The following is a 53,310-nucleotide window of genomic DNA, read 5'->3' as shown; positions in this document are numbered from 1 at the left end:
GTCGCTACGCCGATAGCGGCCGGTTCCTCTCACCGCGGCGCTACGCCGATAGCGGCCGGTTCCTCTCGCCACGGCGCTACGCCGATAGCGGCCGGTTCCTCTCGCCACGGCGCTACGCCGATAGCGGCCGGTTGCGCTCGCGCGCGGCCCGCCTGGCCCGGTAGGCGATCGGCAGGTAGCGGACCCGTTCGGGCAGGCGCGGCGTGAGCGCCGCCACCGCCCGCCCGATCCGCCGCAGCCTGCGCTCGTCCCTCTCCGACCACTCCAGCCCCAGCACCCCCCGTACGGCAGGCGGCAGCGTCCCCACCGTGACGAAGTGGTTGAACTCCCCCGATCCCATGCCCACCGGCCGCCAGATCCCGCGCAGCGGCTTGGGCACCATCGGCGGCGCCGGCGTGCCGCGCATGGTGGCCAGCACCTCCAGCGCGGTCGGATGCGGTTCGAGCCGGTCGGCCACCATGCGGTCGAAGTAGAGCCAGAAGTCGTCCAGCGTGGGCGGCACCTCCCGCTCGGGCACCCGCAGGATCCGGCCGAGCTGCCGCGACTCGGCGTAGAGGCGGCGCTCCATCTCCCTGGAGTACGGCGTGCCGAAGTAGCGGTTGAGCGTGACGAAGCGCTCGAAGAGCGTGAGGTGGACCCAGGCGTAGGCTTCGCCGTTCAGGGCGTGGTAGGGGCGGCCCTTGTCGTCGGTGCCGCTGATCGAGGCGTGGATCTCTCTCAGCCGCCTGCCCTCGCGTTCGGCTTCGACGCCGCCGTACACCCAGGTCTGGACGGAGTTCAGGGTGCGGGCGAGCCGGCCCCAGGGGTCCTGCCGGTAGGTCGAGTGCTCGCCCACGGCCGCGCCCACCGCGGGGTGCATGGTCTGCAGGACGAGCGCGCTGCCGGCCACGAGAAGGTTGCGGTACTCGCCTGCGGTGTCCCAGTGAATCGTGCCCGGACGGAAGGGCTCCATGGGTCATGACCTCTCGGGTGACACACCTTCCCTTTCTTTGTATCACCCGGGAGCGCGACGGAGTAACCCCTCACTTATCGTCGAGCGTGAACACCACCTTGCCGAACAACTCGCCCTGGAGCATCGCGGCGAACCCGTCGCGCGCCTGGTCCAGGGGCATCGACCGGTCGATGAGCGGGCGCACGCCGGTCTGCTCCAGGAAGACCGCCAGCCGCGCGAGCTGGTCGCGGGTGCCCATCGTCGAGCCGACGACCGACAGCTGCAGGAAGAAGACCCGGTTGAGATCGGCGGGCGGCACCGCCCCGCTGGTCGCGCCCGACACGACGATCCGTCCCCCGGGACGCAGCGCCTTCAGCGAGTGGTCCCAGGTGGCCTGGCCGACGGTCTCCATCACCGCGTCGACCCGCTCCGGCAGCCTGGCCCCCGGCTCGAAGACCCGGTCGGCGCCGAGCCGGAGGGCCCGCTCCCGCTTCTCCTCCGAGCGGGAGGTGGCCCACACCCGGAACCCGCCCGCCCGGCCCAGCGCGATCAGCGCGGTGGCGACGCCGCCGCCGGCGCCCTGCACGAGCACGGTCGACCCCGGCTCGATGCCCGCCTTGTCGAACAGCATCCGGTAGGCGGTCAGCCACGCCGTCGGCAGGCAGGCCGCTTCCTCGAAGCTCAGCGCGGCGGGTTTGGGCACCAGGTTGCGGCGCGGCACCGCCACCTTGTCGGCGAACGTGCCGTCGTGCACCTCCGACAGCAGCGACCGCCTGGGGTCGAGCGTCTCGTCGGCGCCCTGCCCGATGACGGAGTGCACGATGACCTCGTTGCCGTCCTCGTCGACGCCTGCCGCGTCGCAGCCGAGCACGATCGGGAGCCGGTCCTGGCGGATGCCGACGCCCTTGAGCGTCCACAGGTCGTGGTGGTTGAGGGCGGCGGCCTTCACGGACACGGTGGTCCAGCCGTCGCGGGGCTCGGGGTCGGGATGCTCACCGAGCGTCAGCCCGGCCAGCGGGTTGTCGGGATCGGTCTGTGTAGCGGTAACGGCGAACATGGCCGCACCCTACTCGGTGAGCTTCACCTTGATCCCCTCCAGTGCCGCCCGCACGAACACTCCCGCGCCCGCAGCGGAGACGAAGACATCGCCCCTGCACACGCCGTCGACATAGGTGGCGTTGCGTCGCAGTTCGGGAGGGATGCCGCTGTTGCGGTCGCAATGGGGCGTCAGCACCAGCGACACCAGCTCGTCCGGCCGGCCGAGCAGCTCGCCGCCGAACAGCAACCCGGGGCCGGCGGGCTCGCCGCCGAGCCGGTCGCCCGGTTTCGACAGGTGGACGGGCTCCCTGGCCGTCAGCACGAGGTAGCCGTCGCGGGTCACCCTCCCCTTGAGCGCGCGAGCCCACTCCATCCGCTGCTCGAAGGTCAGCCCGTCGCGGCGGTCCTGCAGGGCGATCCGCCACCTGCCGAACGCGAACAGCAGCACCTGCCCCTCGCCGGCGGACCACAGAGAGACGTTGCGGGTCATGCTCCTGATCCGCGTGCCGCCCTCGGGCATCCCGCCGAGGGGCGCGTAGAGCTTGCGGAACATCGCCCGCTCGCCGCCGATCCACGCCCCCTGGTAGGGCCTGGACCCGCGCGCGGCCAGGCGCAGCTCGACCGGGTAGCGAACCTGGGCCTTGGTGCCGTCGGGGAACACCACGTCGATGCTCTCCTCGTCGCCCAGGCTGCGCGGGTAGGCGCGCAGGATGTTGGGCGCGCGGTCCCGCTGGTCCGCCGCGGGTGTCGGCGCGGCCGTCGACGGGGTCACCACGGGCGCCCGGCCGTCCGGACTCCTGCTGATCAGCAGGCTGACCGCCGGGACGGCGAGGACGGCCAGCAGGACCACGATGCCGACCCATCCCCTGCGCCGGGGGCCTGCCTCGATGACATCGCGCACACCTCCATTGAGGTGACCTCGGCCCGCCCCACGCAAGACCCCGGGCATGATCGCTTCACCAGACGGCCGTGTTGACCTTCCCCTCGGGGGTCAGGTGTACCCGCCGTCCCACCAGCTGCGTGCTCATGGCGTCGGCGAGCATGCCGGCCCGCCGTACCCGGGCGTGGGCGCGCCCGCCGCCCGGCAGGTCCGCCACGAGCAGCCCCTTCGAGGGTGACCCGTCACGCTCGTGCGCGACCGTGTATCCGGCCACCGTCGCCTCGCCCGCGTACGTGGGCACGATCGCGACGGGCGTGGCGGTCGCCTGCCGCGCCACCGTCTCCCACAGGGACAGCGACTCGGGGCCCGGCTGGTCACGGACGGTGAGCCGAGCGGCTCCGACATGACGCCCCCATTAAGAGAGCAATGTTCGGCATGTAAAGCGGGAGACACCTGGTGACAATGTTGCCGGCGATATCGAACTGCGGCGTCGACCTGCGGAAATACCATTCTTGAATACATGCGGAATGGTTATTTCAATAACGGAATGGAACCGGGCCAGACTTTTTCACGTCGTTTCCTGGCTCGCGCCTTGCGCCATTCAGTAGCGTCCTCAACGTTTTCCTGGCCCACCGGGGCACAGTTCCCCGCTCTGGGCCGCCGAGAACCGGAAGGAGCTCCATGTTTTCCCGAGCAAGGCGCCTCACCGTCGGCGTCGCGGCCATCGGCATGGCCGCGGGCCTGATGAGCGCGACCGCGGCCCAGGCCGCGGCCCCCAGCGATGTCGTCTCCAAGGACGCGGCCACCTCAGCAGCCGGCGCCATCGCGTTCTGGACGCCGGACAAGCTCCGCGCGGCCACCGACATCAACGACGATCTGTCCATGGACGTGAGGGGCGCGAAGGGCGCCAACTCCGCCCCCGACGGCCCGCCCGGATCCGTTCCCCCGATCGGCCAGGAGAAGGCCAAGGCCATCAAGACCAAGCAGGTCAACCTGCCCAACACGGTCGGCCGCATCTTCTTCACGCTGCCCGGCGCCAACGAGAACGACCGGAGGAGCTGGAAGTACTGCTCCGGCACCTCGGTGCAGGGCAAGTACCGCAACCTCGTCGCCACCTCGGCCCACTGCGTCTACGACGTCAAGCACAACGTCTTCTACGACAACTGGGTGTTCATCCCGTCGTACTGGGACGGCAACAACAAGTGGGACGGCAAGGCCCCCTACGGCATTTACGCCGCCAAGACCTTCAACGCGCACGACGACTTCGTGGTGAAGGAGGACTACGACTACGACTACGCCTTCGTCAACGTCTACAACGGCTTCAAGCCGACGTGGCAGAAGGACGACAAGGGCACCTGGCAGCTGGTCAAGAAGAACGTCGGCAGGCTCGGCGACAACGTCGGCGGTCAGGGCTTCACCTGGAACCGCAACCCCAAGGCCACGGTGTTCTCCTTCGGCTACCCCGCCGGCGAGCACCCCGACGGCGACAAGCCCTTCACCGGCAAGACCATGAAGTGGTGCTACGGCACGACGGCCCCCATGCCGCCGGCGCCGAAGTTCCGCATCGAGGAGCACGTCGGCTTCAAGTGCTCCTTCACCTCCGGTGCCAGCGGCGGACCGTTCCTCTACAACTACAAGAACTCCAGCCGCACCGGCTACCTGATCGGCGTCAACAGCGTCGCCTGGGACACCGACGGCAACGACCGCTACGACCGCATCTCCTCGCCGTACTTCAACGGCGACACCTACAAGGTCTACAAGGCCGCCGCCAACCGCTGGAGCGGCAACCAGCCCGGCTGATCCGTCGCGGGCAGCACCACCGGCCCCGGTCCGTTCAGGACCGGGGCCTCCCCTTGTCCTCCAGGTAGCGCCGCTCGGGCAGGCTGGCCGTCAGCGCCGCCGCCCTCACGAAGGACGCGCGCGCCGCCTCCTCCTGCCCCGCCATCTCCAGCAGGTGCCCCCGTACGGCGTGCAGCCGGTGGTGCCCCTCCAGCCCCTCGACGGTGTCGAGCAGGGCCAGCCCTTCGCGAGGGCCGCGCGCCATCGCCACCGCCACCGCCTGGTTGAGCGTCACCATCGGCCCCGGCGCGACCCGCGCCAGCAGCTCGTACAGCGCCATGATCTGCGGCCAGTCGGTCTCGCCCTCCTCGGTGTGCACCGCCGCGATCGCCGCCTGCAACTGGTACGGCCCGAGCGGCCCCCGCGACAGCGCCGCCGTCACCAGGTCCACGCCCTCGGCGACGAGGTCCTTGTCCCACAGGGTCCGGTCCTGCTCGTCCAGCGTGATCAGCGCCCCCTCGGCGTCCGTGCGCGCCGCCCGGCGGGCGTCGGTCAGCAGCATCAGCGCCAGCAGCCCCGCCACCTCGCCGTCGTCGGGCAGCAGCCGGTGCACGGTCCTGGCCAGCCGGACGGCCTCGGCGGTGAGGTCGGCGCGCTGCAGGTCGGGCCCGGACGTGGCGGTGTAGCCCTCGTTGAAGATCAGGTAGAGCACGTGCAGGACCACGTCGAGCCGGTCGGGCGTCATCTCGAAGGTGGCGCCCGCCTTCTTGATCGTCGCCTTGGCCCTGCTGATCCGCTGCGCCATCGTCGCCTCCGGCACCAGGAACGCCCCCGCGATCTCGGCGGTCGTCAGGCCGCCGACCGCGCGCAGCGTCAGCGCGATCTGCGAGGCAGGCGTCAGCGCCGGATGGCAGCACAGGAACAGCAGCGTCAGCGTGTCGTCGGTGTCGGGGACCTCGGGCGGCTCCGTCTCCAGGGCGACCTCCGCCTCCCTGCGCCGCCGCGCCTCCTCGCTGCGAATCTCGTCGATCATCCGGCGCGAGGCGACCGTCACCAGCCAGGCCTTCGGGTTGTCTGGCAGGCCGTCCCTCGGCCACTGGGTCGCCCCGGCCAGCAGGGCCTCCTGCACCGCGTCCTCGCACGCGTCGAACTGCCCGTACCGTCGCACGAGCACGCCCAGCACCTGCGGCGCCAGCTCCTTGAGCAGGTCCTCCCTCATCGGCACGCCCTCGGCCCCGGCTCCACCGTCATGCCCCGTCTTTCCACGCCGTTCCTGGTCATTCCTCGAAGACGGGGCGGAGCTCGATCGTGCCGCCGTAGGCGACGTCGGGCCAGCGCCTGGCGATCTCGAGCGCCCGCTCGGGCGTCTCGCAGTCGATGATGCAGTAGCCGGCCAGGTACTCCTTCGACTCCAGGAAGGGGCCGTCGGTGACGGCGACCACGCCGTTCTTCAACCTGATGGTGCGGGAGCCCGCCTGGTCGGCCAGCGCCTCGCCGCTCACCCACTCGCCCCTGGCGGTGAGCTCGGCGATGAGATCCTCCACCGTGGCCATCGCGTCGTCGATGTTCTCGTTGACGGCCTGCGCGGCGACGGCGTTCGTGTAGATCATGAGCATGTACTTCACGTCTTCGACGCTACAGGTCGAGAGGGGTGCGCCTGTTCCGGCTCGGCCGTGCCGTACTCGCCGCGCCGGCGCCGGTGCCTGGCGTGTTCCGGCTCGGCCGTGCGCACGGGAACCGGATCGGCCGTGCCGTACTCGCCGCCTCGGCCGCCGGTGCCTGGCGTGTTCCGGCTCGGCCGTGCGCACGGGGAACGGTGTACTCGCCGCGTCACCGCCGGTGCCTGGCGCTCGTCGCCGTGGTGACGGGCGGCGCGGCCCGGACACGCCCGTCCGGCGCGTGAGGGCGTGCCGGAGCAGGTCAGCGCGGGGGAACCGGCTCGAAGGAGAAGAGGGACCGCGTCGAGAGCCGCATCATGCACGCGTTGCCGAACGTGTGCCGGTACCTGACCATCCGGCCGTCCCAGATGCCGACGGCGGCGGCGTTGACAGGCTTGTAGTCCATGGTGCACCTGATGAGCGGGTCGGGCTCGATCTCCGCGGGATCGCCGCCGGCCGCCTCGAGCTCCGCGCACGCCTGCCGTGGCGCCGGATGGGTGGAGACGCGGTACGGCTCGCACGTCAGGAGCACCAGGCGCGACCCCTTGCTCAGCACGAGCATCCGCTTCTGGTCGACCTTCTTCAAGATCATTTCTGCCATCACGGATAGAGGGTCGGGCTCGGCCGTCGCGGCCCCTGAAGATGCGGCGAAAGCCGTACCGCAAACAACGGCCACACATGCGAGTCTTCTCATGACGAGAAGCCTCTCTTGGGCCTCTGACCTGGGACAACGACCGACGCGCGGGATATCGGGTTTTTCTAGATCACATAACGATCGCCAATCCAGGCTGCAATAACGCTTACGATCTGGAAAAATCACGCGTTACGGTCTAAGGAAGGCATTTCATGATCCCCCGCCTGAGGCAACTCGCGATCGCCGCTGTCAGCGGCGTTCTGCTGATGCTGCCCGGAATCACGGGGACGCTGCCCGGAACCACGGGGGTCGCCCACGCCGCCGCCGCGCCGCCCGACTACGTCTACTCCGAGCCGCTGGCCGCCTCCGACGCCGAGATGCGCAAGGTCGCCGAGTACTGGAAGCCCGAGAAGCTCAAGGACGCCGACAGCTACTCCCCCGCCACCCCCGGCACCAAGAGCTCCTCGCCGTCGTCGTCGCCCTCCACCTCCGCCGGATCGCTGAGCCCCCAGACCATCGCCAGGACGCGCGCGCCGCGCGACATCGCCCCCACCACGCCCGCCAAGGGCGGTGCGGCCCGGACGATCGGCAAGGTCTACTTCCAGCTGGGCGGCAAGGAGTACTGGTGCTCGGCCAGCGCCGTCGCCGCCAGGAACCGCAGCCTCGTCGCCACCGCGGGCCACTGCGCCTGGGACCCGCGCCTCGGCAAGAGCACCAACTGGATCTTCGTCCCCAACCCCGGCAAGGACGGCGAGGCCCCCGACGGCATCTACGTCGGCTCGACGCTCCACATGCACGAGGACTGGGCCGCCATCGGAGACTACGACTACGACTACGCCTTCGTCTCGGTGCACCGCGGCTTCCGCTGGACGACCGAGAACGGCAAGCTCGCCATGAAGGACGTCGGCCGCCTGGAGGACAACATCGGCGGCCTCGGCCTGACGGTCGGCAAGAAGACCGGCAACCAGATCAGCGCCTTCGGCTACCCGGCGGGCGCCCAGCCGGACAACACCCACCCGTTCGACGGGCGCACGCTCAAGACCTGTGAGGGCACCACCAAGCGGACGGTCAACCCGACACGCAACCTGCAGTGGGGCGTGCTGCTGCCGGGCTGCGACTTCAGCACCGGCGCCAGCGGCGGGCCGTGGATGCTCGGCTACAAGTCGTCGACGCGCCTGGGCTACCTCAACGGGGTCAACAGCCTGACGTGGAACCTCGACGCGGTCGGCAAGTTCGACGCGGTGTCCTCGCCGTACTTCACGACGACGACGTTCGAGGTCTACGATCACGCCGCGAACGACTCGCTCGCCTGACTCCCCGCCCAAAATGTGACTCGGATCACACGAACTCCGTGGCAACCAATTGATCACTTAGGCGTCAGAAGCCTCCTGATCAGCACAGACCAGACAAGGTCCCTTCATCTCAGACAGATCACGAGCGGTGTGATTCGTCCGACTTGTCCGTTGACATGATCAACGGGAAATTCCCATGACCAAACCCTCCGCTGTAAGTTCCTCGCTATCCGTTTGCTGACTCTTGGGACGCAACAGGCGTCACAGTCAGCGCAAAGGAAACCTGGAGTTATACCTTGAAGCGCATCTTCCTCCCGGCTGGTGGCGCGATCCTGGCGACCGGCCTGCTGGCCGCCGGCCTTTCCGGCACCGCCCAGGCCGCCCGCGACATCGCCTCCGACCCCATGGCGACCAGCACCAGGGACGCCTCGTCCATCGCGAGCTTCTGGTGGAAGTCGAACGGCGCCGCCCTCCGTCAGGCCAGCGCGTACTACTGGGACTCGAGCGAGGTCAAGAAGCTCGTCAGCAAGGGTGGCTACACCCCTGACGGCAAGCCCGGCATGGTCGCCCCGACCGGTAACTCCGTCAGCACCGGCACGGCCCAGAACATCAACATCCCCCGCACCATCGGCAAGGTGTTCTTCCTGGACGCCAGCGGCAGGCCCCGCTGGTGCTCGGCCACCTCCATCCAGGGCAACTACCGCAACCTGGTCGCCACCGCGGGCCACTGCGTCTACGACACCGACGGCAACGCCGACACCATGTCCAAGTGGGTCTTCGTCCCCGGCTACTACCAGGGCAAGGCTCCGTTCGGCATCTACGTCGGCAAGCAGGCCTTCACGCACTACGACTTCGACGTCTACGAGGACTACGACCGCGACTACGCGTTCGTCACCGTCTACAACGGCATCAAGTTCGACGGCTCCAAGCCGGAGGACGCGGGCCGGCTCGGCGACAACGTCGGCGGCCAGGGCTTCGCCTACAACCAGCCGACCGGCAAGATCGTGCGCACCTTCGGCTACCCGTACGCGCCCCACCCCGACGGCAGCAAGCCGTACACGGGCGTGACGCCCAAGCACTGCTACGGCGCGACTTCCGCCAAGACCGTCGGCTCGGCCGAGAAGAAGATCGAGGAGCACGTGGCGCTGAAGTGCCCCGTGACCCCCGGCTACGACGGCGGCCCCTGGCTGCTGAACTACAGCAACGGCAAGCGTCTCGGCTACGTGAACGGTGTCACCAGCACCTTCGCCGACCAGGACGGCAACGACCGCGTGGACTACATCTCCTCGCCGTACTTCGACGGTGAGACGGCCGCTGTGTACAACGCGGCCAAGAACATGGCGTCCGGCCGGATCGTCGGCCCGAACGGCGAGCTGCTCCGCTAACGGCCAGCAGTTAGAGAAAGGGCCCGGCACCTCCCTCCCGGGCCCTTTCTCATGCCCACGCTCCGCTCTTCGACCTTCCCCGCATTTCCCCGTAGCCGCACTGCGCCCGGCCCCCGCACAGCAGCCTTCACGCCGAATCCGCGCCCTCGCCTTGGAGCCCTGGCGCCCTCCCGGGTGATCCGCGCCCACGCCCTGGGAACCCCCGGCCCCTCCCACCGGATCCGCGTCCACGCGCCCTGGGAGCCCTGGCCCCTCTCGCCGGAGGTCACGCAGTCGCGCCTCCCGCCGCCATGCTCTTGGTGTCCCGGCCTCCGGGCGCCCTTGCGATCCCCGGCGCCTCCCTCACCCCAGGGCTCTTGACACCCCCCGCGAAGAATGCTGAAATCCCGCCTCAGCGTCGCAGTGCACCCGGCAAAGAGACCGTCGCGGGCACGGAGGCGCCGAAACACGGGAATCATGTGCCCACACCCACCGATCCGACCGGCCGCCTCCAGGCGTTCGGCACCCAGCTGATCGACGTCCACTCCTGGCTCCGTGAGGAGCTCGCCGCCCTGCGCGACAGCCTCGACGCCTTCCTCGACGGCGGCGACCACCGCCCGCGCGAGCTCCGCGCCCACTGCCTCACCTTCTGTTCGGCGCTCGAACGCCACCACACCGGCGAGGACCGCACCGCTTTCCCCGCCCTGGCCGAGGAGTTCCCCGCCCTCCGCCCCGTCCTGGCGAAGCTCCAGGAGGACCACCACCTGGTGGCCGACATCCTCCGCAGGATCGAGTCCCTCGCCGCCGACGTGGGCACCGACCCGGCCGACGCCCAACGGGTACGGCGCGAACTCGACGGGCTGGCCGCCATCGTGGAGTCGCACTTCGCCTTCGAGGAGCGCCAGATCATCGCGGCGCTCGACGCGCTGAACATCCCCGCGTGGCAGGCGTCGCCCCCCGACTTCCTCGCCACCTCGGCCGAGGCCGTACCGGAACCAGAATGAACGGGACGTGGGCCGTCCGCATAAGACGGCCCACAGTCACGCCCTCCAAAGATCCAAACCAACAGTCACGAGATGACCACGTTCAGTAAAGTGATCGTCGTGCCTTCGATCGCCCACGAGACCGTCATCGATCTCTTCCGAAAGCGGCCCACGCTCGCGGCGACCCTCATCCACGGGCAGGGCGTCACCCTCGCCGGTCATGACGAGGTGCGCGTGGAGTCGGAGAACCTCGTCGACTGCAAACCCGCCGAATATCGAGCCGACGCCGTGGTCGTGCACAGGGCCGGTAGCAAGCCGGTTCTCGGTGTGGTCGTGGAGGTGCAGCTACGTCCCGACGAGGACAAGCAGTGGAGCTGGCCGGTCTATCTGGCCACCCTCCGCGCCCGCCTGCAGTGCGACACCGTGCTGCTGGTGATGTGCCTGAGCAGCAAGACGGCCAGGCACTGCGCCACCCCGATCGACATGGGACACCCAGGGTGGAGGCTCGCCCCACTGGTGATGGGCCCCGATCAACTGCCCATAATCACGGACGTGGCCCAGGCCGTGGCCGAGCCCGAACTGGCCGCGCTGTCCGTCGTCGCACACGGGCGCACGCCCGGAGCCGACGGACAACAGGTCATGGACGCCTTCCTCAAGGCAGCGCCGCTCATGGCCGACGGGCTGGGCGAGACTTATGCTGATGTCGTACTGGCACTGCTACCCAAGGTAGCGGCGCAGAGGTTCGTGGAGGGGCTCATGGCAGTCGGAACTGACAAGTACAAGAGCGACTACGTCCGCCAATGGGTCGCCGAAGGCCTAGCCGAAGGCCTAGCCGAGGGAGAAGCCAAAGGCGCAGCCAAGGGCGCAGCCGAGGCTCGGGCCAAGGACATCATCCTCGCCTTCCGCACACGAGGCATCGACGTCTCACCCGAGGCCGAGAAGCGCATCCTCGACTGCTCCGACCCTGACCAGCTGAGCGCATGGTTCCCGAAGTCCATCACGGCCGACAGCGTCGAGGAACTGTTCGACAGCGAGTGACGTCCTTCCACATGGTCGAGTGCTCACGCCCGGCTCGTCGTCACGCACCCGCTCGCCCCAGGAGCAGGTAGTCGCCGGGTTGTCGACCACGCCGAGGAGCTTTCCGCGGGTGCGGGTGTCCATCGGACCCTCGCACCCGTTTCCTTTTCCCGCGCATGAACGGCGCGCCCGCGAAGTCCTTGGCGCAGCCAGCCGGCGGCCGTCCAGGACTGCGGCCCTCAACGCGCCCGACGACTCCACCCCTCTTCACGGCGTTTACCTCGGGAGCTTCCAGGTCCGGCGGACGGGACGAAGAGGTGAGCGCGAGGTCACGCCCTCGGTCTCCTTTCCCCCAGCCGTCGGCAGCATCGCCACGGCCGGCCGTACACACGACCGCGCGGGCGACCGTCGGCGGGCTGGACCGCACTCGTCGCGCGCGCTCCGGACGGTCGGTCAACCCAGGGACGCCACCACGCCGCACACGTACAGCGAGCCCGCACGCAGCGTCACGCCGGCGACCGGAAAGTAGGCGCGAGGCCGCTTTCCTGAAGGTTTCCTGGCAAGATCGAGTGATATTAGACGGAGCGAGAGCCGATTCGGTGCCATCAAATTTCTGTGATCTGAGTCACATCAAGCCGGTCACGTAGCGTATCCCCTCACTCACCCCTCATGAGCACCATTCGCAACAACCCCGCGAGGCCCTGCGAAAACGTGTCGCGACGATCACGCTTCGCGATCATCTCTGACTGGTAACGGAAAGGTCACGCCGGTAAGGGCGGTTCTCAGATGCCGCAGAACGGCTTCCACCTGCGAAGATCACCGCGTTATGGTCCTTGCTATCCCTTTACTGACGCATGGGACGCATGTTGCGACCCACGACAGAGCAAGGAGCAGTTCCCTTGAAGCGCATCCTCCTCCCCGCCGGTGGCGCCATCCTCGCCACCGGTCTGCTGGCCGCCGGCCTGGCTGGTACCGCTCACGCCGCCCCCGACGTCGCCAGCGACCCGATGGCGAAGAACGCCGCGGCCGCCAAGTCGATCGCCGAGTACTGGGCCGCCTCCAACGGTGCTGCTCTCCGGGCGGCCAAGGAGTCGAACGTCTGGGACAGCAAGGACGTCGCCAAGCTGAAGTCGACCGGCGGTTACAACGCCGACACCAAGCCGGGTGTCGTCGCGCCGATCGGTGAAGAGAAGAAGACCGCGACCAAGTCGCAGAACGTCAACATGCCGAAGACCATCGGCAAGGTCTTCTTCGTCAACTCCAAGGGCGAGCCCCGCTGGTGCTCGGCCACCTCGATCCAGTCGCGCTACCGCAACCTGGTCTCCACGGCCGGTCACTGCGTGTACGACACGGCCGGCAACTCCGACGTCATGTCCAAGTGGGTCTTCGTCCCCGGCTACTACCAGGGCAAGGCTCCGTGGGGCATCTACGTCGGTAAGCAGGCGTTCACGCACTACGACTTCGACGTCTACGAGGACTACGACCGCGACTACGCGTTCGTCACCGTCTACAACGGCATCAACGTCGGTGGCGGCACCGCCAAGGAGGTTTCCAAGGCGGACTTCGACAAGCACCAGGGCATCAAGGATGCCAAGGACGTCGAGATCAGCCGCGAAGAGTACCGCAAGCTCCGCCTCGACCCCAGGACCGCTGACACGGTCTGGCGCAAGAAGGGCACGAAGGCGGAGAACGTCGGCCCTGACTACCCCGGTGCCGAGGTCTCCAAGGTCGAGGTGACCAAGGACGCCTACACCGCGGCCAAGGTCGGCAAGGGCAACGGCTACAAGTTCGGTGAGCCGGTCGTCGAGATCGTCACCGACAAGCAGGCCGCCGAGTACAAGGCGAACCAGGCCAAGGAGCCGGCCAAGTACCCGGCCGTCGTCGCCCAGGACGAGCGTGGCAACTGGACCGTCACGCACTACTACGTGCAGCAGTGGTTCAAGCCGGGCAGCGACACCAAGTTCTACAAGACCGTCTTCTACATCATCGAGGGCTTCGTCAAGGACGCCGGCCGTCTCGGTGACAACGTCGGCGGTCAGGGCTTCGCCTACAACCAGCCCACCGGCAAGTACGTCCGCGTCTTCGGCTACCCGGCCGCGGCGCACCCCGACGGTCACAAGAACTTCACCGGCATCACGCCCAAGTGGTGCTACGGCAAGACCACGGCCAAGACCGTCGGTTCCGCCGCCAAGAAGATCGAGGAGCACGTGGCACTGAAGTGCTCCATGACCGAGGGCGCCGACGGTGGACCCTGGCTGCTCAAGTACAGCAACGCCAAGCGTCTCGGCTACGTGAACGGTGTCACCAGCACCTTCAACGACCAGGACGGCAACGACAGGGTCGACTACATCTCCAGCCCCTACTTCGACGGTGAGACCGCTTCCGTCTACAAGGCCGCTGCGAACGTGTGGTCCGGCAAGATCGCCGGCTGAACTGTTTGACCGAGTTGAGGGCTGACCCTTGACTCATCCGGCAACACCAGAGGGGGCCCGACTGGCGTCGGGCCCCCTCTGCGTTGGGCCGACATTCGGAGACTTGATCGAAATGTGCTGGGCCCTTCGACGCACCACAGCCCGAATCGGTGCCATCAGATGAATGTGATGTGCGTCACACAGGCTACTAACTCACCGTGACGACCGAGCGGCAACCCCACCAGTCACACTAACAACATCTTTACGATGATCTGCGGAAACGATCCACAAAACCCCGCAGGCACCGCGTGTGCGCTTCAGCCTCTTAAACATCACAGAACGATCACGCCCGACTTGTGCGCTCTTTTCCCGCCAAAGCGGCTTCCGGTTTTCAAGATCGGCACTGTATGTTCCTGGCTATCCCTTTACTGACGCATGGGACGCAAGAGGCGTTCCACGACAGCGCAAGGAGTTACCTTGAAGCGCATCCTCCTCCCGGCTGGTGGGGCCATCCTGGCCACCGGTCTGCTGGCTGCCGGCCTCGCTGGCACCGCCTCGGCCACCCCTGCTCCGACTGACGAGTACCTCGCCAAGAGCGCCGAGCAGGTCGCGGACATCATCAACTTCTGGACGAAGTCCGACAACGCTGCTCTCAAGTCGGCCACGGCCTACCACTGGGACTACAAGGAAGTTAAGAAGCTCGTCACCAAGGGCGGCTACACCGCCGACACCAAGCCGGGTGTCGTCGCGCCGATCGGTGAGGAGAAGAAGGTCGCGGCCAAGGTTCACAACGTGAACGTGCCGAAGACCATCGGTAAGGTCTTCTTCGAGGGCCGTGACGGCAAGCTGTACTGGTGCTCCGGCACCTCGATCCAGGCCAACTACAAGAACCTGGTTTCGACTGCCGGTCACTGCGTCTACGACATCGCCGGCAACGACGAGGTCGTCTCCCGCTGGGTCTTCGTCCCCGGTTACTACCAGGGCAAGGCTCCTTGGGGCATCTACGTCGGCAAGCAGGCCTTCACGCACTACGACCTGGCCGTGTACGAGGACTACGACCGCGACTACGCGTTCGTGACCGTGTACAACGGCATCGGTGGCACCGCCAACATCGAGAAGACGGTCACCGAGGACGAGTACAAGGCCTACAAGGGCGTCAAGTCCGCCGACAAGGTGGAGATCTCGAAGGCCGACTACGACAAGGGTCGCCTCGACCCGAAGACCGAGCACCTGTACTCCTCGGAGCTCGGCTCCGAGAAGGAGAAGACCGGCCCCGACTACCCCGGTGCGGTCGTCGAGCAGGTCGAGGTCACCAAGGACGCGTACACCGCGGCTGGCGTCGGCAAGGGCAACGGCAACAAGTTCGGTGAGCCGGTTGTCGAGGTCGTCACCGACAAGGAAGCCGAAGAGTACGCGAACAGCAAGAAGGGCATCAACGGCGCCAAGTACCCGGCCGAGGTTGCCAAGGACGCTGCCGGCAACTGGACCATCACGCACTACTACGTGCAGCAGTGGTACAAGCCGGGCAAGGAGACCAAGTACTTCAAGACGGTCTTCAAGATCCTGGTCCACGACTTCAAGGACCTGGGTCGCCTGGGCGACAACGTCGGTGGTCAGGGCTTCGCCTACAACCAGCCGACCGGTCAGGTCGTCCGCACCTGGGGCTACCCCTACGCTGAGCACCCCGACGGCTCCAAGCCGTACACCGGTGTGACGCCGAAGTGGTGCTACGGCAAGACCAGCGCCAAGCTCCAGGGCTCGGCCGCCAAGAAGATCGAGGAGCACCTGGCGCTGAAGTGCCCGGTGACCCCCGGTTACGACGGTGGCCCCTGGCTGCTCAAGTACAGCAACGCCAAGCGCCTCGGCTACGTGAACGGTGTCACCAGCACCTTCAACGACCAGGACGGCAACGACCGCGTGGACTACATCTCCAGCCCGTACTTCGACGGTGAGACCGCGACTGTCTACAAGGCTGCCGCGAACACCGCCTCGGGCGCGATGTTCCCGTTCCCCAAGCCGTAACACGCTTGACCTGAGTTGGGGGTCCAAACCTCGGCTCGCCTGCTTCACCCGAAGGGCTCGGCTTCTGCCGGGCCCTTCGGCCTTTTGTGGAGAAAACCCTCAGGAGAGATCCCTTACGGGAGTGATCAGAGGGTCGATAGGGTCTCAACACCCCTTTTGTTAACTCTGTGGAGCCTCCCGTTGAAGCGCCTGCTCATCCCCCTCGCGGCCGCCGGTCTGGCCGGCACCGCCCTCGCTGCTCCGGCCGCCGCCGCGCCGCACTGGGTCACCGACCCGCTGGCCCCCAAGCCCGCCGACGCCTACAGCACCGCCCTGTTCTGGCTGGACGCCAACGGCGCCGCGCTCAAGAAGGCCACCCAGTTCCACTGGGACAGCAAGGACGTCGCCAAGCTCGTCAGGGTCAGCGCGGACAAGCCCGATGACGGCAAGCCCGGCGTCGTCGCCCCCATCGGCGCCGCGACCACCGGCGGCAAGGTGAAGAACGTCAACCTGCCGAAGACGATTGGCAAGGTCTTCTTCGTCGACCGCAAGGGCGACTACCGCTGGTGCTCGGCCACCTCCATCCAGTCCAGGCACCGCAACCTGGTCGCGACCGCGGGCCACTGCGTGTACGAGCAGGGCCATGACGTGTTCGCCAAGTGGGTCTTCGTCCCCGGCTACCACCAGGGCAAGGCGCCCTACGGCGTCTTCTCCGGCGCCTACGCCTTCACCACCTACGACCTCGACACCTACGACGACTACGACGGCGACTTCGCCTTCGTCGCCGTCCACAACGGTTTTGAGCTGTCGGGCACCCGCTCGGTGAGCGCGGCCGAGTTCAAAGCCTGGGCCGGCGACAAGTGGATCAAGCCGCACGAGATCACCAAGGCCGAGTTCGACAAATGCCAGCTGAACCTCGGTGACTGCTGGTCGAAGGGCGAGGACACCGCGGCCGACAAGGTCGGGCCCGACTACCCCGGCGCGGTTGTCGAGAAGGTCGAGGTCGACAAGGAAGCCTACGGAGCCGCCCAGACCGGCAAGGGCAATGGCTTCAAATTCGGCGAGCCCGTGGTCGAGCAGGTCACCAAGGAGGAATACGACGCGTACAAGGGGTTGGGTGACAAGGACGTCGACAAGCTCGGCAACCACACCATCACCCACTACTACACCCAGCAGTGGATGAAGCCCGGCACCACGCGTAAGTACTTCGCGGCCGAGTACATCATCGGCGTCGCCAAGGACACCGGCAAGCTCGGTGACGCCGTGGGCGGTCAGGGCATGGCGTGGAACCAGCCGCTGAACCAGCCCGTCTTCGCCTTCGGCTATCCCGGCGACGAGCACCCCGACGGCAGCAAGCCGTACACCGGCGTCACCCCCAAGTACTGCTACGGCAAGACCGGCACGAAGTCCTACCAGATCAACACGGTCAGGGCGGAGACGCACCAGGTCCTCAAGTGCTCGATGACCGGCGGCGCGGACGGCGGCCCGTGGCTGCTGAAGTACAGCAACAGCAAGCGCCTCGGCTACGTCAACGGCGTGACCAGCGTGTTCATCGACCAGGACGGCAACGACCGGGTCGACATGATCAGCTCGCCGCTCTTCGACGGTGAGACCGCGGACGTCTACAACAAGGCGCAGTACGCGGAGACCAAGAGCATCATCGGCCCCAAGGGCGAGATGCTGAGCTGAGACCTCCGGGACGGCGGGCCCGGCTCGGAAAGGAACGAGCCGGCCCGCCGCACCGGCGCCGGGCTCCACGACGACCCAGTCCTGGAGGGCCGGCCCCAGCGAGCCGGACCCAGCGAGGGCCCGGACCCCGGGAACCGGGCCCAGAGAGCCGACCCCAGGAGAGCGGCCAGGCCCTGAGAGCCGACCCCAGAGGAGGGCCGGGCCCTGAGAGCCGGACGCAGAGGGCCGACTCCTGTGAGGGCCGGGACTCAGACGGCCCAGCCCTAGAAGGAGCTCAGTTCCGCGACCCGCTCGTTCAGCGTGACGACCGACGGCTCCGACCGGTACGGCTCCAGCCGCCGGCGAAGGTCCAACGCGTACGAGCGCGTCCGTACCGACTGCAGTTCGCCGGCCAGCCCCAGCGCCTCCGTCGCCGTCGTGCACGCCTCCTCCAGCTCGCCGCACTGCAGCAGCCCGGCCGACAGCAGCGAGAGGTTGAACATCCGCCCGCGCACGTACCGCCCGTCCATGTCCAGCGATCGGCGCGCGTACTGGACGGTCCGCGCCCCTTCCCCCAGATCCCGGTAGCAGTGGGCGAACTTGGCCGCCAGGTAGGCCTCGTCGAAGTACGCCAGCCAGGCCGGCTCCTCCCCCGGCGTCCGCCGGTCGAAGGCGCGCGAGGCCGCGGCGAGTGAGGCGGCGCACGACCGCTTGTCGCCGAGCCCGGCGTGCGCGTGGGCCTCGAGGACGTGGCAGGAGGACATGAGCGTGTGGATGCCGGAGCGCAGCGCGGACTGCTGGGCGGCGCGGGACAGGTCGAGGGCGTGGGCGGGCTGGCCCATGTAGAGGGCCTGGTGGCTCATCCCGGCCAGGATCTCGCCGCCGAGGCCGTCGTCGTCGGCGCCGCGGGCCATGCGGAGGGCCTGGATGAGGTAGCGCTGGGCGAGGCCGTGCTGTTCGAGGTCGTAGGCCATCCAGCCGGCCAGCCTGGTCAGTTCGGCGGCGGCGGAGGCCAGGCGCTTGCCGGTGCTCTCGCCGTACGAGCCGTCGCGCAGCAGCGGGGTGACCGCGGTGTCGAGGTACTTGACCACCGCCGAGCGGACCCTGCCGCCGCCGAACCTGTTGTCGAGCTCGCCGAAGGACCGGGTGACCTCGTGGATGGCGGAGATGTCGGCCGTTCCGACCCTGCGCCCGCCGGCCGCCGAGGGATGGGCTTCGGGCGGGAAGGTCAGCCAGCGGATGGCGCCGACCGCGCCCGCCGCGATCGCGAAGGTCGAGTCGACGAGGAACTTGCGCCGTTCGACGTCGGCCCGCCACAGAGCCGTCGCGGTCGCGACCCCCTCCTGCCACGTGTGCGTGAACTCCTGCCCGAGGTGGAGGGGCGTCGTGATGGCCGGCATGCCGAGGTCCTCCGGCGTGACCGGACGGCCGAGGCGCAACGCGAAGATCTCCGCCAGCAGGCCGGGGACGGGGTCGCGTGGCCGTTGCCCGCCGATCCAGCGAAGGACGGAGCTGTGGTCGTATTTCAGTCCGGGCGTGCCGCGGGCCGCCCCCACATCGTTGAGCCTGCGGGCGAGCCCTTTGTGGGAGAAGCCCGCTTCGGCGATGAGCGCCTTGAGCAGCCGGTTGGCCTCACGTTCCATGGGCCCCCTCGGCGGAGAGTCACACACGTCATTACAGAGCGCTCTAGTTGTAGCACGGAACGTAACGCCAATATCGCCGTTCCCAAAAGGAACAGCAAACTTTCTTGGGAGTAAACCCACGTGACAAGCCCCCGGCGCCGGGGGCTTGGCTGCCGTCAGAGCCTGGCCACGCCGTCCTCACGCGCCTGGGCGGCCACGGCCGCGATGACGGCCGGAGCGACCCGCGGGTCGAACGGGCTCGGGATGACGTAGTCCTCCCGCAGCGCGTCGCCGACCACGTCCGCGAGGGCCGCGGCCGCCGCCACCTTCATGTTCTCCGTGATGGTGGTCGCGCGGACGTCCAGCGCGCCCCTGAACACCCCGGGGAAGGCGAGCACGTTGTTGATCTGGTTGGGGAAGTCGGAGCGTCCGGTCGCCACCACCCGCGCGTGGCGGCCGGCGACCGACGGGTGCACCTCGGGCGTCGGGTTGGACAGCGCGAACACGATGGAGTCGGCCGCCATGGAGGCGATGGCCTCCTCCGACACCGTCGAGCCCGACAGGCCGACGAACACGTCCGCGCCGGCCAGGGCCTCCTCGGTCGAGCCGGTGCGGCCGGCCTTGTTGGTGTCGGCCGCCAGGGCCTGCTTGAAGGGGTTCAGGTGGGAACGGCCCGCGTAGATCAGGCCTCGAGAGTCGGACACCGCGATGTCGCCGATGCCCGCGTTGAGCAGCATGCGCGTGACGGCGACGCCGGAGGCGCCGGCACCGGCCACGACGGCGCGCAGCGCGCTCAGCGGACGGCCCGTCAGCCGGGCGGCGTTCTGGAGCGCGGCCGTGACGACGATGGCCGTGCCGTGCTGGTCGTCGTGGAAGACCGGGATGTCGAGCATGGCGCGCAGCCGCTCCTCGACCTCGAAGCAGCGAGGGGCGCTGATGTCCTCGAGGTTGATGCCGCCGAAGGACGGCGCGAGCCTGGCGACGGTCTCGACGAGGGCGTCGACCGAGGTGCAGTCGAGGCAGATGGGCACCGCGTCGACCCCGCCGAACTCCTTGAACAGCAGCGCCTTGCCCTCCATGACGGGCATGGCGGCCGCGGGCCCGATGTCGCCGAGCCCGAGGACGGCGGTGCCGTCGGAGACGACCGCGACGACGTTGGACACCCAGGTGTAGTCCATGGCGAGCTCGGGGGACTCGGCGATGGCCGTGCAGACCTTGGCCACCCCCGGCGTGTAGGCGAGGGACAGGTCGTCCGCGTCGCGGACGGGGATGGTGGAGCGGACCTCGAGCTTGCCCCCGCGGTGCAGGGCGAAAGCCGGATCCAGGTCGAGGGATTCGAGAGATGCAGAAGCGGGCGTGACAGCCACAGCGACCCCAGTAGTCATCGGAATGGACACGAACCAGACGCCGCACGAGAGGTGTGAAGCAGCAGGCGTCTTCGTGAGGGGGTACGGGGGTCACCCGTTTTTTGATTCTGCCACATACTGAGACGCGCGCATGTGTAAGGAGTGTTAACAGGTTGGATCTGACCTCATACGCGGAGTTGGCCGTCCTTCTGGTCAACGGCGAGCTTCCTGATGAGAACGGCCTGCGCGAGGAGCTCACGTCCGTCTTCGCGCTCGCCGACGCGGGGAAGCACGAGGAGGCGGTCGGGCTGCTCAACGCTTTGCTCGCGCGGCACCCCGTCCATCCGCACATCTCCGCCCACGACGGGCAGGGCTGGCATCTCCACCTGGCGGAGGGCGGCCTGGTGATGGGTCTGGCCGCCGTCGTGACCGACCTGGGCGTCGACCGGCTGGGCGTGTGCAGGGCGGCGCGGTGCGCGAACGTGTTCGTCGACACCTCGTCCAACCGTTCGCGCCGCTACTGCTCCGAGCGCTGCGCCAGCAGGGCGAACGTGGCCGCCTATCGCGCCCGCCGCAGGAACGCCCCCTGACCCACCCGAGGGGCCGACTACCGAGCGCGGCGCAGGAACGCCCCTGCCCCGAGGGGCCGCCTACCGAGCGCGGCGCAGGAGCGGCCAGTAGCGGAGGACGACGCGGCCCACGATGTCGTCGACGGGGCCGAAGTCCCAGCTGTCCTTGCGTCCCGAGGCGCGCTGGTTGTCGCTCTCCAGCCACCACCCGTCCGCGCCACGCCACTGGGCCCGTTTGACGATCAGCTGTGACGGGTCTCCGGGCAACCTGGCGACGACCAGGTCGCCGGGGTGCACGGCGGCGCCGCGCCGTACCAGCAGCCAGTCTCCGGGCCGGAGCGCCGGCCGCATGGAGTCTCCTTCGACACGCACCCTCATGGGCTGGTGATCTCCCTACGCGATGGAATCCTCCCGTGCGTCAACGTAGCCGCCCGGACTGCCCGGCGTCATCGCGGGAGTGCTACCGATTCCGCTACGACGAGACGCCGGAAGGGCGATCGGTGAGGGGCCTTTTCGCTCACCGGCGCGTGCAGAGCGGCCCCTGATACAAGGGCGATCGGGCAGACCCGAGTAAGGTCAGTAACCGGACCAAGCTGATACAGCATCAAGGAAGGACTTTCTGATGCTCGCACGACTGATGCGACCCAAGCACGTCGCTTCGGCGCACTGCGATCTCCCTTGCGGCGTCTACGACCCTGCCCAGGCCCGTATCGAGGCCGAGTCGGTCAAGGCGATCATGGAGAAGTACGCGGCCAACGAGGACCCGGTCTTCCGCGCTCGCGCCCTCACCATCAAGGAGGAGCGCGCCGAGCTCGTCAAGCACCACCTGTGGGTCCTGTGGACCGACTACTTCAAGCCCCCGCACCTGGAGACCTACCCGCAGCTGCACCAGCTGTTCTGGGAGGCCACCAAGCTCGCCGGCGCCGCCGGCGGCAAGGGCACGGTCGACGTGGACAAGGCCGACGAGCTCCTCGGCAAGATCGACGAGATCGCCAAGATCTTCTGGGAGACGAAGGCGGCCTGAACAGCGCCGAAGGGCCCCGCACCTGCGGGGCCTTTTTCGTTGGTTGGCGCGTCTGAGGACACCAATCGCCTCCAGGTGGCGGTAAGTTGCAGAGAGCGTCCTATACGCGAGGAGGAACGTGACCGAGGACACCGAGGCGCGCGTGATCCGTGATGTGGTGAGCGTCAGGCTGCCCGCCGCGAGCGCGTACTTGTCCGTGCTGCGCACGGCCACTGCCGGCCTGGCCGCACGGCTTGACTTCACGCTCGACGAGATCGAGGACCTGCGCATCGCCGTCGACGAGGCCTGCGCCATGTTGCTGAACGAGGCCGTGCCTGGCACCGACCTGACGGCCGAATTCGAGCTGACCGGGCAGGAGATGCAGGTCAGAGTAGAGGTCGCGACCGTGGGCAGCTCGGCGCCGAAGCGCGATGACTTCGCGTGGATGGTGCTGACCGCCCTGGCCGACGACGTCGACGCGGTGACCGATTCCCCCGACCGTATGGCGATCGTCCTGCGTAAGCGCCGAGGCGCGGCGAGGCCGGCGTGACGGAAAGGACTGGAGCCATGGCCGCCAGCGACCACGCCGTGCCCGACAGGGTGCGCGCCCGCATGCTCTTCGCCGAGCTGGCCGAGCTGGGCCCCGACGATCCGCGCCGGCAGCGCATCAGGGACGAGCTGGTCGAGCTTCATCTCCCCCTGGTGGAATACCTGGCCCGTCGCTTCCGCAACAGGGGCGAGTGGCTCGACGACCTGACCCAGGTCGCCACCATCGGCCTGATCAAGTCGATCGACAGGTTCGATCTGGCGCGCGGGGTGGAGTTCTCCACGTACGCGACCCCGACGATCGTCGGCGAGATCAAGCGTCACTTCCGCGACAAGGGCTGGGCGGTGCGGGTGCCGCGCCGGCTCCAGGAGCTCAAGCTGTCGCTGACCAAGGCGATAAGCGAGCTGTCGCAGCGGGAGGGGCGCGCGCCGACGGTGGCCGAGCTGGCCGCCTACCTGAAGATGACCGAGGAGGAGGTGCTCGAGGGCCTGGAGTCGGCCAACGCCTACTCCACCGTCTCGCTCGACGCCCCCGACTCGGGCGACGACGACGCGCCGGCGGTGTCCGACTCTCTGGGCATCGTGGACGAGTCGCTCGAGGGCGTCGAGTACCGCGAGTCGCTCAAGCCGTTGCTGGAGCGGCTGCCCCCGCGTGAGAAGCGCATCCTGCTGCTGCGGTTCTTCGGCAACATGACGCAGTCGCAGATCGCCACCGAGCTCGGGATCTCGCAGATGCACGTCTCGCGCCTGCTGGCACGCACGCTCGCGCAGCTGCGCGAGGGCCTGACGGCCGAAGACTAGTCGCCGTACAACGCCTTCGTGGTCGGCGGCGCGAGCAGCGTGGCCAGTCCCGCGATGGCGACGACCAGCAGCGGTACGCCGATGGCGGGCTGGCCCGACTGGATCACCGTCACCGACACGGGGATCATGAAGATCTGGGTCAGCACGCCGGGCGCCCGCCCCCAGCGCTCGGCCCTGAGCAGTCCGCCCCATGCCACCCAGATCAGCCCGGCGCCGATGAGCAGCCCGAAGGCGGCCTCGGCGACGCCCGCGAGGGTCTCGGTCGCCTGGCCCGTGAGCGTGCCGACCGCCGCGTAGACCCCGAGCCCGAGCGCCACCAGCCCTTCGAGCGCCACGATCACGGCCGCCACCACCAAACTCCAAGGGCGCATGGTTCTGTTTCTCTCCGTACGGCAAGCGGGGTCAAGGCCAAGGCGGTCACCGGTGACCGGCCGTCTTCCACGCTACTCCAGCAGGACTTCGGCCGGCCGCCGTCACGTCGGCCCGCGGGCCGGAACGGGCCCGACCCATCATCCCGTCCTGGTCCGCCGGTCTCCCAACCGGCCACCCGACGACCCCCCGAAAGCCCATCAAAGCGATATGTAGCCCACTCATTGCCCTTATCCGGACAAGACGGACATCGATCATTGGCTACGCTGGCCGTATGCGCGCGATGCTCCTGGTCAACCCCAAGGCCACGACGACGAACCACCGCACGCGTGACGTGCTCATCCGCGCGCTCAGCGCGGCCGTCGACCTGACCGTCGAGGAGACCGGGTATCGAGGCCACGCCGCCGCGCTGGCCGGCACCGCGCACGCCAAGGGCTACGACGCCGTCGCGGTGCTCGGCGGCGACGGCACGGTCAACGAGGCGGTCAACGGCCTGCTCGAGGGCGAGGGTCACGACCAGGCCGAGCGCCCGTCGCTCATGGTGATCCCGGGAGGCAGCGCCAACGTCTTCGCCCGCGCGCTCGGCCTGCCCAACGACCCGGTCGAGGCCACCGGCGCGGTCCTGGAGGCACTGCGGGAGGGACGCCGGAGGTCGGTGGGTTTGGGCCAGGCCCTCTGGGAGGACGAGAGCCGCTACTTCACCTTCTGCTCGGGGCTCGGCTACGACGCCGAGGTGGTGCGCGCGGTCGAGGGCCTGCGCGGGGCGGGCCGCAAGGCGACCCCCGCACGCTACGTGATCACCGCGCTGCGCCACTACCTGTCCACGGACAAGCGGCATCCCGCGATGACCGTCAAGGGCCCGGGCATCCCGACCGCCGAGGGCGTCTTCATGGCGATCATCTGCAACACCTCGCCGTGGACCTACGTCGGTCCCCGCCCGGTCTCGCCGACGCCGTGGGCGAGTTTCGAGACCGGGATCGACCTGCTGGGACTCCAGCGGATGGGGCTGCCGTCGGTGGTCGGGATCATCCACCAGATCCTCACGGAACGTGACAGCCTTCCGCACGGCAGGCACCTGGTCCAGCTCCACGACGAGCCGGAGTTCACGATCTCCGCGGAGCGTCCTGTCGCCTTCCAGCTCGATGGTGACTACCTGGGGGAACGCGAGTCCGTAACGTTCCGGTCTATCCCGAACGCATTACACGTGCTGGTCTAGCTGGTTACATTCGGTCATTGTGTGATGCATCCGACATCCATATCCCCCAAAACTTCGCCCCAAACCTCTTGCGTGCACTCTGCGTGGCTGGAAGTCTCAGCAGTAGTCGGAACGTAGGACCTTTAACCCATCCAAGGGTCCTACCCCGAGACGGCGCGACCTCCCCCGGGTCCCACCAGGATTCGGGTAAAGGTTCGCGCTAGTTAGTGAAAGTCTTCACAAAGTAGACCGCACGGAGTCGGCGATCGGCGGACTCCATCTACGAAGGAGTGGACGCATGGACTGGCGCCACCGAGCTGCCTGCCGTGACGTGGACCCCGAGCTGTTCTTCCCGATCGGCAACACGGGCCCGGCCCTGATGCAGATCGAGGAGGCCAAGCAGGTGTGCCGTTCCTGCTCGGCCGTCGACGCCTGCCTGAAGTGGGCCCTGGAATCCGGACAGGACGCCGGTGTGTGGGGCGGCCTCAGCGAGGACGAGCGCCGCGCCCTCAAGCGCCGCACCGCCCGCGCCCGCGCTCGCGCGTCCGCCTGACCTTCGAACCACCCGTCTCCCCTGACGCCTGGCGCGTGAGACTTTCCCGCCAGGCCCGCGGCCCCGAGGGGTCGCGGTATCCGAGACCCGAGTCCGCGCCCCGCACGACGGGCGCGGACTGAGGTCCTTCCTGGCCCGGTGCCCTCCGGCGGGCGAGCGCACCGCGCCCCCGCGAGTGTGCCCGAGCGCCCGGAGTCTCCAGCAACGCCCTGGCGGGAGCACGAACCCGCAGTCCCCAGCAACGCCCCGGCCGGAGCGCGAACCCGCACTCTCCCGCGACGCCACAGGCCGGAGCACGACCGCCCGCAGCCTCCCGCGACGAGACCCCGGCAGGTGCACGACCACCCGCAGCCTCCCGGCAGGTGCACGACCGCCCGCAGCCTCCCGCGACGAGACCCCCGAGTTGGTGCACGACCGCCGGGATGCCGGGCAGCCGACGTCACGAGGACGGCAGCGGGATCGACAGCGTGACCTCGGTCCCCCCGCCCTGACGCGGTTCGATCGCCAGCTTGCCCGACAGCTCCCCCTCCACCAGGGTCCGCACGATCTGCAGGCCGAGGCTGGTCGAGCTGTCCAGGTCGAAGTCCTCCGGCAGCCCCGTGCCGTCGTCCCACACCACGACGTGCAGCCGCTCGCCCCCTGCCGACACGACCACCTGCAGCCGCCGGGGCCGGCCGTGCTGGAGGGCGTTCTGGAGCAGCTCGGTCAGCGCCATCGCCAGCGGCGTGGCGATGAGCGAGGGCAGCACCCCGAAGGTGCCGACCCTGCGCGGTGTCACCGCCGCCTCGGCGGCCGACACCTCGCCGGCCATCGCGATGACCCTGTCGGCGATCTCGTCGAAGTCGACGAACTCCTCAGGCGCCATCGACAGCGTCTCGTGGACGATGGCGATCGAGCCGACCCGCCGTACCGCCTCCTCCAGCGCCTCGCGGCCCTCGGGGAGCTGCAGGCGGCGCGCCTGCAGGCGCAGCAGCGCCGCGACGGTCTGCAGGTTGTTCTTGACGCGGTGGTGGATCTCGCGGATCGTCGCGTCCTTGGTCATGAGCTCGCGCTCGCGCCGCCGCAGCTCGGTGACGTCGCGGATGAGCACCAGGGCGCCGATGCGGCCGCCGCCGACGATCAGCGGGATGGCCCGCAGCTGGACGATCGTGCCGCCCGATTCGACCTCGGTCTCCTTGGCCGCGCGACCGCTGGCCACGATCATCAGGTCTTCGTTGATCGGCTCGTCGCTGTAGCACAGCGCCGCCGTCAGCCGGCCGAGCTCGGCGCCCACCAGGTCGGCGTGCAGGCCCAGGCGGCGGTAGGCCGACAGCGCGTTCGGCGAGGCGTAGGTGACCCGGCCCGCGCGGTCGAGCCGCAGCAGGCCGTCGCCGACGCGGGGGGAACGGACGAGGATCGGCTCCTCGCCGGAGAACGGGAAGCGGCCCTCCGCCACCATCTGGGCCAGGTCGGAGGCGCTCTGCAGGTAGGTGAGCTCCAGGCGCGAAGGGGTGCGGGCCGACGACAGGTTCGTGGAGCGCTGGATCACGCCGAGGAAGCGGCCCTCGCCGCCGGGCATGGCCCGCCGTACCGGGATGGTCTCCTCGCGGACCGGCACGCCGGTGGACCAGTCGGGGTCGCCCTCGCGGCAGATGCGCCGCTCGTTCCACGCGGTGTCGATCAGGCCGCGCTCGCCCTTGGCCACGATGGTGCCGACGATGTCGTCGTGGTAGACCGTGGGGCCGGTGGTCGGCCGCATCTGCGCGATGGCGATCCAGCCGCTGTCGCCGAGCGGCTGGCCCGGCTCGTCCGCGCGCGCCTCACCGGAGCCCGCGCGCCCTTCACCGGAGCCCGCGCGCGCCTCACCGGAGCCCGCGCGGTCGAGCAGCGGGGCCCACAGGATGAGGTCGGCGAACGACAGGTCGGCGAGCAGCTGCCAGTCGGAGACCAGCGAGTGCAGCCAGTCGAGGTCCGCCGCGTCGAGAGCGGTGTGGCGGACGACGAGGTCGCTGAGAGTCGGCACGAGTGCATCATGCGTGCTTTCGGCCACAACAACCAACTCGCCCCGGGCAAAGTGCAGTTGGTGCTGTTTCGGGGCATCTCAAATTGTGAGAACCATCACACCGCGGAGCCCAGGAAAGTGTTCGAGGCCTTGATCCGGCGTGCCACAGCAGAGGCGGTTGTCACCGCACGCTTGGCCACGGATATCCTTCACAATCAGCCCGAGCTGCCCATACGTGCGCGTGCGAAGGCCGAACTGTTCCGGGTGCCCGCAAGCCCCTCTTGCTTGTGGTTGACCACTCGGGCCAATCTGAGTTCCGATGATCTCGCGGTGATCAGACACGCCCTCACCGCCGTGGCTGGAGTGAAGGTGAGCGCGTGACAGAAGAGTCCCCTCGCGTACCCAAGTACTACGACGTCAAACGGAGTCTGCTGGAGCTCACCAAGAGCCTCACGCCGGGCAGTTCGCTGCCGCCCGAGCGGACGCTGGCCGTGCGCTTCGAGACCTCCCGCACGACGGTCCGCCAGGCGCTGACCGAGCTGGTGGTGGAAGGCAGGCTGGTACGCATCCAGGGCAAGGGCACCTTCGTCGCCCAGCCGAAGGTGGCCCAGGTGCTGCAGCTCACCTCCTACATCGGCGACCTGCGCACCGCGGGGCTGGAACCGGACACGAAGATCCTGGACATCAGCTACATCACCGCCGACGAGGCGCTGGCCAGGCGGCTGGCGATCAACCCGGGCGGCCGGGTGCTGCGCATCCACCGGCTCCGCCTGGCCAACGGCGAACCGGTCTCCATCGACACCACCCACCTGTCGGCGCGCCGCTTCCCCAGGCTGCGGCGGGAGCTCGAGGTGCACTCGTCGCTGTACGAGACGCTGCACAACGCCTACAACGTGCGGCTGACAGACGCCGAGGAGGTCATCGAGACCGTCCTGGCGACGCCGTACGACGCGCAGATGCTGGGCGTCGACGTGGGCCTGCCGATGCTGCTGCTGACCAGGCACGCCTTCGACGCCGACGGCAACCCGGTGGAGTGGGCCCAGTCCCTCTACCGCGGCGACCGCTACAAGTTCGTCACCCGCCTGCGCCGCCCCTGAAAGGCGAGGTCTCTCCTCCGGCCCTCCCCGGGGGCTCCCGCTCCCTCTCGGCGCCCCGGCACGTGGGCGAGGTGTCACCGGCGTCTCAGGTCGCCTCGCCGTGCGGCGGGGCGGCGATGGTGCTCGCGGGTGTGCGGAGGCCGCGCGGGCAGCGACCGCGACCTGGCCTGTCATGCGTGGCGCCGGTCGCCGGAGTGGGGCCGCGGTCAGCATGTCGTGGATCCCGGCCCGGGGTGCGGTGGCGAGGGTGTCCGATGCCGCTGTCGCGGACGGGCCCCCTCGCCCCCGGACCTAGCAGGCCGCCTCCGGCAGCCAGCAGACCTTGCCCGCCATCTCCCTGGCGTCCTTCAGCAGCGTCCCGAACTCCTTCATGGGCAGCGAGGGAGTCGGCCACGCCGTCTCGGTGTAGACCATGACCGCCGCGCCCCTGCGGACCGCGACCTGCCTGAGCCCGCCCTCCCAGTACCTGGCCCCCACCCTGATGGCCTCGTCGCCGAGCTTGAGCGACTTGCTGTAGTAGGTGATCCGCTCGATGCCGGCGCCCCGCGAGGCGCACGTCTTCAGCTCGGCGCGCATCGCGTCCATGGCCGCGCGGGCGCCCGCCTCGTCCCGGTAGAGCGCCAGCTGCTCGCCGCCGAGGTCGATCTCCTGATGCCGGTAGATCGTCCTGGCCGCCACGCGCCCCTTCTCGACGCCCCCGCGCCTGTTCCAGTAGCTGTCGTGGCAGGCGTCGACCATGAGCGGCATCGAGGGCCGGTCCGACACCTCCCAGATGTCCCAGCCGCTCGACCGGTTCTCCCACAGCAGGAAGTCCTTCGGCAGCGTCGCCCCCGTGCTTCCCAGCAGCATGCTCGCGGCGGTCATGACCGCCGCCCCCGTCATCATCCCCATGCCTGGTAGACGCGGGGGTCACGACGGAAGTTCGCGACCAACAGGTATCAGGACCGTCACCCGGGAAACGGGCGGCGATGGCTAGATTGGGGCGATGCGAGAGATCGACACCAGCGTGCCGCACTCGGCCAGGATCTGGAACTACTGGCTCGGCGGCAAGGACAACTACGAGGTCGACAGGGCCGCCGGCGACGAGTTCCTGAAGATCTTCCCCGGCATGGCGGCGGGCGCCCGGGCGTCACGGGCGTTCCTGGGGCGGACGATCACCTGGCTGGCGGCCGAGGCCGGGATCCGGCAGTTCCTCGACATCGGCACCGGATTGCCCACCGCGGACAACACCCATCAGATCGCCCAGCGCATCGCGCCCGAGTCCCGCGTCGTCTACGTCGACAACGACCCGCTCGTCCTGGCCCACGCCCGCGCGTTGCTGACCGGCACGCCGGAGGGCGCCACCGACTACATCGACGCCGACGTACGCGACCCCGACACGATCCTCACGGGCGCCGCCAAGACGCTCGACTTCGGCACGCCGATCGCGCTCAACCTGAGCGGGATCATGGGTCACGTGGTCGACGACGAGGCGGCGCTGTCCATCGTCCGCAGGCTGCTCGACGCCCTTCCCTCCGGCAGCTATCTGGCGCTCAACGACGGCAGCAACGTGCACAGCGCGGCCAACAGGCAGGCCCACCAGCAGTACAACGAGAGCGGGGCGCTGCCGTACATCCAGCGCAGTCCCGAGCAGATCGCCCGGTTCTTCAACGGGCTGGAGCTGGTGGAGCCGGGGCTGGTGTCGGTGTCGAGGTGGCGTCCGGAGGGGATCACGCCGCCGGAGGTCGACGGATACGGCGCGGTCGGTCGTAAGCCCTGACCCAAGGGGCTGTTGTGGAACCTGTTTGGAACGGTGAGCGGCTGGTAGGTTCCCGGCCATGGAGTCTGCGAAGCACGCCGGCGACGCCGCAGTCGCCGTCGCCAAGGCCTACGGCATCGAGACCATGTTCACCCTGTCCGGCGGGCACGTCTTCCCCCTCTACGACGGCGCCGTGCACGAGGAGATGCGCATCCTCGACGTCAGGCACGAGCAGAGCGCCGTGTTCGCCGCCGAGGCGACGGCCAGGCTGACCAGGAAGCCCGGCCTCGCCGTCCTGACCGCGGGGCCCGGCATCACCAACGGCGTCAGCGGCGTCGCCACCGCGCACTTCAACGGTTCGCCCGTCGTGGTCATGGGCGGCCGGGCGCCGCAGTCGCGCTGGGGCAGCGGGGCGCTGCAGGAGATGGACCATCCTCCGCTGCTCGAGCCGATCACCAAGCTGTCCTTCACCGCCACCGCGGCCGACTCGATCGGCCAGGACGTCGAGCTCGCCTTCCGCACGGCCATCGCCCCGCACCGGGGGCCGGTGTTCATCGACTTCTTCATGGACCACCTGTTCTCGCCCTCGCCGATGCACCAGGCCGAGACCCAGACGCCCTCCCCGCTCGAGCCCGATCCTGACGCGATCGCCCGCGTCGCGGCCCTGCTGGCCGAGGCCGAACGCCCCGTGGTGGTGCTCGGCTCCGACGTGTGGATGGACCGCGCCGAGGAGGCCGCCCGCGACTTCGTGGAGGCGTGGCGGCTGCCCGTCATCCCCAACGGCCAGGGCCGCGGCATCCTGCCCGCGGGGCACGAACTGCTGGTCACCCGCGCCCGCGGGCTGGCCTTCGGCCAGGCCGACCTGGTGGTCGTGATCGGCACGCCGCTCGACTTCCGCCTCGGCTACGGCTGGTTCGGCGGCAAGGAGGGCGCCCCGCTGGCCCGCGTCGTCCACCTCGCCGACGCGCCGTCACAGCTGGCCACCCACATGCAGCCCGCCGCCTCGGCCGCCGGCGACCTGTCGCTGGTGTTCTGGAGCCTCGGTACGGCATGCGGCGACGCGGGCGTGAAGCCCTCGCGCTACTCCTCCTGGCTCGACACGCTCTCCCAGGCGGCCGCCAAGGCCATCGCCGGTGACGCCGACCTGCTGGCGGCCTCCGCCGACCCGATCCATCCCATGCGCATCTACGGCGAGCTGGCCAAGGTGCTCGACGACGACGCGGTGGTGATCGGCGACGGCGGCGACTTCGTCTCCTACGCGGGCAAGTACGTCGAGCCCCGCCGGCCGGGCAACTGGCTCGACCCCGGCCCCTACGGCTGCCTCGGCACGGGCCTCGGCTACTCCATCGCCGCCCGCCTGGCCCGCCCCTCCTCGCAGGTGGTGCTGCTGCTCGGCGACGGCGCCGCGGGCTTCTCGCTGATGGACGTCGACACCCTGGTCAGGCACCGGCTGCCGGTCGTCATGGTGTGCGGCAACAACGGCATGTGGGGCCTGGAGAAGCACCCCATGCAGCTGCTGTACGGCTACGACGTGGCCGCCGAGTTGCGCCCCGAGACGCGCTACGACCAGGTGGTGACCGCGCTCGGCGGCGGCGGGGAGCTGGTGACCAAGCCGTCGGAGATCGGGCCCGCGCTGCGGCGGGCGTTCGACTCCGGCGTGCCGTACCTGGTGAACATCGCCACCGACCCGCAGGTCGCCTACCCCCGCAACACCACGGGGGTCTGAACGGCTACGGCTTGGCGCTGCCCGTCGGGGAGGGCGAGCCGCCGCTGGGCGTCGGGGACGGCGACGGCGACGGGCTGGGCGACTTGCCTGGCGGGCACTGGTCGCTCACCGTCGACACCGTCACCGTCATGCCCTTGGCCAGCGGCTTGTCGGCCGCGGGCACCTGTGCCGACACCTTCGGGCAACTCTCCGGCTCCATGACCATGACGGCCTTGACCCGGATCTTGTAGCCCGCCTTCTGCAGCTTCACGGTGGCCTGGTCGACGAACAGGTCGACGACGTCCGGCACCAGCGGCTGCTTCTGATGGGTCGGCGTGGGCGAGCCGGTGGACGTGACCGTCGGCTTCCTCGTCGGCGGCTGCGTGGTGGGCGGCCTGGTGGGCTCCTCCTCGGTCGGCTCGGGCTCCTCGGACGGCTCGGGCTGGTCGGTGGGTTCGGTCGACTTCGGCGGCTTGGGCTTGATCGCCTTCGTCTTGCCGCCGACCGCGACGGGCGAGGTGACCACGGGGGCCGGCTCCGGCCCGTCCATGCCGGTGAGCGCGACGGCGCCCGCGCCGACGCCCAGCACCGCCACCGCGGCGATGCCCGCCACGAGCACGCCCCTGCCGCCACCGGCCTTGGCGGCCCTGCGGGCGCCGCGCCGCGGGCCCTGGGTGGCGACCGTGGACTGGTCGGGCGGCGGGATGGCGCCCGTGGCCGGAGAGGGCGTGGCCGGCGCGCCCTGGTGGGCCGCCGGCAGGTCGGTCAGCGACGGCTGAGGCGGAGAGACGGGCGGCGCGGCGTGCGGCGCCCGCACGGCCTGCCGGGCCGCCGCCGCCATGGCCGCGCCGCTGGGCCAGCGTCGCGCGGGGTCCTTCGACAGCGCCCGCTCCACCACCGACCGCACCGCGGGCGGGATGTCGGCGGGCAGCGGCGGCGGCGCCTCGCGGATGTGCTTGAGCGCGATCGTGACGGGGCTGTCGCCGTCGAACGGGCGTATTCCCGCCAGGCACTCGTAGGCCACCACGCCGAGCGCGTAGATGTCGACCGCGGGCGTGACCGGCGCGCCCTCCGCCTGCTCGGGCGCGCAGTAGGCGGCGGTGCCCAGCACCATGCCGGCGTCGGTGAGCCGGTTGGCCACGTCCTGGCGGGCGATGCCGAAGTCGGTCAGGACCAGCGTGCCGTCGCGCTGCACCATCAGGTTGCCGGGCTTGACGTCGCGGTGCACGATGCCCTGGTCATGTACGGCCTGCAGCGCCCCCGCCGCCTGGGCGATGAGCTCCATGGCCTGGTCGGGCGCGATGCGCCCCAGGCGCTGCAGTAAACGGTCGAGCGGCTCGCCGTCGACGAACTTCATCACCAGGTAGACGGTCGCCCCCGCACCCGCCACCTGGTGAACCCCGTAGTCGTAGACGTCGACCACACCGGAATGGTTGATCGTCGCCATCGCCCTCGCCTCGCCCTGGAAGCGAGCGACGAATCCCGGGTCGTCCGTGCGGCCTGGAAGCAGCACCTTGACGGCGACGGTGCGGGCGAGGACGATGTCCTCTCCACGCCATACCTCACCCATGCCGCCGGCGCCGATGCGGGTGTCCAGACGATATCGCCCCGCAAGCGTCGTCCCTTGGGCCACCATGTCTCCCCCGTTACCCCCTGTCGTCTTCAACCTCTCCGACCCCAGGGTTCTCCAACAAAGCGGATTTGTATCGCGGCGAGGTAACGCAGAGGTCACGGAATTCTGAGAAGTGTACGGCTTGTACCAATACGTCACCACAAGATTGCCGCAAGCTGTACAAACCTATCCTGGTGCCTGGTGAGGCTTTCTGTCTGTCCGGTGCCCGAGATGTGATCTCAGTAGGCTGGCCGCATGACACTCGCCCCGGGGCTCCACGCGTCGCTGCTCATCATGGTCGAGAGGGAGGACCTCGCCACCAAGATCGGCAGCGGTGACGTGCCCGTGCTGGCCACCCCGAGGCTGCTGGCGCTGGCGGAGATGGCGACCGTCCAGGCCGTCAGGGACCACCTCGGGGCAGGACAGACCTCCGTCGGCACCCGGGTCGAACTCCACCACCTGGCCGCCAGCCCCGTCGGCGCCCACGTCGAGATCGGCGCCGAACTGACCGCGGTGGACGGCAGGCGCCTGGTGTTCACGTTCACCGCCCGCGAACGCGCCCGGGTGGTGGGCACGGGCACGATCGAGCGGACGGTGGTCGACAGGGAGAAGTTCCTCGGCCGGCTCAACCCCGAAGGGACGACGTCCGGCTAGTCGATGACGGCGATCAGGTCGCCCGCCTGCACCACGTCGCCCTCGGCCACCTTCAGCCGCGTGACCACACCGTCGTCCTCGGCGAGCACCGGGATCTCCATCTTCATGGACTCGAGGATGACGAGCGTGTCGCCCTCCACGACCGTGTCGCCCTCGGCGACGACGACCTGCCACACGTTCGCCACCATCTCGGCGCGCACCTCAGCCACGCGGACTCCCCTCTTGCATGCTTGCAACTCTGTCACGGTCACCGGGCGCGCGGACGCCAGGCCGGCGTCGTGGTCGCCGCCGACGCGGGCTCAGAGCCGGTGCACAGGGGCGAGCCGGTCCACCACGCGCGCCATCGCCTCGATCACCTCGGGGTCGTACTCGCCGCCGATGCCGAGCCTGAGCCGTTCTAAAGCGGCCCCCGCCCGGTCGCGGTCGGTGGATCCGCCGACGAGGTCGTCGTAGGCGTTGGCGGCCTTGATGATACGGCTGGCCCGCGGCGGATCCTCGGCGATCGAATCGCACTGCCGCCTGACCAGATCGGCCACCCGGTCGAGCACGCCGGTCTGCCTGATCACCTCGGCGCCCAGCTCGGCGATGCGCCGGGCCTGCGCCGGATCGGTGAGCACGGTGGCCCCGCCCGGGATGGGGTCGCGCAGCGACAGCTGCCCGATGTCGTGCATCAGCGCCGCGTACTCCAGCTCCAGCAGCTCGGGCTCGGCCATGCCGAGCTCCCTGCCGATCGCCACCGCCAGCCTGCTCACCCGGCGCGAGTGGCCGGGCTCGACGTACCCGCCGACCTCGGTGACCCTCGACAGCGCCCGCACGGTCTGCAGGTAGGTGGCCCTGATGCCGGCGTACTTGCGAAAGGCCACCTGGGTGACCAGCAGGGGCGCGGCGAACACCAGCAGCGCCATGAGGTCCATGCTGTGGCAGGCGAGGGCGAGCAGCACCCCGGAGGCGGCCACGGCGGCGCCCAGCGGGAAGGCCATCCTGAACTCGTCCCTGACGGCGACCTTGAACGCGGTGCGCACCTGCTCGGCCCTCAGCATGGCCGCGATCAGCACGTCGGCCAGGAGAGTGATCGCGATCAGCACCACCATCACCATGAGCGCGGGCCACCAGGTCTCGGTCGGCTCCTGGGTGAGGGTGTAGAGGGCGGGCGCGAGCGGCCGGAAGGCGAAGGCGAGGAGCGCGCCGGTGAGCAGCCGTCTGGCCATCGCGTCCAGCCGGGGCGGGCGGCCCACCGCCAGGTGCGGCAGCGCACCGGCGATCATCCCGACCGCGATGACCGCGACCACCTGCAGCGCGGTGTGGCCGAGCGGGACGTTGCTGAGGTCGAGCAGCAGCGTGTAGCCGAGGGCCGCGGCCGCCCCGATGGGCGCCACCTCCCTGTTGCCGGGCATCGTCAGCCTGGCGAGCTCGCCGATCGCGATGAGCGCGCCGAACCCGACCGCGATGTCGGGGCGGACCAGGCCGACGGCCGCGGTGTGGGCGACGCCGGCGACGGCCACCAGGCCGGCGCCCGCGATCAGGAGCAACTGCCCCGAGTCGAGTCCCTGGAAGGCGCGGTTCATCGTGTCCCCCTCGTACGGCCCGCCGCCGCGGGCTCCCCCGGCCCCCCGGCCCCCCGGACAGCGTTGCCGGCCGTCACCGTGTCCCCCGTCATCATGCATGTCCCGGCCTTTCCCCCAGCCGGGCCGCGGCAGGCCGTCATGATCCGCCCACCACCTCGATCGGCATCGTCGGGTCGTCGTGGTCCTTGGTCGTCGTCTGGGCCGCGTCGGCCGGCGGCGCGTCGACCTTGCGCGGCGGCTGCCACGGCTCCCGCTCCAGCGCCTTGACGAACGCCGCCACCATCACCGGGTCGAACTGCGTGCCCGCGCCCTTGCGCAGCTCGGCCACCGCCACCTCGACCGGGCGGGCCCCCCGGTAGGAGCGGTCGGAGGTCATCGAGTCGAAGGCGTCGGCCACCGCGATGATCCGCGCGAACTCGGGGATCTCGTCACCGGCCAGCCCCATCGGGTAGCCCCTGCCGTCGTGCCGCTCGTGGTGGTGCATGATGCCCGCGAACGCCTCGTCGAGGAAGTCGATGCCGCGCACGATCTCCAGCCCGCGCATCGGGTGCAGCTGGATCGCCGCGAACTCCTCCTCGGTCAGCGGCCCGTCCTTCTGCAGCACCTTCGTCGGCACGCCGAGCTTGCCCACGTCGTGGAGCATGCCCGCGTAGCGGATGGCGCGCAGCCGTTCCACCCCCATGCCGATCTCCTGCGCGATCATCGTGGAGGCCAGCGACACGCGCGTGCAGTGCCCGCGGGTGTAGTAGTCCTTGGTCTCGACCGCCTGGCACAGCGCCGCGATCGTCGCGTCGTAGGAGCGTTGCTGCGCGTGGTACTGCCCGAGGGCCCAGCGCGCCACGAAGAGCGGCAGCAGCACCAGCACGGCCGAGATCGACTGGACGGTGGCCCACAGGCCCGCCACCAGCAGCCCGAAGGTGGCGTAGCCGAAGTAGGACAGCAGGAACTGGGTCATGCCGCTGACCGGCAACTCCTCGGCCCGCACCTGGGTCACCAGCCACACCATGGTCAGCGTGAGCACGATGTTGAGCGGGACGAACAGCGCGGCGGCCGCGGCGTAGGGCCCGATCAGCGCCTCGAAGGCGTTGACCTGCGGGACCTTCGGCACGCCGCCGAAGAACAGGTAGGCCTTGCCGGACACGTAGCCGCAGATGGCGAACTGCGCCCCGTTGAACAGCCGCTTCACCAGCGGCAGGCCGGGCCGGACGCTCAGCACGGCCGTCAGGCCCACCAGCGCCGCGCCCTCGGGGCCGACCAGCACCACCGCGGCCAGCGCGGCCGAGAAGCTGACCGACACCGCGAACTGCTCGACATTGAGGAGCGTCGGCATCGACTCGCACACCAGGAAGAGCAACGCGAGCACGAGGAGCGTGCCGTAGTCGCCGGATGGGACGAGGTGCCCGGCGAGCAGGCTGTGCCCGACGAGAACGGCCGCCGCCCCGATGACGACGACCAGATAGACCTTCGCGGCCCACGGCAGTCCACGCATTGCGGCCCCCCGGGGCGATCAGGTCCAGGAGACGCCCGGCGGGACGGCCCCACCGCCGCCGACCAGGAGAATCACCGGGGCCGCCAGTGCTGTCAACATGCGCATGAGGCTCACGCTACAGAAGTCGTCAGGCGACAGGGAGGGGACTCGGGAATCGCAAGCAAAGCGTAATCAACCAACTACCGGCGGCGACTTCTGGCCCACTCCACGGTCTCCTTCAGACCGGTCGTCAGATCCGTGCGCGGCTGCCAGCCGAGACCCTCGAAGGCGGGCAGCGGATCGACGGCCATAGCGGGAAGGTCCCCCGGACGGGGCGGCGCGAAACCCGGCCGGTCGGGAGCGCCCGCCGCGGCGGCGACGAGCGTGTGCAGGTGGCGGTCGGTGGTCTGGATGCCGGTGCCGAGGTTGAACCGCCCGCCGCCGCCGGCCTCGCCGCAGGCCCTGACGAAGCCGTCGACGACGTCCTTGACGTAGACGTAGTCGCGGGTCTGGTCGCCGTCGCCGTACAGGAGGGTCGGCGCGCCCGACAGCAGCGCGTCGGTGAAGATGGCCACGACGCCCGCCTCGCCGTCGGGCGACTGGCGCGGGCCGTAGACGTTGGACAGCACCAGCGAGGTGTGGTCGATGCCGTGGAGCGCCTTGAAGGCGGCCAGGTAGGTCTCCCCGCTGAGCTTGCTCGCCGCGTACGGCGAGCGCGGGTCGGTGGGCGCGTCGCCGGGGACGGGGATGACCGGCGGCCTGCCGTACACCGCGACGGAGGAGGCGAAGACCACCTTGCGCGTGCCGCCGCGCTGGGCGGCGGTGAGCACCTGGATCGTGCCCTCCACGTTGACCCGCGCGTCGCGCATCGGATCGGCCACGCTCGCCCGGACGCTGATCTGGGCGGCCAGGTGGCAGATGACCTCGGGCCGCCACGCGACGGCCAGCTCGACCAGGGCGGGATCCCTGACGTCGAGCGTGTGCAGCCAGGCCTCACCGCTCAGGTTGGCCTGGCGGCCCGACGACAGGTCGTCGACGACCGCGACCTCGTGCCCCGCCTCCAGCAGGGCGTCGACGAGATGAGAACCGATGAAACCGGCGCCCCCGGTCACCAACACGCGCATGCGCGCAATGCTAGTCGCCCAGCTCCGCGCGCACCCTGGCGATGCGGTCGAGGACCTTCGAGCGCAGGTCGTCAGGCACCGGATCGCATCCGCAGTGCTTGGCGACCAGCGCCTTCACCGCTTTGTCGAGGTCGTATTCCTGCAGGCAGGGGCTGCACTCGTCGAGGTGCACCCTGATGTCGACGGACTCGCCTTCTGCGAGCTCACCGTCGAGATAGGCGTAGACCTTGTCGAGCACCTCACGACAGTCCGTCTCGTGCGGCTCACCACAGCTCATTTGGATCCCTCCGCCGGGACCAGGCCACGCTCGCGTGCGTAGTCCTCGAGATGCGTCCGCAGCTGCCTGCGTCCGCGGTGGAGTCGCGACATCACCGTGCCGATGGGCGTGCCCATGATGTCGGCGATCTCCTTGTACGGGAAGCCCTCGACGTCGGCCAGGTAGACCGCGATCCTGAACTCCTCCGGCAGCGCGGCGAGCGCTTCCTTGATGTCGCCGTCGGGCAGGTGCTCCAGGGCCTCGACCTCGGCGGACTTCAGCCCGCCCGAGGTGTGGGACTCGGCGCGCGCCAGCTGCCAGTCCTCGATCTCCTCGGTGCCGGACTGCTTCGGCTCCCGCTGCTTCTTGCGGTAGCTGTTGATGAAGGTGTTGGTGAGGATCCGGTAGAGCCAGGCCTTGAGGTTGGTGCCTTCCTGGAACTGGTGGAAGGACGCGAACGCCTTGGCGAAGGTCTCCTGCAGCAGATCCTCGGCGTCAGCCGGATTCCGGGTCATCCGGAGCGCGGCGGAGTAGAGCTGGTCGAGGTACGGCATGACGTCACGCTCGAACCGCTCGCTGCGCTGCTCCAGAGTCTCCGTGCCTGTCGCGGGCACCGGACCCACCCCCCTAAGATCGCCGGTGGCCTGCTGTGCCGGTACACCGTACTCAGGGGAGGATACCCGCTCGTCAGCGACCGGCAGGCCACCGGGGACGGGTTCGAGCAATGTGAGCATGTTCGTCTGCAACACGCCCGCGCACGCGTCTGTTCCCACAAGATGGAGGTGACGAACGACTCGGTACGGGGAAAAACAAACGTACCTTTTCCGGAACACAGGAGACGCGTGTGCTGCCCATTCCGGCCGAGGAACTGAACGGCTCAGGCACGCTCGGGCCGTACTGGACGTTCTATCGTGCAGTCGTCGCCGAGCAGCTCGATCGCTGGCTTCCCGGTCGTCCCTCCACCATCCTCGATCTTTCCGGCGGCCGCGGGCGCTGGTCGGGCCACGCCGCCAAGGCGGGCCACAAGGTGATCGAGGTCGTCGACTTCCGCCGGGCGCTGGAGGGGCAGCAGCTGCTGCGCGATGCCGACCGGGTGCGCCAGGTCCGCGCCGACGACCTGGGGTTCCTGCCTGACGGCTGCGTCGACGCGGTGGTGGCGGAGGAGCGGGCGCTGTCCATCGAGCTGATGGCCGAGTCGGCGATGGACGACGTGGTCCGCGTGCTGCGCCCCGGTGGGCGCGCCCTGGTGTGCGTCGACTCCCTGGTGCTGGGCATGGCGATACTCGCCGAGCAGAACTACTGGGCCCACCTGCGCCAGACCGGCGAGGTCATGCTGGTGCCGTGGCCCGACGGCAGCATCACCCGCTGCTTCAGCAGCGGCCAGCTGCGCGAGCTGCTCACGGGAGCGGGCCTCGAGGTGGAGTGGATCAGGCCGCGCACGGTCCTGTCCCCCTCCACCGTCGACCACGTGCTGGCCACCGACACCCGGGCGCTGGCCTGGCTGGTGCGCACGGAGCTCGACGCCCACCCCGACGACGACGACACCGTAGGCATCCACCTGGTGGCCAGCGCGCTCAAGAAGTGAGGGTCAGCGCCTTCTCTCCCGCTTCGCCTGGCACTGGACGCATCTGGCGGCTTCCGGACGGGCCTCCAGCCTTCCTTCGGGCACCGGCCTGCCGCAGTCGACGCAGTCGCCGTAGGTGCCCTCGTCGAGCCGCTTGAGCGCGGCCACGATCGCGCCACGATGGGCGGTCGCCACGGACAGCATGGCCTGGGCGCGGTCGGAGTCGGTCAGGTCGGAGCCCGCGTCGGCCGCCGAGCGGTCGGCCACGGCCACCGGGTCTCCACGCAGCACGCCGATCGACCTGTCGAGCTCGGCGAGCATGCCTTCCAGGCGCTCGCGAGCGGTCGTGTCGTCCACGTCCGCACCTCCGGGTAGGCGGGGGCAGCCGGCAGCGGAACTCCCCGGAGGTCCCGCCCGGCGCGTTCGGGGGGTGGTGAATGGAGCGATGACTCGCAGTTGACGAAGAGCATCGCTTTCCTCACCGGATGCCCATCAGGCGAGGTTCTTACACCGACCCGCTAGAAAAGTGCGCTTTCTTCCTCCGGTTGTTGCGGCTCGATCAGGTGCGGGCCGTTGTTGCGGACGTTGTTGACGTCGGTGGAGACGGGATAGGCGACCAGCCTGCCGGAGTCGGCGGGCACCAGCAGCCTGGAGGCCTGCTCGGTGTCGGTGAGCTTGGGGTCGAGCCATTCGGCCCAGCGCTCCCGCTCGATCATCATCGGCATCCGGTCGTGGATGTGCCCGAGGTCGTCCTCGGCCTGCGTGGTGATCACCGTGCAGGTCACCAGCCACTTCAGCGGATCGTCGGCGGCCCTGGTCGGGTCCTTCCAGAACTCGTACAGCCCGGCCATCGCGAGCACCCCGCCGTCCTCGGGGTGGATGTAGAAGGGCTGCTTCTTCTTCTTTTCGCCTTCGACGGGCATCCACTCGAAGTAGCCGTCGGCAGGCAGCAGGCACCTGCGGGAGGCGAACGCCTTCTTGAAGGCCGGCTTCTCCGCGACCGTCTCGAGCCTGGCGTTGATCATGCGGGAGCCGATGGAGGGGTCCTTGGCCCACACCGGCACCAGGCCCCACCGCAGGACGCGCAGCTGGCGCACCGCCCGGTTGGCGGCTCGCGCCTCGCTCTCCCCGCCCGAGTCGCCGCGCTCGGTGTCCTTGGGCACCCGGCTGAGCACCGCGTAGACCCGTTTGGTCGGCGCCACGTTGTAGTCGGGCGACAACTCCTCGTCGGGCGAGGCGTCCTGCTCGACCTGGAACTCCTGCAGAAGCTCGTGCTTCTTGCGCGCTGAGGCGTATCTGCCGCACATGCCTCCACCCTGCCACGCGATCGGCCGATTCGCCCACCATGTCGCCCCGCACCCCACACCGCCCGGCACCCCCATCTTGCCCCGCACCCCACGCGAGGCCGGGCCCCGAGCTCCCTGGTCGTGCGCTCTGCGGGTCAGGCGTCGGCTGCCGATAGGCTTGCACCATGCCCGCTCCGCTCTGGCCGGCCCCGACGGCGTCCGCTCCGGTCTCCGCGACCGTCCCCCTGCCCGGCTCCAAGTCCGTGACCAACAGGGCGCTGCTGCTGGCCGCGCTCGCCGACGGCCCGGGCACCGTACGGCAGGCGCTGCGCAGCCGCGACGCCGACCTGATGGCCGCGGCCATGCGCGCGCTCGGCACCGACCTGACCCCGTCCAACGAGAGCGCCTCCGGCGTCGACTGGCAGGTCACGCCCGGCCCCGTCCGCGGCGGCGCGCGCATCGACGTCGGCCTGGCCGGCACGGTGATGCGCTTCGTACCGCCCATGGCGGCGCTGGCCGACGGCGAGGTCTTCTTCGACGGCGACCCCCACGCCCGCACCCGGCCCATGGGCCCGATCCTCGCCGCCCTGCGCGCGCTCGGCGCCGAGGTCGACAACGACGCCCTGCCGTTCACGATCAGGGGCCCGATCACCGGGGGCGAGGTCACGATCGACGCCTCCGCCTCCTCCCAGCTGATCTCGGGTCTGCTGCTGACGGCCGCCAGGTTCGAGAAGGGCGTCACGATCCGCCACGAGGGCCCGCCCGTGCCGTCCATGCCGCACATCGAGATGACCGTCCAGATGCTGCGCGCCGCGGGTGTGCGGGTCGACGACGGCGAGCCCGACGTGTGGCGCGTCGAGCCGGGGCCGATCACCGCCACCGACCTGGTCGTCGAGCCCGACCTGTCCAACGCCGCGCCGTTCCTGGCGGCCGCCCTCATCACCGGCGGCACGGTCACCATCCCCGGCTGGCCGGCCGTGACCACCCAGCCGGGCGACCACCTCCGCCCGCTGCTCGCCGCGATGGGCGCCACCGTGTCGCTGACGGAGGACGGCCTGACGGTCACGGGCACGGGCGAGATCGCGGGCATCGACGCCGACCTCCACGAGGTGGGCGAGCTCACCCCCACGATCGCCGCCCTCGCCGCCCTGGCCACCTCGCCGAGCACGCTGCGCGGCATCGCCCACCTGCGGGGCCACGAGACCGACCGGCTCGCCGCCCTCGTCACCGAGATCAACCGGCTGGGCGGCGACGCGGAGGAGACGGCCGACGGCATCCTCGTCCGCCCCGCCACGCTTCACGGCGGCACCTTCCACAGCTACGCCGACCACCGCATGGCCACCGCGGGCGCCGTCGTCGGCCTCGCGGTCCCCGGAGTCGAGGTGGAGGACATCGCGACGACCGGAAAGACGCTTCCGGAGTTCGCCCGGATGTGGGCGCAGATGCTGGGAAGTGAGCAGTCGTGACCGGCTTCTCGGGGCAAGGAGCGGACCGCTGAGAAAGCGGGAGTACGACGAGGACGACGTCAGGGTCAGACCGGGCAAGGGCTCCCGGCCGCGGACCAGGATCCGTCCTGCCCACGAGGACGCCGTCGAAGGCTTCGTGATCGCCGTCGACCGGGGCCGCTACACCTGCCTGGTCGAGACCGAGGGCCGCAGGAAGAAGCGCGAGCGCCGGCTCGTCACTGCGATGAAGGCCCGCGAGCTGGGCCGCAAGGGCATCATCGTGGGTGACAGGGTCGCGTTGGTCGGCGACGTCTCGGGCCGGGCCGACACCCTCGCCAGGGTGGTCAGGGTCGAGCCGCGCTCCTCGATGCTGCGGCGCAGCGCCGACGACACCGACGACACCGACGGCATCGAGCGTCCGGTCGTCGCCAACGCCGAGCAGCTCGTCATCGTCACCGCGCTGGCCGACCCGCCGCCGCGACCCAGGATGATCGACAGGATGCTGGTCGCGGCCTTCGACGCCGAGATCGACCCGCTGCTGTGCCTGACCAAGCGCGACCTCGCCCCGCCCGACGAGCTGGTCTCGCTCTACGAGCCGCTCGGGGTCCCCTACACGGTCGTCCAGAAGGGCGGCGAGCTCGACGAGCTGCGCGAGCGGCTGACCGGCCGCGTCAGCGTCCTCGTCGGCCATTCGGGCGTCGGCAAGTCCACGCTGGTCAACGCGCTGGTCCCGGACGCCAACCGGGCGGTCTCCCACGTCAACGCGGTCACCGGGCGCGGCCGCCACACCTCCACCTCGGCGGTGGCGCTGGAGCTGCCCGAGGGCGGCTGGATCATCGACACGCCGGGGGTGCGCAGCTTCGGGCTGGCCCACGTGTCCGTCGAGACCGTGCTGGCCGGCTTCCCCGACCTGGTCGAGGGCACCGTCCACTGCCCCAAGGGCTGCACCCACCGGGGCGAGGAGTGCGCGCTGGACGCGTGGGTCGCCGACGGCCACGCCGATCCGGTCCGGCTGAAGTCGCTCAGACGGCTGCTCGCCAGCCGGGAAGGCGCCCCCGACTCCGACGACTGACCGGCGGACGGTTACCGGTTGGGGCGGAGGGTCCAGCGGACGGTCAGTTCGGCGACGACGACGCCCTCCGCGTTGCGGATCTCGACCGCGACGTCGAACTCGGGCCGCTGTCCCGCGTCCAGCAGGGCGACGACCTCCTCCCTGGAGGCCTGCAGCCGCGCCTCGGCCACCACCTCCCCCATCGCCACCTTGCGATAGCGGATCGTCGAGGTGGTGGGCAGCGGCACCGCCCGCGACAGCTGGTCGCCGAACGCCGACAGCGTCGCCGCCCCCGAGGCCGTCTCGGCGAGGGTGAACAGCGCGCCCGCGTGCGGACCGCCGACGTGGTTGTGCAGATCGGGGCGGTCGGGAAGGCGGCAGAGGGCCAGCCCCTCCTCCACCTTGTCGAATGAGATGTCCAGCGTGCGGGCGAACGGCACGGTCTGCAGCAGGAACTCGCCGGTGTCGAATGACATGCCGCCATGCTACTGGCGAGTAACCCACAATTGGGATGCAGCCGTTTGATGGAAGCGATGTCCGACGCGATAGCGTGGCTCTTCGTGACGGGTTACAGCGACGATCTGCGCCTCGCGCATGTCATGGCGGACGCCGCCGACGACCTGACCATGCGCCGGTTCAAGGCGGTCGACCTCAAGGTCGAGACCAAGCCCGACCTCACCCCGGTCAGCGACGCCGACCGAGCGGTGGAGGAGGCGATCAGGGGCACGCTGCGCAGGGCCAGGCCCCGTGACGCGATCGTGGGCGAGGAGTTCGGCACCACCGGTCACGGCGCCCGGTCGTGGATCGTCGACCCGATCGACGGCACCAAGAACTACGTGCGCGGGGTCCCGGTGTGGGCGACCCTGATCGCGCTCATGGACCAGGGCGAGGTCGTGGTGGGCCTCGTGTCGGCGCCCGCGCTCGGCCGCCGCTGGTGGGCGGCCCGCGACAGCGGCGCGTGGACCGGCAAGAGCCTGACCAAGGCCACCCGCATGCGGGTCTCGGCGGTCGGCAAGCTGGAGGACGCCTCCTTCTCCTACTCCGACATCGAGGAATGGGAGAAGGCCGGGCGCCTCGAGCCGTTCCTCGACCTGGGCCGCGCGTGCTGGCGTACCCGGGCCTACGGCGACTTCTGGTCGCACATGATGGTCGCCGAGGGGTCCGTGGACCTGTCGGCGGAGCCCGAGCTGTCCCCGTGGGACATCGCCGCGCTGACGGTGATCGTCGAGGAGGCGGGCGGCCGGTGGAGCGGCCTCGACGGCGGCCGCGGCCTGGACGCGGGCGGGCTGGTGTGCACCAACGGCACGCTGCACGACGAGGTCCTCACCCGCCTCACCACCCGCTGACCCCACCCGACCCCACAAGGCCTCACCCGCCGAGCGACCCGGCTGCGCTCAGAGGGCCAGCACCCGGGAGACCGCGGTCATCAACGCGTCGCGGTAGGCGGCGCCGTAGAGGCAGACGTGCACGAGCAGCGGGTGGAGCTGGTGCAACGGCACGCGTTCGCGCCAGCCCTCGGCCGGCGGCGCCTCCTCGCGGTAGGCGCCGAGGATCGTGTCCAGGTACGGCGCGCCGAACAGCGCCAGCATCGCCAGGTCGGTCTCCCTGTGCCCGCCGTGCGCCGCGGGGTCGATGAGCACCGCGCGGCCGTCCGCCCAGAGCACGTTCCCGCCCCACAGGTCGCCGTGGATCCGGGACGGCGGCTCGGCGGGCCCCGCGATCTCGGGGAACCTGGCGACCGCCCGCTCGATCAGCCGCACGTCGCCGGCCGCCAGCCGCGCCTGCCGTACGAAGGGCAGCACGCGGTCGGCGGCGTAGAAGGACGGCCAGTCGGCGGCCGGCTCGTTGGGCATGGGCAGGTCGGCGATGAACCCCGGCCAGGGGGCGCCGAAGCCGTCGGCGCCGCGCAGGTGCGTCCGGGCGAGCTCGCGGCCGAAACGCTCGGCGGCGGCACGGGTGGGCGGCTCGGTGTCCACCCAGTCGAGGACCAGGCCGTCGTCGCCCGACGACACCACGGTGGCGGCGATCGGGCCCAGCCACCGCAGCCCCGCCGCCTCGGAGGTGAACAATGGGGAAACGGCACCGTACTTGCCGAACACCGGCCTGCCCTCCAGCGTCCCCTTGCGCAGCCGCCAGGCGTGCGAGGAGCCCAGGTCCTCAGTCCAGACGATCGACAAGGTACTTCGCCAGCCCTTCGGCGGCCGCCTTCACCTGGCCGAGCACGATCTCGAAGCCGTCGCGGCCGCCGTAGTAGGGGTCGGGCACCTCGGCGCCTTCGGGCGCCGAGGGGTCGAACGAGCGGAACAGCCGCAGGTCCGTCCCCGCGGGAACGACCCTGCGCAGCGCTCTGAGGTTCTCCTTGTCCATGGCGAGGACCAGGTCATAGCGGTCGAAGTCGAACTGCCTGGCACGGTGGAGAGAACCGTCGTAGCCGTGCTGGGCGAGCATCTCGGCGGCGCGCTCGTCCATCGGGTTGCCGACGTGCCAGCCGCCCGTTCCGGCGCTGTCCAGCGCCACCTTGCCGGACAGTCCGTGCTCCTCAAGGGCCTGCCTGACCACGACCTCGGCCATCGGGGAGCGGCAGATGTTGCCCATACACACCAGAGATACGCGATACGTCATGCATCCCATCATGATGCTGACCTGGGTCGTTCACCGAACGTTCACCCCGATTCGGGAGTCGAGTCACCTTCACTGCTTAACGTCTGAGGCGACTAAGGACCAAGTGGGAGGAAACCCAACCGTGAAGTATGCAGGCCGGCTCGCCGCCGTCGCCGTCGTCGGCGCGCTCTCGCTCGCTGCGTGCGGCACCGATAACAACACTGGTGCCCCCGCGGGCACCGCGTCCGCGTCCGCCGCCGCCCCGGGCAACGACAACGCCCTTTCCGGCACGATCAACGCGGCTGGGTCCTCGGCTCAGGCCAACGCGATCGACCAGTGGAAGAAGGACTTCCAGGCCAAGAACGCGAACGTCAACCTGAACTACCAGCCGAGCGGCTCCGGCGCTGGTGTCCAGGCGTTCATCCAGGGCACGATCTCCTTCGCCGGTTCCGACTCGGCGCTGAAGGACGACAAGGGCGAGCCCGCCCAGGCCGACGCCCGCTGCAAGACCGGCAAGGCCATCAACCTCCCGATGGTGACCGGCCCCGTCGCCGTGGTCTACAACCTGCCCGGTGTCGACGGCCTGCAGCTGTCGCCCAAGACGATCGCCGGCATCTTCAACAGCCAGATCACCAAGTGGGACGACGCCGCCATCAAGGCCGACAACCCCGACGCGAAGCTGCCGTCCACCCCCATCCAGGCTTTCCACCGCTCGGACGAGTCCGGCACCAGCGACAACTTCACCAAGTTCCTCAAGGCCACCGCCGAGTGGCCGTACGAGCCGGCCAAGGCGTGGCCCGCCGAGGCCAAGGGCCAGGGCGCCAAGGGCTCCGACCAGGTCGCCGCCTCGGTGAAGGGCGCCGAGGGCGCCATCGGCTACGTCGAGCTCTCCTACGCCGACAACTCCCAGTTGCAGAAGGCCAAGGTCGCCAACGGCTCGGGTGAGTTCGTCGAGCTGACCGCCGACAGCGCCGCCAAGACCGTCGAGGCCGCCGAGATCAAGGGCACCGGCAACGACCTCAAGCTGAGCATCGACTACGCCACCAAGGCCGCGGGCGCCTACCCGATCGTCCTGGTGACCTACGAGATCACCTGCGAGAAGGGCCTGCCCGCCGACCAGGTGCCGCTGGTCAAGTCCTTCCTCGGCTACACCGCGAGCGACGAGGGCCAGGCCTCCCTGAAGGACCTGGGCTACGCCCCGCTGCCCGCGGCTCTGCTCACCAAGGTTCGCGCGGCCGTCGAGGCGATCTCCTAACCCATGTCCACCGACGTTCGCACCCGAGGAGGCGACCCGGCCATGCGCCGGGCCGCCTCCCGGCGCACCCATGGTGAGGGACCCTTCCGCTACGCCTCCACCGGTGCGGGCATCGTCCTGCTGGCGATCATGGCGGCCATCGCCGTCTTCCTGATCAGCGAGGCGATCCCCGCGTTGCAGGCGAACAAGGGGAACTTCTTCACCGAGCTCATCTGGGAGCCCAACAGCAGCCAGGTCTTCGGCATCGCCGCCCTGGCGTTCGGGACCGTGCTCAGCTCTGCCCTCGCGCTGGTCATCGCGACCCCGGTCGCGGTGGGCGTCGCGCTGTTCATCTCCCACTACGCGCCCCGGCGGCTCGCGGGGCCCCTCGGCTACCTCGTCGACCTGCTCGCCGCGGTGCCCAGCGTCATCTACGGCCTGTGGGGCCTGGTCTTCCTCGTCCCCATCCTCAAGACGCCGTCCGAGTGGCTCAACGAGCACCTCGGCTGGTTCCCGCTGTTCGCCGGCGAGGGCGTCATCGGCGGCAAGACCATGCTGGCGGGCGGCATCGTCCTGGCGATCATGATCCTGCCGATCATCGCGGCGATCTCCCGCGAGGTCTTCCTGCAGGCGCCCAAGATGCACGAGGAGGCGGCACTCGCGCTCGGCGCGACCCGCTGGGAGATGATCAGGATGGCGGTGCTGCCGTTCGGCCGCCCCGGCGTCATCAGCGCGGCGATGCTCGGCCTCGGCCGGGCGATGGGCGAGACCATCGCGGTCGCGCTGATCTTCCCCGCCACCTTCGACATCAGCTTCCAGATCCTCACCCCGCACGCCAACAGCATCGCGGCCAACATCGCCAACGGCTTCGGCGAGGCCACCCCCGTCGGCCGCGGCGCGCTCATCGCCTCGGGCCTGGTGCTGTTCGTCATCACGCTGCTGGTCAACATGGGCGCCCGCATGGTGATCGCCCGCCGCAAGGAATACGCGGGGGCAGCGGCATGAGCGCCCCCATCACCCACAGCCACGTCGTGGCCAACCGACCGACGGAGGAGGTCGAATGACCACGATCCAGCACATCTCCACTGGACGGCGGGTCAAGGACCGCGTCGTCCAGGGTCTTGTGTATCTGGCCTTCGCGCTGGCCGTCGTGCCGCTGATCTCCGTCCTGTGGCTGGTCATCAAGAACGGCCTGGCCCGTCTCGACCTCGACTTCCTGACCCACTCGATGCGCGGCATCGGCGCCCGCGACGCGAACGGCGGCGCCTACCACGCCATCATCGGCACCCTTGAGCAGGTCCTGCTGGCCTCGGTCATCGCGGTGCCCATCGGCGTTCTCACCGCCATCTACCTGGTCGAGTACGGCAACGGCGGGCGGCTCAGCCGTACGATCAGCTTCTTCGTGGACGTCATGACCGGCGTCCCCTCGATCGTTTCCGGCCTGTTCGTCTTCGCCTTCTGGATCCTCTTCCTCGGCATGCCGTTCTCCGGGTTCGCCGGCGCGCTCGCGCTGTCGATCCTGATGATGCCCACAGTGGTCCGCGCGGCCGAGGAGATGCTCAAGCTGGTCCCGAACGACCTGCGCGAAGCCTCCTACGCCCTGGGCGTCCCCAAGTGGCGGACGATCGTGAAGGTCGTGCTGCCCACCGCGTTCACGGGCATCGTCACCGGTGTCATGCTCGCCATCGCCCGCGTGACGGGTGAGACCGCGCCGCTGCTGCTGACCGTGTTCTTCACCGACTCCATCAACAACGATCCGTTCAACGGGCCGCAGATGGGGCTTCCCCTCTACGTGTTCGACCAGGCGGCGCGCCCCAACGACACCGCCATCGACCGCGCGTGGGCCGGAGCCCTCACGCTCATCCTGATCGTCATGCTGCTGAACCTGGTCGCGCGCCTCATCGCCTGGTGGCGCTCGCCTTCCAGGGCCCGATAGGAGGTATCCGCTCCCATGTCCAAGCAGATCCAGGTCTCGGGCCTCGACGCGTACTACGGATCGCACAAGGCCATCGAGGACGTCTCGATGACCATCGAGCCGCGTTCGATCACCGCGTTCATCGGGCCGTCCGGATGCGGGAAGTCCACCTTCCTCCGCACGCTCAACCGCATGCACGAGGTCATCCCCGGCGCGCGTGTCGAGGGCAAGGTGCTGCTCGACGGCGAGGACCTCTACGGCCCCGGCGTCGAGCCCGTCTCGGTGCGCCGCTCCATCGGCATGGTCTTCCAGCGGCCCAACCCGTTCCCCACCATGTCGATCTACGAGAACGTGGCCGCGGGCCTCAGGCTCAACGGCCGCGTCTCCAAGTCGCAGACCGACGGCATCGTCGAGGAGTCGCTCAAGGGCGCCAACCTCTGGAACGAGGTCAAGGACCGCCTCAACAAGCCCGGCGCCGGCCTGTCGGGCGGCCAGCAGCAGCGTCTCTGCATCGCCCGCGCGATCGCGGTCAAGCCCCAGGTGCTGCTCATGGACGAGCCCTGCTCCGCGCTCGACCCGATCTCCACGCTGGCGATCGAGGACCTCATGACCAAGCTCAAGGACGAGTACACGATCGTCATCGTCACCCACAACATGCAGCAGGCCGCCCGGGTGAGCGACCGCACGGCGTTCTTCAACCTCGCCGCCCAGGGGCAGCCCGGCAAGGTGGTCGAGATGGACGACACCTCCCGGATGTTCACCAACCCCTCCCAGAAGGCCACCGAGGACTACATCACGGGGCGTTTCGGCTGATGGTCGTCGCGGCGAACGGGGACGCCCCGACAGTTCCCACCCTGCTGGTGGCCGATCCCGACCAGGACGTCATCCACGAGCTGGCGGTCGCGCTGGGGCGCGAGGGCGTCGTGGTCACCGGGGTGACCGACGGAGCCCAGGCGCTGCTGCAGGCGGGCGCGCTCCAGCCTGACGTCGTGCTCGTCGGCGCCACACTGCCGACCATCGACGCGGTGGACTTCGTGCGTGCCGTACGGCTCTCGCGGTCGGTACCCGTTCTGCTCGGCGTCGGCGAGGGGCATGCCGAACAGGCGGTCCAGGCGCTGGCCGCGGGCGCGTCGGCGTGCGTGGCCAGGCCGTACCGGGTGCTCGAGCTGCTGCCGTTCATCCAGGCGGCCTCCCACGGCGTCGAGAACCGCAAGGTGCTGACCGTGGGCGGCGTCGAGCTCGACGTCAACGCCTACCAGGTGCGGGTCGGCGGCAGGGCCGTGCACCTGCCGTTGCGGGAGTTCGAGCTGCTCCACTACCTGATGCGCAACGCCGACCGGACGGTCACGCGCGAGCAGATCATGAAGCATGTGTGGAACTCGGCCGACGGCACCTCGACCAACACCATCGCCGTGCACGTCAAGCGGTTGAGGGCGCGGCTGGGTGACGACGACGACCGGCTGATCCAGACGGTGCGCGGGGTGGGTTACCGGCTCATCACGCCGGTCGAGGGCCCCTCCTCGGCCGTCGGCTGACGGTGAGGGCCGGCCGTCGGGTGGCGCCGCGGCCCGCGTTCCCGGGCGCCACCGTTTCTCCCGGCTCGTTCTCGTCTCCCGGCTCGCTCCCGCTCACGCCAGAGCGGCGATGGACTCGTCGTCGCAGGTCTCCCAGAAGGCGCCGACCACGTCCTCCAGGTGCTGCATGGACTCGGCCCGGAACAGCACGTCCTGGTACTTCGTGATGTCGTACTGGGTCTGGCCCATCATCTTCAGGTCCAGCGGCCGGATGTCCATTCCCCTGAACTCCTCGACCTCGCCGTACGAGGACAGGATGCCCGCCCCGTACGCGCGCAGCTCGCCGCTCTCGGCCATGACGCCGAACTCCAGGGTGAACCAGAAGACCTTGGAGACGAACTCCAGCGCCTCCTCGCTCTCCACGCGCCGCGCCGCGGCGCCCGCCAGCCGGTAGAGCGCCGCGAACCTGTCGTTGGCCAGCGCGTTCGCGTGGCCGATCACCTCGTGGATGACGTCGGGCTCCGGCGTGTAGAACGGCACCGAGTGGTGGCGGATGTACTGCGTGGAGTGGAAGTAGCCGTCGGCCAGCACCCCGTAGAAGTCCCTCAGCGGCACCAGACCGGCCGCGGGGAGGTACCTGAACCCGGTCAACGGCTCCAGCAGCTCGCTGACCTCCTCCAGCTGCGGGATCCGCTCGGCGGGCAGGCCCAGCCGGGCCGCGCCGTCGAGGTACTCCGCCGTGGCGTACTTCCTGTGCTTGATCGCCAGCTCGCCGGCGACCAGGGCCCAGATCTCGTGCTCCTGCTCGGTGTACTCCGCCGCGGGGATGGGCTCGCCCCGCCGGTAGTTGACGGCCAGGGCGGCGATGGCGTTACGCCTGGCCCGGTAGACCTGGTCGGCGAACCCGGGGTGCGACGCCGCCAACTCGACCACCACGGACCCGTCGCCCTGCTCGGCGACGGGCGCGAAGTACTGCGCTTCCTCGAACATGCCTGAATGACAGCAATTCCGGCTTTCCTTGGCAAGAGTGACCAATTTTCCTGGTCGATCCGCGCACTATCGCACTGCCATACTGGCCTCAAGCTAGGCGAATCGCACAGATCACCCGGAGGGGCCATGGACGAGCTCGACGCCAGACTCCTGGTGACCATGCGTGCCCACCCACGCGTCGGCCTGACCGAGCTGGCCCGCCTGCTCGGCGTGGCCAGAGGCACCGTGCAGGCCCGCGTCGAGAAGCTGACCGCGCGCGGGGTGATCCTCGACTTCGGCCCCACGGTCTCCGCCGCCGGCGCCGGCTACCCGATCCTCGCGTTCGTCTCCCTGCAGATCGCCCAGGGCCGCCTCACCGAGGCCGTACAGGCCCTGCGGGACGTCCCGCAGATCCTCGAGGTGTACGGCACCAGCGGCCAGCACGACCTGCTCTGCCGCGTCGTCGCGCGCAGCACCGACCACCTGCAGGAGGTCATCGCGCGCGTCCTCGCCTCGCCGGGCGTCCAGCGCACGGACACCACCATCGCGCTGTCCACCCAGATCCCGTACCGCATCGAGCCGCTCCTCACCGACCGCGAACCGCCGGCCTCCTGACCTGGCCGGTCGGCCGGCACCCTGCGGGGGCCGAACGGTCGCCTGGAGCGCGCCACGCTCCCTTCACCGGCCCGTGCCGGTGCTCGAGCGACCGGTACGGCACGCCCTCGAAACAGCCCGGAAAAGCAGAAAGGGCCACCCCAACCGGGATGGCCCTTTCCGTAAAGATTGCGCGGCGGCGACCTACTCTCCCACACCCCTTCGAGTGCAGTACCATCGGCGCAGAGAAGCTTAACTTCCGGGTTCGGAATGTAAC

55 protein-coding genes and 1 rRNA gene are annotated in these 53,310 nt (G+C 69.7%); 29 read left to right on the top strand and 27 right to left on the bottom strand.

Annotated features, from left to right (window positions below; genetic code table 11):
* Window positions 1-112: 112 nt before the first annotated feature.
* The 4 genes from ACWEVS_RS37290 to ACWEVS_RS37275 form a co-directional block, all read right to left on the bottom strand.
* Entirely contained in the window at window positions 113-952 is an 840-nt protein-coding gene (locus ACWEVS_RS37290) for an oxygenase MpaB family protein (RefSeq protein ID WP_452555434.1), read from the bottom strand.
* A 70-nt stretch (window positions 953-1,022) separates the two neighbouring features.
* Window positions 1,023-1,988 carry a zinc-binding dehydrogenase gene (locus tag ACWEVS_RS37285; protein ID WP_449928382.1) on the bottom strand — a complete coding sequence of 322 codons (966 nt, stop codon included), beginning with the start codon at window positions 1,986-1,988 and terminating at the stop codon, window positions 1,023-1,025.
* A 9-nt stretch (window positions 1,989-1,997) separates the two neighbouring features.
* Window positions 1,998-2,870, bottom strand: coding sequence for a hypothetical protein (locus ACWEVS_RS37280; protein WP_449928380.1), 873 nt, complete (start codon window positions 2,868-2,870; stop codon window positions 1,998-2,000).
* 55 nt (window positions 2,871-2,925) lie between these two features.
* The gene (locus tag ACWEVS_RS37275) at window positions 2,926-3,186 is read right to left on the bottom strand and encodes a hypothetical protein (RefSeq protein ID WP_452555432.1); all 261 of its coding nucleotides are present in this window, start codon (window positions 3,184-3,186) and stop codon (window positions 2,926-2,928) included.
* Window positions 3,187-3,530: 344 nt separating this feature from the next.
* On the opposite strand from ACWEVS_RS37275, the gene ACWEVS_RS37270 reads away from it, so the two are divergent.
* Complete coding sequence (locus tag ACWEVS_RS37270; RefSeq protein ID WP_449928376.1) at window positions 3,531-4,649, top strand: trypsin-like serine peptidase; 1,119 nt, start codon at window positions 3,531-3,533, stop codon at window positions 4,647-4,649.
* 34 nt (window positions 4,650-4,683) lie between these two features.
* On the opposite strand, the gene ACWEVS_RS37265 is transcribed toward ACWEVS_RS37270, so the two are convergent.
* From ACWEVS_RS37265 to ACWEVS_RS37255, 3 genes are all read right to left on the bottom strand, one after another.
* On the bottom strand, window positions 4,684-5,847 hold the full coding sequence (locus tag ACWEVS_RS37265; RefSeq protein ID WP_452555430.1) for an RNA polymerase sigma factor: 1,164 nt from the start codon (window positions 5,845-5,847) through the stop codon (window positions 4,684-4,686).
* 58 nt (window positions 5,848-5,905) lie between these two features.
* Window positions 5,906-6,244 (bottom strand): YciI family protein, encoded by a 339-nt coding sequence (locus ACWEVS_RS37260; RefSeq protein ID WP_354921758.1) that lies wholly within the window; start codon window positions 6,242-6,244, stop codon window positions 5,906-5,908.
* A gap of 304 nt (window positions 6,245-6,548) precedes the next feature.
* Window positions 6,549-6,878, bottom strand: coding sequence for an SSI family serine proteinase inhibitor (locus ACWEVS_RS37255; protein WP_449928372.1), 330 nt, complete (start codon window positions 6,876-6,878; stop codon window positions 6,549-6,551).
* Between the two features lie 254 nt (window positions 6,879-7,132).
* Here ACWEVS_RS37255 and ACWEVS_RS37250 point away from each other — a divergent pair, with 254 nt between their 5' ends.
* The 7 genes from ACWEVS_RS37250 to ACWEVS_RS37220 all read left to right on the top strand — a co-directional run bounded on the left by ACWEVS_RS37250 (window position 7,133) and on the right by ACWEVS_RS37220 (window position 17,677).
* A complete protein-coding gene (locus ACWEVS_RS37250) occupies window positions 7,133-8,233 on the top strand; it encodes a trypsin-like serine peptidase (RefSeq protein ID WP_452555427.1) in 1,101 nt (366 codons plus the stop codon).
* 275 nt (window positions 8,234-8,508) lie between these two features.
* Window positions 8,509-9,597, top strand: a complete 1,089-nt coding sequence (locus ACWEVS_RS37245) for a trypsin-like serine peptidase (RefSeq protein ID WP_452555425.1) — start codon at window positions 8,509-8,511, stop codon at window positions 9,595-9,597.
* Window positions 9,598-10,055: 458 nt separating this feature from the next.
* Window positions 10,056-10,580 carry a hemerythrin domain-containing protein gene (locus ACWEVS_RS37240; RefSeq protein WP_452555423.1) on the top strand — a complete coding sequence of 175 codons (525 nt, stop codon included), beginning with the start codon at window positions 10,056-10,058 and terminating at the stop codon, window positions 10,578-10,580.
* A 72-nt stretch (window positions 10,581-10,652) separates the two neighbouring features.
* The gene (locus tag ACWEVS_RS37235; protein WP_452555421.1) at window positions 10,653-11,597 is read left to right on the top strand and encodes a hypothetical protein; all 945 of its coding nucleotides are present in this window, start codon (window positions 10,653-10,655) and stop codon (window positions 11,595-11,597) included.
* Window positions 11,598-12,475: 878 nt separating this feature from the next.
* Window positions 12,476-14,008 carry a trypsin-like serine peptidase gene (locus ACWEVS_RS37230; RefSeq protein WP_452555419.1) on the top strand — a complete coding sequence of 511 codons (1,533 nt, stop codon included), beginning with the start codon at window positions 12,476-12,478 and terminating at the stop codon, window positions 14,006-14,008.
* A gap of 456 nt (window positions 14,009-14,464) precedes the next feature.
* Window positions 14,465-16,009: a trypsin-like serine peptidase gene (locus ACWEVS_RS37225; RefSeq protein ID WP_452555416.1), complete on the top strand. Its 1,545-nt coding sequence runs from the start codon at window positions 14,465-14,467 to the stop codon at window positions 16,007-16,009.
* A gap of 180 nt (window positions 16,010-16,189) precedes the next feature.
* Window positions 16,190-17,677: a hypothetical protein gene (locus tag ACWEVS_RS37220; protein WP_452555414.1), complete on the top strand. Its 1,488-nt coding sequence runs from the start codon at window positions 16,190-16,192 to the stop codon at window positions 17,675-17,677.
* A gap of 263 nt (window positions 17,678-17,940) precedes the next feature.
* Here ACWEVS_RS37220 and ACWEVS_RS37215 read toward each other — a convergent pair whose 3' ends face one another.
* Window positions 17,941-19,299: a hypothetical protein gene (locus ACWEVS_RS37215; protein ID WP_452555412.1), complete on the bottom strand. Its 1,359-nt coding sequence runs from the start codon at window positions 19,297-19,299 to the stop codon at window positions 17,941-17,943.
* A gap of 155 nt (window positions 19,300-19,454) precedes the next feature.
* Window positions 19,455-20,663 carry an NAD(P)-dependent malic enzyme gene (locus ACWEVS_RS37210; protein ID WP_452418739.1) on the bottom strand — a complete coding sequence of 403 codons (1,209 nt, stop codon included), beginning with the start codon at window positions 20,661-20,663 and terminating at the stop codon, window positions 19,455-19,457.
* 134 nt (window positions 20,664-20,797) lie between these two features.
* Between ACWEVS_RS37210 and ACWEVS_RS37205 the strand changes: the two genes are divergently transcribed.
* Window positions 20,798-21,214 carry a CGNR zinc finger domain-containing protein gene (locus tag ACWEVS_RS37205; RefSeq protein WP_449928350.1) on the top strand — a complete coding sequence of 139 codons (417 nt, stop codon included), beginning with the start codon at window positions 20,798-20,800 and terminating at the stop codon, window positions 21,212-21,214.
* A gap of 60 nt (window positions 21,215-21,274) precedes the next feature.
* Here the strand turns inward: ACWEVS_RS37205 and ACWEVS_RS37200 are convergent, their stop codons facing one another.
* Window positions 21,275-21,571, bottom strand: a complete 297-nt coding sequence (locus ACWEVS_RS37200; RefSeq protein WP_354921654.1) for a S24 family peptidase — start codon at window positions 21,569-21,571, stop codon at window positions 21,275-21,277.
* A 244-nt stretch (window positions 21,572-21,815) separates the two neighbouring features.
* Here ACWEVS_RS37200 and sodN point away from each other — a divergent pair, with 244 nt between their 5' ends.
* The 3 genes from sodN to ACWEVS_RS37185 all read left to right on the top strand — a co-directional run bounded on the left by sodN (window position 21,816) and on the right by ACWEVS_RS37185 (window position 23,543).
* Window positions 21,816-22,217 carry a superoxide dismutase, Ni gene (gene sodN / locus ACWEVS_RS37195; RefSeq protein WP_354921657.1) on the top strand — a complete coding sequence of 134 codons (402 nt, stop codon included), beginning with the start codon at window positions 21,816-21,818 and terminating at the stop codon, window positions 22,215-22,217.
* Between the two features lie 118 nt (window positions 22,218-22,335).
* The gene (locus ACWEVS_RS37190; protein ID WP_183655876.1) at window positions 22,336-22,746 is read left to right on the top strand and encodes an ATP-binding protein; all 411 of its coding nucleotides are present in this window, start codon (window positions 22,336-22,338) and stop codon (window positions 22,744-22,746) included.
* Window positions 22,747-22,763: 17 nt separating this feature from the next.
* Entirely contained in the window at window positions 22,764-23,543 is a 780-nt protein-coding gene (locus ACWEVS_RS37185) for an RNA polymerase sigma factor SigF (protein WP_354921660.1), read from the top strand.
* Here ACWEVS_RS37185 and ACWEVS_RS37180 read toward each other — a convergent pair.
* Window positions 23,540-23,893: a hypothetical protein gene (locus ACWEVS_RS37180; RefSeq protein WP_354921663.1), complete on the bottom strand. Its 354-nt coding sequence runs from the start codon at window positions 23,891-23,893 to the stop codon at window positions 23,540-23,542. The two genes, ACWEVS_RS37185 and ACWEVS_RS37180, sit on opposite strands and share 4 nt — an antisense overlap.
* 293 nt (window positions 23,894-24,186) lie before the next feature.
* On the opposite strand from ACWEVS_RS37180, the gene ACWEVS_RS37175 reads away from it, so the two are divergent.
* Both ACWEVS_RS37175 and ACWEVS_RS37170 read left to right on the top strand, forming a co-directional pair.
* A complete protein-coding gene (locus tag ACWEVS_RS37175; RefSeq protein WP_452418737.1) occupies window positions 24,187-25,128 on the top strand; it encodes a diacylglycerol/lipid kinase family protein in 942 nt (313 codons plus the stop codon).
* Between the two features lie 277 nt (window positions 25,129-25,405).
* Entirely contained in the window at window positions 25,406-25,660 is a 255-nt protein-coding gene (locus tag ACWEVS_RS37170; protein ID WP_354921669.1) for a WhiB family transcriptional regulator, read from the top strand.
* A 439-nt stretch (window positions 25,661-26,099) separates the two neighbouring features.
* On the opposite strand, the gene ACWEVS_RS37165 is transcribed toward ACWEVS_RS37170, so the two are convergent.
* Window positions 26,100-27,662: a sensor histidine kinase gene (locus ACWEVS_RS37165; protein ID WP_449928345.1), complete on the bottom strand. Its 1,563-nt coding sequence runs from the start codon at window positions 27,660-27,662 to the stop codon at window positions 26,100-26,102.
* A gap of 9 nt (window positions 27,663-27,671) precedes the next feature.
* Between ACWEVS_RS37165 and ACWEVS_RS37160 the strand changes: the two genes are divergently transcribed.
* Complete coding sequence (locus ACWEVS_RS37160) at window positions 27,672-28,022, top strand: hypothetical protein (protein ID WP_452555410.1); 351 nt, start codon at window positions 27,672-27,674, stop codon at window positions 28,020-28,022.
* A complete protein-coding gene (locus ACWEVS_RS37155) occupies window positions 28,019-28,738 on the top strand; it encodes a GntR family transcriptional regulator (protein ID WP_354921679.1) in 720 nt (239 codons plus the stop codon). The genes ACWEVS_RS37160 and ACWEVS_RS37155 overlap by 4 nt, the downstream gene beginning before the upstream one ends.
* Before the next feature lie 291 nt (window positions 28,739-29,029).
* Here the strand turns inward: ACWEVS_RS37155 and ACWEVS_RS37150 are convergent, their stop codons facing one another.
* The gene (locus ACWEVS_RS37150; protein WP_452555408.1) at window positions 29,030-29,629 is read right to left on the bottom strand and encodes a hypothetical protein; all 600 of its coding nucleotides are present in this window, start codon (window positions 29,627-29,629) and stop codon (window positions 29,030-29,032) included.
* A gap of 94 nt (window positions 29,630-29,723) precedes the next feature.
* Here ACWEVS_RS37150 and ACWEVS_RS37145 point away from each other — a divergent pair, with 94 nt between their 5' ends.
* Complete coding sequence (locus ACWEVS_RS37145) at window positions 29,724-30,497, top strand: SAM-dependent methyltransferase (protein WP_452555407.1); 774 nt, start codon at window positions 29,724-29,726, stop codon at window positions 30,495-30,497.
* A gap of 58 nt (window positions 30,498-30,555) precedes the next feature.
* Complete coding sequence (locus ACWEVS_RS37140) at window positions 30,556-32,202, top strand: acetolactate synthase (protein WP_449928337.1); 1,647 nt, start codon at window positions 30,556-30,558, stop codon at window positions 32,200-32,202.
* A gap of 4 nt (window positions 32,203-32,206) precedes the next feature.
* Here ACWEVS_RS37140 and ACWEVS_RS37135 read toward each other — a convergent pair whose 3' ends face one another.
* Window positions 32,207-33,817 carry a serine/threonine-protein kinase gene (locus tag ACWEVS_RS37135; RefSeq protein ID WP_452555404.1) on the bottom strand — a complete coding sequence of 537 codons (1,611 nt, stop codon included), beginning with the start codon at window positions 33,815-33,817 and terminating at the stop codon, window positions 32,207-32,209.
* A 231-nt stretch (window positions 33,818-34,048) separates the two neighbouring features.
* On the opposite strand from ACWEVS_RS37135, the gene ACWEVS_RS37130 reads away from it, so the two are divergent.
* Window positions 34,049-34,447: a thioesterase family protein gene (locus ACWEVS_RS37130; protein ID WP_449928333.1), complete on the top strand. Its 399-nt coding sequence runs from the start codon at window positions 34,049-34,051 to the stop codon at window positions 34,445-34,447.
* Here ACWEVS_RS37130 and ACWEVS_RS37125 read toward each other — a convergent pair.
* The 6 genes from ACWEVS_RS37125 to ACWEVS_RS37100 form a co-directional block, all read right to left on the bottom strand.
* On the bottom strand, window positions 34,444-34,656 hold the full coding sequence (locus ACWEVS_RS37125; RefSeq protein WP_354921696.1) for a biotin/lipoyl-binding carrier protein: 213 nt from the start codon (window positions 34,654-34,656) through the stop codon (window positions 34,444-34,446). The two genes, ACWEVS_RS37130 and ACWEVS_RS37125, sit on opposite strands and share 4 nt — an antisense overlap.
* A gap of 90 nt (window positions 34,657-34,746) precedes the next feature.
* Window positions 34,747-36,012, bottom strand: coding sequence for an HD-GYP domain-containing protein (locus ACWEVS_RS37120; RefSeq protein ID WP_452555402.1), 1,266 nt, complete (start codon window positions 36,010-36,012; stop codon window positions 34,747-34,749).
* Between the two features lie 136 nt (window positions 36,013-36,148).
* Complete coding sequence (locus tag ACWEVS_RS37115) at window positions 36,149-37,501, bottom strand: HD-GYP domain-containing protein (RefSeq protein ID WP_354921702.1); 1,353 nt, start codon at window positions 37,499-37,501, stop codon at window positions 36,149-36,151.
* A 179-nt stretch (window positions 37,502-37,680) separates the two neighbouring features.
* The gene (locus tag ACWEVS_RS37110) at window positions 37,681-38,604 is read right to left on the bottom strand and encodes an NAD-dependent epimerase/dehydratase family protein (RefSeq protein ID WP_354921705.1); all 924 of its coding nucleotides are present in this window, start codon (window positions 38,602-38,604) and stop codon (window positions 37,681-37,683) included.
* Window positions 38,605-38,614: 10 nt separating this feature from the next.
* On the bottom strand, window positions 38,615-38,881 hold the full coding sequence (rsrA, locus tag ACWEVS_RS37105) for a mycothiol system anti-sigma-R factor (protein ID WP_354921708.1): 267 nt from the start codon (window positions 38,879-38,881) through the stop codon (window positions 38,615-38,617).
* A complete protein-coding gene (locus ACWEVS_RS37100; protein WP_354921712.1) occupies window positions 38,878-39,483 on the bottom strand; it encodes a sigma-70 family RNA polymerase sigma factor in 606 nt (201 codons plus the stop codon). Before ACWEVS_RS37100 ends, rsrA begins: the two co-directional genes overlap by 4 nt.
* A 221-nt stretch (window positions 39,484-39,704) precedes the next feature.
* Between ACWEVS_RS37100 and ACWEVS_RS37095 the strand changes: the two genes are divergently transcribed.
* On the top strand, window positions 39,705-40,445 hold the full coding sequence (locus ACWEVS_RS37095) for a class I SAM-dependent methyltransferase (RefSeq protein WP_354921715.1): 741 nt from the start codon (window positions 39,705-39,707) through the stop codon (window positions 40,443-40,445).
* Window positions 40,446-40,448: 3 nt separating this feature from the next.
* On the opposite strand, the gene ACWEVS_RS37090 is transcribed toward ACWEVS_RS37095, so the two are convergent.
* On the bottom strand, window positions 40,449-40,781 hold the full coding sequence (locus tag ACWEVS_RS37090; protein WP_449928325.1) for a TraR/DksA family transcriptional regulator: 333 nt from the start codon (window positions 40,779-40,781) through the stop codon (window positions 40,449-40,451).
* 161 nt (window positions 40,782-40,942) lie between these two features.
* Window positions 40,943-41,731 carry an SOS response-associated peptidase gene (locus tag ACWEVS_RS37085; RefSeq protein WP_452555400.1) on the bottom strand — a complete coding sequence of 263 codons (789 nt, stop codon included), beginning with the start codon at window positions 41,729-41,731 and terminating at the stop codon, window positions 40,943-40,945.
* Window positions 41,732-41,895: 164 nt separating this feature from the next.
* On the opposite strand from ACWEVS_RS37085, the gene aroA reads away from it, so the two are divergent.
* Window positions 41,896-43,176, top strand: coding sequence for a 3-phosphoshikimate 1-carboxyvinyltransferase (aroA, locus tag ACWEVS_RS37080; protein ID WP_452555398.1), 1,281 nt, complete (start codon window positions 41,896-41,898; stop codon window positions 43,174-43,176).
* A 28-nt stretch (window positions 43,177-43,204) separates the two neighbouring features.
* The gene (rsgA, locus tag ACWEVS_RS37075; RefSeq protein WP_449928520.1) at window positions 43,205-44,227 is read left to right on the top strand and encodes a ribosome small subunit-dependent GTPase A; all 1,023 of its coding nucleotides are present in this window, start codon (window positions 43,205-43,207) and stop codon (window positions 44,225-44,227) included.
* Window positions 44,228-44,238: 11 nt separating this feature from the next.
* Here rsgA and ACWEVS_RS37070 read toward each other — a convergent pair whose 3' ends face one another.
* Window positions 44,239-44,682, bottom strand: a complete 444-nt coding sequence (locus ACWEVS_RS37070) for a DUF4442 domain-containing protein (protein WP_452555396.1) — start codon at window positions 44,680-44,682, stop codon at window positions 44,239-44,241.
* 57 nt (window positions 44,683-44,739) lie between these two features.
* Between ACWEVS_RS37070 and hisN the strand changes: the two genes are divergently transcribed.
* Window positions 44,740-45,552 (top strand): histidinol-phosphatase, encoded by an 813-nt coding sequence (gene hisN, locus ACWEVS_RS37065; protein ID WP_449928317.1) that lies wholly within the window; start codon window positions 44,740-44,742, stop codon window positions 45,550-45,552.
* Between the two features lie 48 nt (window positions 45,553-45,600).
* On the opposite strand, the gene ACWEVS_RS37060 is transcribed toward hisN, so the two are convergent.
* Together ACWEVS_RS37060 and ACWEVS_RS37055 are read right to left on the bottom strand one after the other, a co-directional pair.
* Window positions 45,601-46,383 (bottom strand): fructosamine kinase family protein, encoded by a 783-nt coding sequence (locus tag ACWEVS_RS37060; protein ID WP_452555394.1) that lies wholly within the window; start codon window positions 46,381-46,383, stop codon window positions 45,601-45,603.
* Window positions 46,364-46,828: a low molecular weight protein-tyrosine-phosphatase gene (locus ACWEVS_RS37055; RefSeq protein ID WP_452418724.1), complete on the bottom strand. Its 465-nt coding sequence runs from the start codon at window positions 46,826-46,828 to the stop codon at window positions 46,364-46,366. The genes ACWEVS_RS37060 and ACWEVS_RS37055 overlap by 20 nt, the downstream gene beginning before the upstream one ends.
* Window positions 46,829-46,949: 121 nt before the next feature.
* Here ACWEVS_RS37055 and pstS point away from each other — a divergent pair, with 121 nt between their 5' ends.
* Genes pstS through ACWEVS_RS37030 form a run of 5 tightly spaced genes read left to right on the top strand, consistent with a single transcriptional unit; the run spans window position 46,950 to window position 51,491 of the window.
* Window positions 46,950-48,062: a phosphate ABC transporter substrate-binding protein PstS gene (gene pstS / locus ACWEVS_RS37050; protein WP_354921736.1), complete on the top strand. Its 1,113-nt coding sequence runs from the start codon at window positions 46,950-46,952 to the stop codon at window positions 48,060-48,062.
* A gap of 3 nt (window positions 48,063-48,065) precedes the next feature.
* Window positions 48,066-49,046 carry a phosphate ABC transporter permease subunit PstC gene (gene pstC / locus ACWEVS_RS37045; RefSeq protein ID WP_354921739.1) on the top strand — a complete coding sequence of 327 codons (981 nt, stop codon included), beginning with the start codon at window positions 48,066-48,068 and terminating at the stop codon, window positions 49,044-49,046.
* A gap of 55 nt (window positions 49,047-49,101) precedes the next feature.
* A complete protein-coding gene (gene pstA / locus ACWEVS_RS37040) occupies window positions 49,102-49,977 on the top strand; it encodes a phosphate ABC transporter permease PstA (RefSeq protein ID WP_354921742.1) in 876 nt (291 codons plus the stop codon).
* A gap of 15 nt (window positions 49,978-49,992) precedes the next feature.
* The gene (pstB, locus tag ACWEVS_RS37035; protein WP_354921745.1) at window positions 49,993-50,769 is read left to right on the top strand and encodes a phosphate ABC transporter ATP-binding protein PstB; all 777 of its coding nucleotides are present in this window, start codon (window positions 49,993-49,995) and stop codon (window positions 50,767-50,769) included.
* Window positions 50,769-51,491 (top strand): response regulator transcription factor, encoded by a 723-nt coding sequence (locus tag ACWEVS_RS37030; RefSeq protein WP_354921748.1) that lies wholly within the window; start codon window positions 50,769-50,771, stop codon window positions 51,489-51,491. The genes pstB and ACWEVS_RS37030 overlap by 1 nt, the downstream gene beginning before the upstream one ends.
* A gap of 93 nt (window positions 51,492-51,584) precedes the next feature.
* Here the strand turns inward: ACWEVS_RS37030 and ACWEVS_RS37025 are convergent, their stop codons facing one another.
* Complete coding sequence (locus tag ACWEVS_RS37025; RefSeq protein WP_449928308.1) at window positions 51,585-52,460, bottom strand: phenylalanine 4-monooxygenase; 876 nt, start codon at window positions 52,458-52,460, stop codon at window positions 51,585-51,587.
* A gap of 126 nt (window positions 52,461-52,586) precedes the next feature.
* On the opposite strand from ACWEVS_RS37025, the gene ACWEVS_RS37020 reads away from it, so the two are divergent.
* Window positions 52,587-53,054, top strand: coding sequence for an Lrp/AsnC family transcriptional regulator (locus ACWEVS_RS37020; protein WP_449928306.1), 468 nt, complete (start codon window positions 52,587-52,589; stop codon window positions 53,052-53,054).
* Window positions 53,055-53,224: 170 nt separating this feature from the next.
* On the opposite strand, the gene rrf is transcribed toward ACWEVS_RS37020, so the two are convergent.
* A 5S ribosomal RNA gene (rrf, locus tag ACWEVS_RS37015) occupies window positions 53,225-53,310 on the bottom strand; the annotation flags it as partial.

The organism is Nonomuraea sp. NPDC003754, assembly GCF_053605785.1.
The sequence above is the reverse complement of the archived record's forward strand: the minus strand, read 5'-3'. Positions and strand labels throughout refer to the sequence as shown.

What these genes read in the sequence shown, in the direction of transcription:
- ACWEVS_RS37290 (WP_452555434.1), bottom strand. Translation starts at nt 952, where the DNA reads ATGGAGCCCTTCCGTCCGGGCACGATTCACTGGGACACCGCAGGCGAG.
- ACWEVS_RS37285 (WP_449928382.1), bottom strand. Translation starts at nt 1,988, where the DNA reads ATGTTCGCCGTTACCGCTACACAGACCGATCCCGACAACCCGCTGGCC.
- ACWEVS_RS37270 (WP_449928376.1), top strand. Translation starts at nt 3,531, where the DNA reads ATGTTTTCCCGAGCAAGGCGCCTCACCGTCGGCGTCGCGGCCATCGGC.
- ACWEVS_RS37265 (WP_452555430.1), bottom strand. Translation starts at nt 5,847, where the DNA reads ATGAGGGAGGACCTGCTCAAGGAGCTGGCGCCGCAGGTGCTGGGCGTG.
- ACWEVS_RS37260 (WP_354921758.1), bottom strand. Translation starts at nt 6,244, where the DNA reads ATGCTCATGATCTACACGAACGCCGTCGCCGCGCAGGCCGTCAACGAG.
- ACWEVS_RS37255 (WP_449928372.1), bottom strand. Translation starts at nt 6,878, where the DNA reads ATGATCTTGAAGAAGGTCGACCAGAAGCGGATGCTCGTGCTGAGCAAG.
- ACWEVS_RS37250 (WP_452555427.1), top strand. Translation starts at nt 7,133, where the DNA reads ATGATCCCCCGCCTGAGGCAACTCGCGATCGCCGCTGTCAGCGGCGTT.
- ACWEVS_RS37235 (WP_452555421.1), top strand. Translation starts at nt 10,653, where the DNA reads ATGACCACGTTCAGTAAAGTGATCGTCGTGCCTTCGATCGCCCACGAG.
- ACWEVS_RS37215 (WP_452555412.1), bottom strand. Translation starts at nt 19,299, where the DNA reads ATGGAACGTGAGGCCAACCGGCTGCTCAAGGCGCTCATCGCCGAAGCG.
- ACWEVS_RS37210 (WP_452418739.1), bottom strand. Translation starts at nt 20,663, where the DNA reads ATGACTACTGGGGTCGCTGTGGCTGTCACGCCCGCTTCTGCATCTCTC.
- ACWEVS_RS37200 (WP_354921654.1), bottom strand. Translation starts at nt 21,571, where the DNA reads ATGAGGGTGCGTGTCGAAGGAGACTCCATGCGGCCGGCGCTCCGGCCC.
- sodN (WP_354921657.1), top strand. Translation starts at nt 21,816, where the DNA reads ATGCTCGCACGACTGATGCGACCCAAGCACGTCGCTTCGGCGCACTGC.
- ACWEVS_RS37185 (WP_354921660.1), top strand. Translation starts at nt 22,764, where the DNA reads ATGGCCGCCAGCGACCACGCCGTGCCCGACAGGGTGCGCGCCCGCATG.
- ACWEVS_RS37175 (WP_452418737.1), top strand. Translation starts at nt 24,187, where the DNA reads ATGCGCGCGATGCTCCTGGTCAACCCCAAGGCCACGACGACGAACCAC.
- ACWEVS_RS37170 (WP_354921669.1), top strand. Translation starts at nt 25,406, where the DNA reads ATGGACTGGCGCCACCGAGCTGCCTGCCGTGACGTGGACCCCGAGCTG.
- ACWEVS_RS37160 (WP_452555410.1), top strand. Translation starts at nt 27,672, where the DNA reads ATGCGTGCTTTCGGCCACAACAACCAACTCGCCCCGGGCAAAGTGCAG.
- ACWEVS_RS37150 (WP_452555408.1), bottom strand. Translation starts at nt 29,629, where the DNA reads ATGGGGATGATGACGGGGGCGGCGGTCATGACCGCCGCGAGCATGCTG.
- ACWEVS_RS37145 (WP_452555407.1), top strand. Translation starts at nt 29,724, where the DNA reads ATGCGAGAGATCGACACCAGCGTGCCGCACTCGGCCAGGATCTGGAAC.
- ACWEVS_RS37140 (WP_449928337.1), top strand. Translation starts at nt 30,556, where the DNA reads ATGGAGTCTGCGAAGCACGCCGGCGACGCCGCAGTCGCCGTCGCCAAG.
- ACWEVS_RS37135 (WP_452555404.1), bottom strand. Translation starts at nt 33,817, where the DNA reads ATGGTGGCCCAAGGGACGACGCTTGCGGGGCGATATCGTCTGGACACC.
- ACWEVS_RS37130 (WP_449928333.1), top strand. Translation starts at nt 34,049, where the DNA reads ATGACACTCGCCCCGGGGCTCCACGCGTCGCTGCTCATCATGGTCGAG.
- ACWEVS_RS37120 (WP_452555402.1), bottom strand. Translation starts at nt 36,012, where the DNA reads ATGAACCGCGCCTTCCAGGGACTCGACTCGGGGCAGTTGCTCCTGATC.
- ACWEVS_RS37115 (WP_354921702.1), bottom strand. Translation starts at nt 37,501, where the DNA reads ATGCGTGGACTGCCGTGGGCCGCGAAGGTCTATCTGGTCGTCGTCATC.
- ACWEVS_RS37110 (WP_354921705.1), bottom strand. Translation starts at nt 38,604, where the DNA reads ATGCGCGTGTTGGTGACCGGGGGCGCCGGTTTCATCGGTTCTCATCTC.
- rsrA (WP_354921708.1), bottom strand. Translation starts at nt 38,881, where the DNA reads ATGAGCTGTGGTGAGCCGCACGAGACGGACTGTCGTGAGGTGCTCGAC.
- ACWEVS_RS37085 (WP_452555400.1), bottom strand. Translation starts at nt 41,731, where the DNA reads ATGTGCGGCAGATACGCCTCAGCGCGCAAGAAGCACGAGCTTCTGCAG.
- aroA (WP_452555398.1), top strand. Translation starts at nt 41,896, where the DNA reads ATGCCCGCTCCGCTCTGGCCGGCCCCGACGGCGTCCGCTCCGGTCTCC.
- ACWEVS_RS37070 (WP_452555396.1), bottom strand. Translation starts at nt 44,682, where the DNA reads ATGTCATTCGACACCGGCGAGTTCCTGCTGCAGACCGTGCCGTTCGCC.
- hisN (WP_449928317.1), top strand. Translation starts at nt 44,740, where the DNA reads ATGTCCGACGCGATAGCGTGGCTCTTCGTGACGGGTTACAGCGACGAT.
- ACWEVS_RS37055 (WP_452418724.1), bottom strand. Translation starts at nt 46,828, where the DNA reads ATGACGTATCGCGTATCTCTGGTGTGTATGGGCAACATCTGCCGCTCC.
- pstC (WP_354921739.1), top strand. Translation starts at nt 48,066, where the DNA reads ATGTCCACCGACGTTCGCACCCGAGGAGGCGACCCGGCCATGCGCCGG.
- pstA (WP_354921742.1), top strand. Translation starts at nt 49,102, where the DNA reads ATGACCACGATCCAGCACATCTCCACTGGACGGCGGGTCAAGGACCGC.
- pstB (WP_354921745.1), top strand. Translation starts at nt 49,993, where the DNA reads ATGTCCAAGCAGATCCAGGTCTCGGGCCTCGACGCGTACTACGGATCG.
- ACWEVS_RS37030 (WP_354921748.1), top strand. Translation starts at nt 50,769, where the DNA reads ATGGTCGTCGCGGCGAACGGGGACGCCCCGACAGTTCCCACCCTGCTG.
- ACWEVS_RS37025 (WP_449928308.1), bottom strand. Translation starts at nt 52,460, where the DNA reads ATGTTCGAGGAAGCGCAGTACTTCGCGCCCGTCGCCGAGCAGGGCGAC.
- ACWEVS_RS37020 (WP_449928306.1), top strand. Translation starts at nt 52,587, where the DNA reads ATGGACGAGCTCGACGCCAGACTCCTGGTGACCATGCGTGCCCACCCA.